This window comes from Pontibacter populi, assembly GCF_040278685.1.
Classification (GTDB): domain Bacteria; phylum Bacteroidota; class Bacteroidia; order Cytophagales; family Hymenobacteraceae; genus Pontibacter; species Pontibacter populi.
On the sequence record NZ_JBEOKT010000007.1, the window covers coordinates 1 to 57,671 of the forward strand.

Sequence of the window (57,671 nt, forward strand, 5' to 3'; positions counted from 1 at the left end):
ATCCCGAACAGAGAAGTTAAGCCCGGACGCGCCGATGGTACTGGGGTCACACCCGGGAGAGTAGGTGGCCGCCAACCCTTTCAAAACACCCCGCTTTAGAAATAAGGCGGGGTGTTTACGTTTAGAGGAAAAGTGAAGGGAAAGGGAGCTATCCCTAGTGGATGAACACTACTTTTAGTAGCTTATTACTCCTTGAGATAATTCTACATTTAGATCTAACAGGTTTGTAATGAATAAATAGCCAGTTGCTTAGCATTTCACTCCTCTGGTCGCGTTCTTCAGGTAAGATATTCCGGTTTGCACCATATCAACCCACTTCAGAATTTTCCGACTTTGCCTTTGTAGTTTGAATCTGAATACATTTAACGTGAATACAAATATCTTTCTTAGTTATCATTTTGATCCTTTCTCCGTACTAGACTTGAACTATACCCGTTGTTTCTTTGGTATTTCCTGTCTAACTTGATTTATGGCTTTTCTTTATCCTGTATTCTTATTTGCATTAGCGGCTACAGGAATTCCTGTTATTCTGCATTTGGTACAGTTGCGACGGGCAAAAAGGGTTGAGTTCAGTAATGTGCGATTTATTAAAGCATCGCAAGAGGTTACTGCCAGCCAGCGTAAACTGAAAGATCTGTTAATTCTTTTATGCAGGATATTGTTTATAGTATTTCTGGTACTTGCATTTGCGCAGCCTTTCTTGCCCGGTACTGCTTCGGGAGTTACTGCCGGAAACGATGTTATGGTTGCTGTTGATAATTCTTATAGTATGCAGAACCTGCATGCTGAGAAGGATATGTCACTGTTAACTTATGCCACCGATAAAGCAAAAACAGTTTTTAATTTATTTCCTCCTGCTTCTGTATTTTCTGTTCTGGATAATAATAGTGTATCTACTAACCGATACCCTTCTGCAGGGGAGGCTGTTTCTGCTTTAAATACTGTTGACTATAGTTCTAACAGATCCTCCAATTACAAATCTGTCCCTAATGCTCATTTGTTTTTATTTTCTGATTTCCAGAAGAACCAGTTTACGAGTACCTCATTAGCCAAGCTTGACACTTCTACGCAGGTGCACCTCTTACCTTTGGAAGCATTAAGTACAGCTAATATTTTTGTAGACTCTGTTTACCTCGAAGATGCTTTTGTCAGGCCTGGTGGTGAACTGGTTTTGCATGTTATTGTTCAAAATGCCGGAAGCGAGGACCGAGAAGATGTACCTGTGAAATTATTGGTGAATGGCGATCAGTTGGCGGCTTTAAGTATAAATCTACCTGCAAAGCAGGCCACCGAGGCAACTATAAATTTCAGGACAGGAGATAGAGAAAACAATCTTGCAGCTATTACAATAGATGATTACCCGGTTGAGTTTGATAATACCTATTATTTTGTGCTCACACCTTCAAAGGGAGTAAGTATAGTTGAGATATCGGATGGAAAAACTATAAACTTAAAATCGCTTTACAGTAAAGAGCCACTTTTTAATTATACGCTTTACAATGCCGGTAATGTTAACTATGGACGAATAGGAGAGGCTGATGTGGTATTGTTAAACGGCCTTGAAACTATAAGCACGGCACTTGCCACAACTATAACAAACTATATTCAGGAGGGCGGAACAGTTATGGTTTTACCTCCGGCGTCTGGCAGTTTAAATGGCTACGAGAGCTTTTTCAACCAGGCTGGTATCTCTGCACGGGTCTCTGTTCCAACCGGGAACAGGTCTGAGTTGCTGCCCCCTGCTGCTAATAATCCTTTCTTTAGGGGAATTTTTGCGGACTATGATAAAAAAATGCAGATGCCTTCTGCAGTACGCAACTTAAGCTGGTCCAGAGCTTCGGATGATATTCTGAAATACAGGGGAGGGACTGCTTTCTTGTCAAGGTTTGATAGGGGCAAAGGACAGGTATACCTGATGGCTGCACCGTTGCACGAAGATCATAACGCCTTAGTAAATCACGCGCTGTTGTTGCCGGTTATGTATAAAGTTGCCATCAGTGGCTACAAACAAGAGCAGGAACTGGCTTATACTTTAAGCTCTAATACGATAAAGTTGCCTGTAACCCAAGCTACTGCCGGCGAAGGAATCTATAAATTGGAGAAAGACAGTCTCTCGTTTATACCGGAGCAGCAGTTACGTGGTGGCAATTTATACTTAAATATCCCGCCAGACCTGAACGAAGCCGGTATCTACAACCTTACTCTGAATGGCGTAACAGCCGGTACCGTAGCTTTTAACTATGACAACCGCGAATCTTTTCTGGAGACTTACACGCCGGACGAATTGCGAACTATAGTCGGTTCAGATCGGAAAAATATTCATGTTTATGATTATGGAGACGCGTTTTCGGTGAAGAATGAATTTGAAAAACGATATTTTGGCGTGAAGCTTTGGAAATATTGTCTAATATTGTGTCTGTTTTTCCTGATGGCCGAAATAGCCCTTATTAGATTTCTCTGACACATGAACGTTTTCCTGAGAGCAGCTACTATCTATCATCCATCTTCGGAGTTTCACCTGCAACAGCATAATATTTTAATTGAGCAGGGAAAGATAACCTATATTGGTCCTGACGAAAAGCAGGCAGATCAAACTATAGCTTCAGACCATTTAGCAGTTTCTGTTGGTTGGGCAGATATGTATGCCGTAACCGGTGAGCCTGGCCTGGAGAACAAAGAAGATCTGCAAAGTCTGGCAGCTGCGGCTGCAGCCGGAGGGTTTACTGAAGTACTTTGTATGCCAAACGTAGAGCCCGTAGTTCAGACAAAAGGCGCTATTAACTACATCAAAAGCAGGTCTGTAAGTTTACCGGTAACGCTGCACCCAACTGCAGCGGTAACTATGGAAGCCGAAGGTAAAGAGCTGACAGAGATGATTGACCTGAAACAGGCTGGTGCTGTTGCTTTTACAGATGGAACGCACCCGATACAAGGGGCTGAAGTAATGGTAAGGGCACTACAGTATTTGCAATTGTTTGATGGCCTGCTGCTGAACCGACCGGAGAATACCAAACTGACTGCTTACGGTCAGATGCATGAAGGCATCGCCAGTACCAGGCTTGGCTTAAAAGGAATACCGGCTCTGGCTGAAGAAACTATAGTGGCCCGCGACCTGCAGCTGCTTGCTTACACCGGCGGTAAACTACACTTCTCACTTATCTCTACTAAAAAAGCAATTGAAAGCATACGAAAAGCGAAAGCTGATGGGCTACACGTAACCTGCGATGTGGCCAGCTACCAGGTTGCTTTTACTGATGAGACTATGCTGCCTTTCGATACCAACTATAAAGTGAATCCGCCATTTAGAAGCGAAACGGATGCAGAAGCGATAAAGCAGGGACTTGCTGACGGAACGATAGATGCGATTGTATCGGGGCACCAGCCGCATGATACGGAAGCCAAGAAACTGGAATTTGATCTGGCGGAGTTTGGCATCATGAACCTGGAAACAGCTTTTGCCGTGGCCAATACAACTATAGCTGGTGCCGTGCCCCTGGAAACTATAGTTGAGAAACTGACCACAGCCCCACGCAGGATCTTGCAATTGCCTCAACCACAAATAGCCGTAGGCGAAACAGCTAACCTGACCATCTTTGATCCAAAGCAGACCTGGACTCCGGAAGAGAAGGCGTTAAAATCGAAAGGAGTGAACAGTCCGTTCTTTGGGCAGGAACTGACCGGTAAAGTGATCGGCATCATTCACAAAGGGCAAGTAGTGCTAAATTAATTTTTTTTATAATTTTTGATTATATTACAGTTGCTTTATATAGTTGCTGTAGTATCAATTTGCATACATGTTTAACCAAGCGATAATACGAGTAGGAATACGTTACGGCGTTTTGTGTGGAGTGGCTTGCTTCGCGATTGTGCTGCTGTTGTACTTTATGGGGCTTAACCCGTTCGGAGATTATGGGCGCTATAGTTTCATCCCGATTCCGTTTGCCATTTTCCTGGGGATACGCTACTATAAAAAGTTTAACGACACTGAAATAGGATTTCTACGCGGGTTGCGCGTGGGTGCTTCTGTAGCTTTTTATGCGGCGCTGTGTGCTTCTATGCTGGTATTTATACTAACGTATGTGGCCGGACCAGAACTACTGCAGCAGCATATCCTGGAAATGAAGGCATTGCTGGAGGAAACCCGTGAAGATCAGATAAAAATAATGGGCGAACGTATGTTTGAAGAAGGCTATAAAGCCCTTGATGCTATGTCGCCGTCTATGCTGGCTGCTGATGATTTTGTGAGGAGGTTTGTAGGAGGGTTGGTTTTTGCGCTGATAGCAGCAGTCTTTTACCGTAAGTAAACTATAACACTTAACCCTCTATAATCATGAACGAAACACTACCACAACCTTCTGTTACTTCGGTAGCGCTAAAGTATGGCTTTATAACTGCACTTGTTGGCGTTGTATACACCCTAATCATCATGGTAGCCAACCTTGGCGATAACCGCTGGCTTTCCGGCTTATCTTACCTGATACTGATCGCAGGTATTGTGCTGGCCATGAAACAGTATAAAACGATAAACTATGGCTATATGTCTTATGGCCAAGGGTTAGGTATTGGTACATTGGTTTCTGCCATCTTCGGTCTTTTGTCTGGTATCTTTGTCTGGTTGTACACCTCATTTGTTGATACCGAATACATGAGCCGCATGATGGAGAAGCAGTCAGAGGCGCTTTTAGACCAGGGAATGAGCGATGAGCAGGTAGAGCAGGCTATGGCTATGACTGAAAACTTCCAGGGACCTTTAGCCATGATTTTAGGTGGTCTTGTTGGTGCAGTTGTAATCGGATTTCTATTATCTTTGATCCTCTCCGCTATCATGAAAAATAACAGGCCGGAGTTCGAATAAAAAATGCAATACCCTTATGATATTTCGGTAGTAGTTCCGCTCTTTAACGAAGAGGAGTCGCTGCCAGAACTCGTGCGCTGGATCAGACGTGTGATGCATGCGCACGAGTTTTCTTATGAGATTATACTTGTTGACGACGGCAGCACCGACCGTTCCTGGGACGTTATACAGGACCTGAGCGCCGACGATAATACTGTAAAAGGTATTAGTTTTAACCGCAACTATGGCAAATCTGCAGCCCTGCACATGGGTTTTCAGCGGTGCGCCGGTGAAGTAGTTATAACCATGGATGCCGACCTGCAGGATAGTCCCGACGAAATTCCTGCGCTTTACGACATGATCAAACACCAGAAATACGACCTGGTGAGCGGCTGGAAACAGAAGCGTTTTGATCCGTTGAGTAAAACCATTCCTACCAAATTATTTAATGCAGCTACCCGCAAATTATCGGGTATACAACTGCACGACTTTAACTGCGGCCTGAAAGCTTACCGCCAACTGGTAGTTAAAACCATAGATGTGCACGGCGAAATGCACCGCTACATTCCTGTTATTGCCAAATGGAACGGGTTTACTAAAATAGGAGAGAAAGTTGTACAGCACCAGGAACGCAAATATGGCACTACCAAGTTTGGCCTGGAGCGCTTTGTGTATGGCTTCCTCGATCTGCTTTCTATCTCGTTTGTAAGCCGCTTTAAAAAGCGCCCGATGCACTTCTTCGGAACTATGGGCACCCTGATGTTTATAGTTGGTCTGGGCATTACGATCTGGCTTATCGTTCAAAAACTGTTCGGGTTGTATACCGATGGCCGCGTACGCGACATTGTTGATCAGCCGCTATTCTTCCTGGCACTTGTAACTGTTATTTTGGGTGTTCAGCTGTTCCTGGCTGGTTTCCTGGCCGAGATGGTATCCATGGCATCCAGTAAAAAGAACGAATACCTGGTGCGCGACCGCGTAGGGTCTGTAAAAGCTTAATGGCAAGGCGAATCGTTATAGTTGGGCCGGCGCACCCATTGCGCGGTGGCGGTATGGCTACTTTTAACGAGCGCCTGGCACAGGCTTTCCAGGACAATGGCGATGAAGTAGAGATCGTAACGTTCCGTTTGCAATACCCTTCGTTCTTGTTTCCGGGTAAAAACCAGTATTCGGATGAGCCTGCTCCCGAAGGCCTGCGCATTAAGGTACTGATCAACTCTATCAATCCGATAAGCTGGTTAAGAACCGGTAACTATATCCGTAAGCAACGACCTGATCTTGTTATTTTCAGGTACTGGCTGCCGTTTATGGGGCCTGCGCTGGGTACCATTGCCCGCATCATCAAAAAAAACAACTATAGCCGAATACTGGCTATAACCGATAACGTGGTGCCCCACGAAAAGCGTCCCGGCGATGTGCCTTTTACCAAATATTTCCTGAGTGCCTGCCACGGGTTTGTAACCATGTCGCGGAGTGTGCAGCAGGACCTGCAGCGTTTTGAGCCCAACAAGCCCAACCTGTATTTAGCTCACCCACTGTACGATAACTTCGGAACTATAGAAACTAAAGCCGAAGCCTGTGCCGCGCTGGGGCTGGATCCGAACTATAGTTACCTGCTGTTTTTCGGGTTTATTAGAGCGTATAAAGGGCTTGACCTGTTACTGCAAACTATGGCTGATGCCCGCATAAAGCAGCGCAAAGACCTGAAGCTTATAGTTGCCGGCGAGTTTTACGAAGATGCCGCGCCTTACCATAAACTGATCGAAGAACTACACCTGCAGGAGCAACTTATATTGCGCACCGATTTTATTCCGAACTCGGAAGTGCGTCATTACTTTTGCGCCGCCGACCTCATAGTACAGCCTTATAAACACGCTACCCAAAGCGGTGTAACACAGGTTGCCTATCACTTTAACAAACCGATGGTAGTTACCAATGTAGGTGGCCTGGCCGAACTGGTACCCGACGGGGAGGTAGGTTACGTGGTGGAGCCGCAGCCGCAAACTATAGCCGATGCCATCCTCGATTTTTATAGTTCGGGGAAAGCCTCTACGTTTGAACAGCAGATTCAGAACTATAAACAACGATTCAGCTGGGATGCTTTTACAGAGGCTATTTATAGTCTGGCCGCTAAACTATAGTCAAACTTTCTGTTTAACGCTTTGAAGTAACATAGCCACCAACTATAGTTACAACCACTTTATATGACTAAGTTTTGATGTAGCGTGAAATAATTAAGATGTACTCCTTGTCATAACATTAAACATCCCTTATATTTATAGCTATTCCGCTGCATTTGAGCTGTATCACGATCCATGTCAAGACCCTTACTTTCGTTTCTTCTTTTTTTCGCCATCATTTTTGCACCTGTTACAATTTTAGCGCAGGCCTCTACGTCTGATACCAGTTTTGTAAAGCAATCTGTTAATGAAGCAGTGCAGGCATACAGAAATGCTGTTGGCCAGCAGGCGCATTTGTATAATGGGGCAGAGTATTTTGTGCCGCTCAAAGGGTACATAAAGGGGCATCAGTTCTTTAAAGATAAAAGTTACGAAAAAGGAGCTGTACTGTATGATGGTGCCTGGTTCTATGACGTGCCGATGGCTTATGATGTGGCTCTGGATGAGATAGTTATAGCACATGCAGGCGGTGGTTATTCGCAGACGCTGGTAAAGCCTAAGGTACAGGAGTTTACAGTAAACGATCACACCTTTATACATTTAAAAGCGGATAGCGTTGCAGGCACACCTTTACAAGCTGGTTTCTACGACCTGCTTTATGACGGGGATGTGAAAATGCTGGTTAAAAGGAAAAAGGTACTGAAAGAACGCGCTACTGCGGATGGAATGGAAGGAAACTACGAAGTTGCCGACATGTACTATCTCCTGAAGAATGGAAAATATCACGAAGTTGGCAATAAGAGTTCTGTGCTGAAAGTGCTTGGTGGCGAAAAAAAGCTGCTTAACAAATTTGCCAGAACCAATAACCTTCATTTTAAGCGGCAACGCGAAGAGGCGATCTATAAACTGACACAGTATTACGATACCCTCGGACCCCAGGAACTATAGTTTGTCCTGTTCATATCTACACCAAGTTATCATTAGTTAGCCGCACAAAAGCTTTATGGCTCCATTTTACCGAAACTTATTCCTGCTTGTTCTGTTTTTTTCCAGTGCTATAGTTGCTGGTTTTGCACAGCAGGCCACCGATCCGCTTGTAACAGGTAACTATAGCAACGCTGCTTTCAGCCATTTTGTGAAGGACCTGGAAGCGCAAACTAAGTTTACTTTTTACTATGATGTCGCTGTAACGGATAGTGTAACAATAGACATACAGGCTACGGCGCAGCCACTGAGCCAGGTGCTGACCCAGGCACTACAGGGCACTGAACTGCGTTTTGCCATAAGCGACCAGAAGCAGGTATTTATAACCAGCGAAAAGCAGATACTGACCAGCCTGCCTGATAATTTCTTTAACAACGGAAGCAGGGGCACGGAAACTGATAACACGCAACTGGCCGAACTGTACCTGCCTCAACTTAATAAAAAGAAAAAAACAGGCTCAGAAATAAAACTATACGAGATAGGCAATGCAGGCAGCAACCAGGCAAAAGCAAATCTGGCCGGTACTATACGGGATTCCAACACAGGCGAGCCGATCATCGGGGCGTATGTTTATATCGAGTCGCCAACTATAGGCACAGCCTCCGACCAGTATGGTTACTACTCCATTACGCTACCGGTTGGCCGCCATGAGCTGAAAATACGTGGGGTAGGCTTGAAGAACTCGAAACGTCAGGTGTTGCTGCACAGCGATGGTAAGCTGGACATTGAGATGGAAGAAGATGTGCGCTCGCTGAAAGAAGTACTGGTAGAAGCTGAAAAAGACAAGAACGTGTCCGGGTTACAGATGGGCATGGAGCGCCTTGATATCAGAACTATAAAACAGGTGCCTACCGCTTTCGGCGAAACAGATATTCTGCGCGTGGTACTTACCTTACCGGGTGTGAAATCAGTAGGAGAGGGTAGTACGGGCATGAACGTACGTGGCGGCTCTACTGACCAGAACCTGATCCTGCTAAACGATGCAGTTATCTATAATCCGTCGCATTTGTTCGGTTTCTTTTCGGCCTTTAACCCCGATGTGCTTAAATCGGTGGAACTATATAAAAGTGCTGTGCCCGCAAGGTATGGTGGCAGGTTATCGTCGGTGCTGGAAGTAACAACCCGCGAAGGAAATAAAAAGCAATTTTCGGGAGCAGGCGGTATTGGTTTGTTAACCAGCAGGCTAACCCTGGAAGGCCCGATCATTAAAGACAAGACATCGTTTTTGCTGGGCGGCCGCACCACGTATTCCGACTGGGTACTAAAGCAACTGCCAAACAAATCATTTAAGAACAGCGAGGCTTCTTTTTATGATATCAACGCACACATCAGCCACGAAATAGATAGCAAGAACAGCGTATACTTTACAGGCTACCTCAGCAAAGACAGGTTTAAGCTGGATGCAGATACACTTTACAGGTTTAAAAACCAGAATGCCAGCATCAAATGGAAGCACAATTTTCATAACAAACTATACAGTGTAGTTACGGGTACGCACAGCCATTATAGTTACGATATCTCGAATGAAGGAAATGCTGTAAATGCATCTACGTTAGCGTTTGGCATAAATCAGAGCAACCTGCAGGTAGATCTTAACTATTTCCCGAACGAGAAACATACCGTAGATTTTGGAGCAAGCTCTATCTTTTACCAGTCTTCGCCAGGCAGCCTTACACCTCATAGCCCGGAATCACTGATAAAAACAGATATAGTTCAGAAAGAAAAAGCGGTAGAAAGCGCCGTTTATATTTCGGACAGGTATGATATAAGCCCACGGCTTTCGCTTTCGGTTGGGTTGCGATACTCTATGTTCAATGCACTGGGGCCGCGCGATGTATTTACCTATGCACCGGGCATCCCAAAGACAGAAAGCAGCATGACCGATACCATTTCCTATAGTTCGGGTAAGGCGATAGCGACCTATCATGGCCCGGAATTCCGATTGTCGGCACGCTATAATTTAACTGATAACTCTTCTGTAAAGCTGAGCTACAACAGGCTGCGCCAGTACGTGCACATGTTATCCAACACGGCATCTATGTCGCCGACCGATACCTGGAAACTGAGCGACGGCAACATTAAGCCACAGGTTGGCGACCAGGTAGCCATTGGGTATTACCGCAACTTCAGGGCAAATACCATCGAGTTTTCTGCAGAGACCTACTATAAATGGATGCAGGATTTCCTTGACTACAGAAGCGGTGCCTCTATTATCATGAACCACCACATAGAAACCGATGTAGCCAATGCCGAAGGAAAAGCCTATGGTTTGGAACTGATGGTGAAAAAAGCAACCGGCAAACTGAATGGCTGGATGAGCTATACGTATTCGCGCACGTTGGTTCGCGTAAATGACCCAAGCACTTCCGAGATCATAAACAGGGGCGAGTATTACCCGGGCAACTACGACAAACCGCATGATTTTACCCTGATCAGTAACTATAGATTCAGCCAGCGTTTCAGTACCTCGCTCAATTTTACTTATAGCACGGGCAGGCCGATAACCTTACCAATCGCCAAATACTATGATGGCACTACGCAACGCATTCTGTACTCTGACAGGAACCAGTACCGCATCCCGGATTATTACCGCGTCGATTTTGCCATGAATATTGAAGGTAACCACAAAATGAAGAAGCTGGCGCATAGCTCCTGGACAGTGGCTGTGTATAACCTGACAGGCCGCAAAAATCCTTACTCTATTTACTTCAAATCAGATAAGAACACGATCAGGGGGTATAAAATGTCGATCTTCGGGCAGCCTATCCCTACAGTAACCTATAATTTTAAGTTTTAAGCGCATGAAATTCCTGAACTGGAACAAGACGATAGGCTGGCTTATGATGCTTTTAGTAAGCAGTTGTGTAGAGCCATATTCGCCGGAAGTACTGGAGGGGCCAAACAGCTACCTGGTAGTGAACGGTTTTATTAATACCAACGGGCCAACTACGGTACAACTGATACGCACACAAAACCTGAAGGATGAAACACCTCCACCAGCCGAGATTAACGCTATTGTTCAGATCGAGTCTGAGGAGGGTGAGAACTATAGGCTGTGGGGAACTGGCAATGGCAACTATACCAGCAGTAATTTGGAGCTTAATCCCGCATCAAAATACCGCCTGTACATCAGAACTGCCATCGGGAAAGAGTATGCCTCGGAGTATGTAACAGTAAAGCGTACGCCTGCCATTGATGAAATTACATGGGAGCCGATAGATGACGAAGTTCAGGTTTATGTTAACACCCACGACCCAAACAATGACACACGCTACTACCGCTGGGAGTTTGAGGAGACATGGCATTACCGGGCAGCGTTTGGTACTGGGTTAAAATATGTGAACGGCAAAATTGAGCTCCGGGACCGAAATGATCCCGATATCTACAACTGCTGGACATCAGACAATTCTACAACGATTGAGTTAGGTACTTCTATCCGCTTAACCCAGGATGTGATCAGTAACTATAAGCTGACTGCGATTCCTTATGATTCCGAAAAGATAGCTATTAAGTATAGTATTCTGGTAAAGCAGTATGCCCTTACCCGCGAAGCATATGCTTACTGGGAAACCCTGAAGAAGAACACGGAGAATATTGGTACGCTTTTCGATCCGCTGCCATCGCAGTTAACCGGAAACATTAAAAGCCTGTCCGACCCTAACGAGCCCGTAATTGGCTATGTAACGGCCTCTACTATGCAGCAGAAGCGAATATTTATTGGTTATGAGGAGCTTCCAAGAGAGTGGAAAACATTTATACCAAGATGTTCTATTGATACTATGTTATTGGCAATAAGCACACCACGCGAGTATTTTGAGGGTGGTTATGTAATGCCGGTTTATGAAGTGTATCCACCGGAAGGAGGAGGTATGTTTCCGATTGGCTATAGTTATGCGACCGTAGATTGTGTTGATTGCCGCACCCGTGGCACAAATGTGAAACCTGATTTCTGGGAGTAATGCTGAAACTGAAAAAGACTCAAAAAGTGCAAACCAACAGATATACGTTTCTGCAGACCGGTTTCTTAAATAAGGCAAGTTTACTGGCTATTGTTTGCTTTGTGCTGCTGGCAGCTGGAAGCGCAATGGCGCAGAGCACTGGTTTTAAAACCATAGGCCAGCAGTTTGACCAGCACCGCAAAAAAGCACTTCAGGAAAAACTATACCTGCACATAGACAGGCCGGTGTATGCCTGCGGCGAAACCATGTGGTTTAAACTGTACAATGTAGACGGCACGCTACACCAACCCTTGGATATGAGTAAAGTTGCTTATATAGAGGTATTGGATGATGCGAAACAGGCAGTATTGCAGGCGAAGGTAGCCCTGAAAGAAGGAACAGGAAACGGATCGTTTATCCTGCCTGCTACTTTAAAATCGGGTAACTATAAGGTGCGGGCTTACACAAATTGGATGAAGAACTTCAGCCCGGAATTCTACTTTGAGCAGCCGATAACTATAGTTAACACGTTCCAGAAACTGGAGGCCCCGGAAAAAACAGTGGCCGCAGGCTATACTATACAGTTCTTCCCGGAAGGGGGCAACATGGTAGCTGGCATTGAAAACAAAATAGCATTTAAAGCTATAAACCAGAAAACAGGCAAGGGCATTGACTTTACAGGAGAGCTCCACGACCAGTACGGTACCAAAATAGCCGACTTTAAGCCCTACAAGTTTGGCATGGGGCACTTTACATTTACACCTTCCAAAGGAGCAACCTATACTGCAACCGTTAAATTAGCTGCTGACCGGGGCTTTGTAAAACCATTGCCAGCCGTTTTTGAGCAAGGCTATGCGCTAAACCTGAATGAGGATGGAGCAGAGCGTTTAAAGATAACTATAAACCAGGTAGGGCAAACCGGTGAGCAGGTTTACCTGTTGGGCCATACAAGGCAAATGATAGCGGTGGCAGAGGAGGCAACTATAAACCAGGGCCAGGCTACATTTATAGTTGATAAGAATGTTTTGGCAGATGGCATTACGCATTTTACCATATTTAATACTCAGCAGAAACCGGTAGCCGAACGCCTCTACTTTAAACAGCCGACCCAAAAACTGGAGCTGAAGCTGTTGCCAGATAAATCTCAGTATACTACCCGCGACAAAGTAACTCTGGACCTGCTTGCAAATGCTGACAATACAGCTTCTACAGCCAACCTGTCTATGGCCGTGTACCGCCTCGATTCGTTACAGGGAGCTACTGACAGTAATATCGAGAGCTACTTCTGGCTTACTTCTGACCTGAAAGGAACGATAGAAAACCCGGCTTACTACTTTTCAGCTTTAGGAAAAACAGATGCTGCTGCTATCGATAACCTGATGCTGACCCATGGCTGGAGCCGTTTTAAGTGGGAAGATATTATCAATAAAGAGCCTGCTGCCTATAGTTACCTGCCGGAGTATAACGGGCATTTTATAAAAGGGAAGGTAACGCATAAGTCTACAGGCGCACCTGCACCGGGTATTAAAACCTACCTTGGCTCACCGGGCAAGCACATCCGGTTTTACAACGCTAGGAGCGATGCCAACGGAGCGATACAATTCGAGGCGAAAGACTTTTTTGGGGAGAAGGACATTGTGGTGCAAAGCGATTTCTCTAAAGACAGCACCTTCCATTTCGAGATCTATAGTCCGTTCTCTGACAAATATGCGGCGAGCAAAGTGGCTGCTTTTGATCTGTCGGAGGAACTGAAGCAGGAGGTTACGCTACGGCATGTGCAAACGCAGGTTCAACAGGCCTATTTTGGTAACTATACCAACCTCTTCAAACCAGCCGGTGTAGACAGTATCTCGTTTTACGGCATCCCAAGTGAAAGCTACCTGCTCGACGATTATAAACGTTTTAAGGTAATGGAAGAGGTGATGCGTGAATATGTGCCAGGCGTGCAGGTGCGTAAGCGTGGCGGCAATTTCAGGTTCATGGTGTTTAACAGGGCGCACAAAAGTATTTTTCAGGATAACCCGATGGTATTGCTGGATGGCGTTCCGGTTTTTGATATTGACAAGATCATGGCTTTTGATCCGCTTAAAGTTAAAAAGCTGGACGTTGTGACAAGCCTTTACTTTAATGGGCCATTGGTTTATAACGGTGTGGTAAGCTACACAACATACACCGGCGACCTGGCAGGTTTCGAGCTAAACCCACGCGCATTGCTACAGGCTTATGATGGGTTGCAGTTGCAGCGCGAATTTTACGCCCCGGCTTACGAATCACCAGAACAGAAACAAAGCCGCCTTGCCGACCTCCGTAACCTGTTATATTGGGCACCCGACCTTACTATACCATCCGGAAAAGGAAAACAGGTGAATTTTTATACCTCTGACCAACCAGGCACTTACCTTATAGTTGTACAAGGTTTAACCGAGAACGGAGTGATGGGTAGCAAAGCAGTTACTTTCAGTGTGAAGCAGCCGGTATTATAGAAGGCTATAGTTTACCAGGACCTTAACTTACAGCGCAGCCCCATCATTCTTAATACGGATGATAGGTGCTGCGTTTTTTTATGCCATTGGTGGTGAAACGGTAAATAGGGCAGCAGGCAAGAAGAAATCCGGCAGCGCAGATCACAAACAAACTATAGTTAAAGGGCACTTTTACACCAACCGAAACCACCGAAGCAAGGGCTAAAAACAAACTATAGATGCCAACTCCGATAGCGGCCCACCTCACTTTCAGACCAACAAGCAGCATTAGCGCCAGGGCACCTTCAACTATAGTTGCAACTGTAGCCAGCATTTCGGCTAAGCTATTAGAGGCAAAAGGCACGAGTGTCTGCAGGTAATTAACATAAGCGTCCCAGTCTCCCCAGAGTATAGTTGGCTTGCCCGGTTCTCCCCAGTAACCAAACTTATCTGCGATGGCGGCCAGTAAGGTAAAGGCCAGTGCCAGTCGCATAAAAAGTACCCCGTAAGGTAAATATTTGTCTTCGTTCATTTACTGGTGTATTGTTGTTATAAACTATACGTGCCAGGTACACCTAACTTTTATTAAACGATAAATTGCTGATTTAATATAAAAGTGCTGCTCGTTTTTGAGGAAGGCACTATAGTTTGAAGCTCAATAAGATTGGTTGTGGACTTGTTTTTATAGTTTAATATAGGATAACTATAATATAAGAAAGGCTTTCCCGTTACAGGTATACTTCTAACCAATCTAAAACCATTATAAAACTATGAAAGCTAAATTACTGACCTCTACCTTATTTGCTTTATGCAGCCTGTTTGTTTTTAGCAGCTGCGATTCAGAAGAAGACAACGCAACAATTAACACCGGACCTTTTTATTTCGAGGCTGACATGGATGGTAAAACACTGATCCTGCCCGAAGGTAAAGATGGCTATGCAAGCAAAGCATTTGTACAAACAGAGGCAACTACTTCGGGCTGTGCAGAGATTCAGCTGATGCAACTTGCCAAGCCCAACGATATCAAAAAGTCTGTTGAGGTATTATTAATAGAACAGAGAAGTTCGTGCACGACAGATTGCACACAAACCAAAGCCATGCTCGAAACAGGAGACTATAGTTTTGGCAGGTTAGCAAGCTTCTCCGATACACCCATGGAAGATGGCGTTGTGATCAGGTATACAGATATCTATGGCAAAGTATGGAGCACCGATTTTGGCACCGCTGACCAAAGCGACAGCAACTTTGCAGTAACCAAGGTAACAGCCAATACTATAGATAACAGCTCCGAATTTGTGGCCACAGCCGAGTTTAACTGCACCCTTTACGATGAAACCGGAAATGAAATAGTGATAACCAACGGAGAAGTTGTAAGCCGTAGCATTGTTTGTGAATAAGACCTCCTAAAAAAGAAAGCCCCTGCAGTTGCAACTGCAGGGGCTTTCTTTTTATAGTTAATAGCTGACTATAGCATATCCACGCCGGTATAGCTGTAAGGAGTTATCTGTTTTAACTCAGCTTTTATAGTTTCGCTTACCTGCAGGCTATCTATAAAATTGCTTATAGTTGATGCCGTGATCTTCTCGTTTTTGCGGGTTAGCGCTTTCAGGGCTTCGTAAGGTTGCGGGTAGCCTTCGCGACGAAGTACCGTCTGGATGCCTTCTGCCACTACAGCCCAGTTCTCTTCTAAATGATGTGTCAGGGCAGCTTCGTTCAGTTCCAGTTTACCAATACCGCGCTCCAGCGATTTTAACGCAATAACGATATGCGCCAGTGGCACACCCACATTGCGCAGCACCGTAGAGTCGGTCAGGTCGCGTTGCAGGCGGGAGATAGGAAGTTTGGCTGAAAGATGCTCTAAGATAGCGTTGGCAATACCCAGGTTTCCTTCGGCATTCTCAAAATCAATAGGGTTTACTTTGTGCGGCATCGCTGATGAACCAACTTCGCCGGCTTTTATTTTCTGCTTAAAATACCCCATCGACACATACTGCCACACATCTCTCGAAAAATCTATCAGGATCGTGTTCAGGCGTTTCAGGCCATCGAAGTAAGCGGCCAGGTTATCGTAATGTTCTATCTGGGTAGTGTACTGGCTGCGGCGCAAACCAAGGCTTTCCTGTACAAACTTATTTCCGAAATCAGGCCAGTTTATAGTTGGGTAAGCAATGTGGTGTGCGTTAAAGTTACCGGTTGCCCCGCCAAACTTAGCCGAGAAAGGAACCTGGCGCAGCAAGTCCATCTGTGACTCCAAACGCTCGGCAAATACCATGATCTCTTTGCCCAAGCGGGTAGGGGAAGCCGGTTGCCCGTGAGTATGCGCCAGCATTGGTATGTTTTTCCATTGCTGTGCCAGTTCTGTTAAGGTCTGGTGCAGGTGCTGGTACATGGGTTGTAATACACGCTCATCCGCCTCGCGCATCGATAACGGAATGGCCGTGTTGTTCACATCCTGAGACGTAAGTCCAAAGTGAATGAACTCTTTGTACTCGCCCAGGCCCAGCGTATCAAACTTATCTTTTATAAAATACTCAACCGCTTTTACATCGTGGTTGGTCGTTTTTTCAGTCTCTTTTATAGTTAGGGCATCCTGCTCGGTAAACTGCTCATACATGGCACGCAGTGCCGGGTACAGGCTTTTATCAACCTGCTGCAATTGCGGCAATGGCAGTTCGCAAAGGGCAATAAAATATTCTACTTCTACCAGCACACGGTAACGGATCAGGCCAAACTCAGAAAAATAAGCGGCTAAGTCAGTGGTGTTGCGGCGGTAACGGCCATCCACCGGCGATATGGCAGTAAGCGTAGTCAGATTCATCACAGGTATAGTTTTTGTTCTTTGTTCAAAGATAAGCAGGAATGCCATAGTACGCCAATGCAGAAAGCGCTGTAACTGAAATTTATAGTTTACTTTATAGTCCGGGTTTTTGCACCTTGCAAGTATACAGGTATAACTATATCTAAAAAAACAGAGCGCCGTATGTGTTTGGGTATAACATAATACACACAAGCCTTCGTATCTTTAGAAGTCACTATACATAACTCTGATTTTAGATACTGAATCTAAATAGCGTAATTCGCAGCGAATATTTTGAACCAACTATTGAAAAAAAGAATACTGATCGGAGCCGGCATATTTGTGTCGCTGCTCCTTGTACTCCTCGTTCTGCTCATTATTTTCAGGAGCAATCTTCTCGAATACACCATTAAAAAAGTGGAGGCCCGTATTGAGAACAAGTATCCTGTCGATTTTAAAATTCAGGAAGCCCGGTTTACGGACATTAATTCGGTGGTACTGAGTGGCATTTCGATGGTGCCCCACGAGCGCGATACCCTGTTTGTGACCGATTCGGTGCATGCCACGGTCAGTATCCGTTCTATCTTAAAAGGCCGCATCGTGTTCGATGAACTGCAGGTAGCCAACGGATATTTAACAGCCCGCAAAAATGGTGATATCAACAATTTTACGTTCCTGTTCAAGTCTGATAAAGAAGAACCGGCAGACACAACAGCCAAAACCGGGCGCAACTATGGCGAACTGCTGAACCGACTGATAGAGACTGCTTTCGACAATGTACCTAACCAGGTCGATTTCAAAAACCTGAATGTGTCATATGAGTCGCCGAACAGAACGATAGCTGTAAAAATGCCTTTCCTGAAAATGGATGATGGCAACATAGATACCGAACTATCGATACAAATGGACAGCATTGTGAACAACATGCAGATTCGTGGTACGATAGACCCTGGCGACTATAAAATTTCGGCAAGTATATATGCATCAGATAAGCAAGGAATACATGTACCCTATGTGAAAGAGAAGTTTGGCGGCACGGTAATTTTCGATACGTTGCATGTAAGCTTGCAGGATAAAAAGTACCGGAAAGATAGGCTGACGCTACGTGGCAACGCAAAAGTACAGAACCTTGTCGTGAATCATCCGCGCATCGCCACCGAAGATGTATTGGTTAACGAAAGTGCTGTGGATTATGTGGTTACGGTTGGTAAAGATTTTTATGCCATCGAAGAGCCTACAAAAGTGCGTGTAAACAGAGCCGTTGCCAATCTGCAGGCCAGTTACCAGCATAAGCCTTCCAAGATCATCGACCTGAAAGTGAATACAGAGAAGATTCCTGCCAACGATTTTTTTGAGTCATTGCCGCCGGGCCTTTTCGAGAACCTGGATGGTATAAGAGCAAAAGGAACGTTGCAGTACGATATGAGCTTCCATGTGAACATGGACCAGCTGGATAGTCTGAAATTCGATTCTGATCTGGATGCTTCGGATGACTTTAAGATCGTAAAGTGGGGGAAGACCAATATCGAGAAGATAAATGGATCGTTTGTGCATACGGTGTATGAATATGGGAAGCCTGTTCGTACGTTCACCGTTGGCCCAGCAAACTCGTTCTTTTCCCCGATTGGCCAGATATCGCCGTACCTGCGTAATGCCATTCTTACCGCCGAAGATGCAGGTTTTTACAGTCACAACGGTTTCCATGAGGAGGCTTTCCGGCAGGCGATCATCAAAAACCTGAAAGAGGGCGAATTTGTGCGTGGTGGCAGTACCATTTCGATGCAGCTGGTTAAAAACGTATTCCTGACGCGACACAAAACCATAACACGTAAAGTTGAAGAAGCTATTATAGTCTGGTTGATCGAGAACCTGGACCTGGTATCGAAGAACCGTATGTTTGAAGTTTACCTGAACATAATTGAGTGGGGACCAAACGTGTATGGCGCTAAAGATGCTTCAAGATTTTACTTCGGAAAACAGCCATCAGAACTAAACCTGGCTGAATCCATCTTCCTGACCAGCATTATACCGAGCCCAAAACGCTACCGTTCATCTTTCGACAGCTATGGCAACCTGCGCAACTGGAAAGGCTACTACTATAGATTGATAGGTGGCATTATGCGCCGCAGAGGATTGATATCGCAGGCTGAATACGAAAACCTGTACCCGAACGTAAAACTGTATGGCCGTGCCCGCGACCTTATAGTTACAGCACAGGATACAAGCCTGGTAGAAGAAGTAGATACTTCCGAATTTGAACTGGAGACCATTGACCTGCTCGACCTTTAAACTATAGCTTAACTATACCAAACGGCCCCGCAACTATAGTTGCAGGGCCGTTATGCTTTACAGACTTTTGCAACTATACTTGCACCCATGGAACCAGTTCATAAGGAAAACACTGCAGCAAATGGCGTCGGGCTGATACCGCGCGTTAACAGGTTCGCAAACCGCCTGGGCTTAGACTGGTTTCTGCTTGCTTTGTTGCTGATGATCGTGCTGGCGTATTTGTGGCCGGAGTTGGGAATGAAGGATGGTCCGCTGGCTTTGGGAACGATAACGGATGTAGGTGTTTCGGTAATATTTCTATTCTATGGTTTACGGCTGAGTCCTGAAAAACTGAAAGCCGGCTTAAGTAACTGGCGGCTGCATTTACTGGTGCAACTCAGTACGTTCGTACTTTTTCCGGTTCTTATATTGGTATTAATGCAGGTAGTGGGCGCAGATAGTGCTAACCTGTTGTGGCTGGGTGTTTTTTACCTGGCTGCTTTGCCTTCTACAGTCTCATCATCGGTAGTTATGGTTTCAGTGGCAGGTGGTAATATTCCGGCTGCCATTTTTAATGCCAGTATATCCAGTTTAATTGGTGTTTTTATTACACCCCTGTGGATGGGGGTTTTCCTGTCGGCTGGAGCCGGAACGATGGATATGCAGGAGGTAATGCTGAAACTGGTTGTACAGGTGTTGGTTCCGGTTATAGTTGGTATTTTGCTGCACAACCGCCTGGGAGCTTTTGCTGAACGTTACAAAGCGAAGATCCGCTTCTTCGACCAGAGTATTATCCTGCTTATAGTTTATAGTTCGTTCTGCGAATCGTATGCCCGTAACCTGTTCGGCGGATTGAGTATGCTGCACTTAATTGGTCTGGGAGCAGTTATGCTGACGTTGTTTTTCCTGATCTACGGTATAATTACAGGCATAAGCCGACTGTTGAATTTAACCTGGGAGGATAAGATAACGGCTGTGTTCTGCGGGTCTAAAAAGTCGCTGGTGCATGGCACGGTTATGAGCAAAGTACTTTTTCCGGATGCCAATGTGGTGGGGGTGGTGTTACTGCCGATCATGATCTACCATGCGCTGCAGTTAGTGGTAGCCAGTATTATAGCGCAGGCATCGGCCCGTAAAGCTGCCGCACGTCAACTATAGTTTATAGTTACAGATCGAACTATAGTTGCAAACAAAAAGCCCCACCGTTTCCGGCAGGGCTTTCCTATTAGTTTTTTATAGTTACGCTACTTGTCTTTCACGTTTCTGGGCAAGCTTTGCTTCTTCTTCCTGCTTCAGTTTTTTATCGAGCCAGAAAGTACCAAACGGCACAAACGACAGGGCAAAGGCAACTACACCTTTCAGGAAAGACCAGCGCTCTGCAAAAAATACATGCGCCAGCGTAAGCACATACAGCACAAACAATACACCGTGCGCCCAGCCTACATATTTTACAGGCTCAGGTATATCTAACAAATATTTCAGTGGCATCGCTAAAAACAGCAACACCAGGAAAGAAATACCTTCATATAAGGCTATCGCGCGGAAACGTGAAAGTGGAGTACTCATGTATTTATAGTTTGATGGTCAATTTATGCTGCAACTTAACACACAAGTTTCAGAAAACGTGCCTTTTGCAGCATAAATCATACTTATTCATTTTAATTGCTAACTATAGTTCTTAAGCTACAGCACTTGTCGGTTCGCTGCCGGTGATGCTGGTATAAGGTTGTCCTGTGTGGCCCAGCAAACCGGTTATTTGGTCCTGCTTTTTGCGAAGCTGGTCTGCCGGCGAGGCACTGCCTAACCCGAAGCTGCTCATCTGGTTGGCAACTGTGGAACGGTGCAACAGTAACTCTGTTAACTGCTTGTCAAGTGTCTCCACTTCCTGGCGCAGAGCATCCAGGTGATCTACCAGTTCTGTTGTCTCGCTCAGCTTTACACGTGTCTTTAGGGCGCCTATCAACACGGCTAGTTCCTGTGGCATTAGCTGTTGCTGCTGGCTGCTTAAAGCGGTTGCAGGGCTTATATGCGTTTCCAGCAAAAGTCCATCAACGCCAAGGTCTAAGGCACGCTGACCAACCGGGTAAAGCAGGCTGCGCTTACCGGCAATGTGGCTGGCATCACAAAGAATTGGCAGCTCAGGTAGTTCGTTACGCAGTTGCAGCATTGCTTCCCATTTAGGCTGGTTGCGGTACAGCAGTTCTTTGTCCTCCCCGGTAAAACCACGGTGCAGAGCTCCCAGATCAGTAAGTCCGGCCTGCTGTAATCTTTCGAAAGCACCTACCCACAAGCCCAGATCGGGGTAAACCGGGTTGGTTACCAGCACCGGCGTAGCTGTGCCGCGCAACACATCGGCTATTTCCTGAACAGCATACGGGTTTACAGTTACTCTGCCATTCAGGCAAAGGATATCGATGCCATTTTTCAATGCTTCCTCGGCCTGTTGGGCGTTCGATACATCTACGGCAAGGCGCAGGCCAGTTTGTTGTTTTACTATTTGCAGCCAAGGCAACCCTACATTACCGACACCCTCAAAACTATTTGGGCGTGTGCGCGATTTCCAGATACCTGCCTTAAAAATATTCACATTCTGCATCTTACTCAGAAGCTGGGCGGTTTCTAATACCTGTTTTTCGCTTTCGGCGCTGCATGGGCCAGCAATCAGCACGGGCATTCCGCTTGCATTCCTGAAGCTGGACTGCGGTGCCAAACTGATGGTTGTTTTACTTGCTCTCATGACTGTACATAAATAATACTGTTTTAAAAATGGCTTTTCAGCCTTTCGTTAAATGGTTTAAAAATTAATTAAAAAACAAAAAGCCCCGCTTGTGGGCGGGGCTCTAAATGGCTTTTGATAAAGTATATCTATACTATACACAAATGTCTACCACCAGAGCCCCATTGCTGGACTTTGGAAATATTGGCATACATATTTGTGCAGAAAAGTGTCATTTGTTGTATTTAATTACTGCAAGTTAAAGTATAAAATACGCTAAAAGCAATTCTTTGGCTGAAATTATTTTAGGTCTGTGTCAGGTTTGCTGTCAAAATTCTGTGGTTTCGGCAGTTCATCTTCCTTCTTCGGGAATAGTAGCGAAGCTATAACCGAGATAGCCAGGATACCGCCCACAACGCCCAGCGCAATACGCATATCCAGATGGTAAATATCGCTCAGCATCAATTTAAACCCAATAAATACCAATATCACCGACAAGCCATAGTGAAGGTAATGGAACAGCTGCATGATACCAGCCAGCGCAAAATACAAGGCTCTTAAGCCTAGCAATGCAAATACGTTAGAGGTGTAAACTATAAACGGATCTTTAGAGATAGCCAGGATAGCCGGGATTGAGTCTGCGGCAAAAACAATGTCGGTCGTTTCTACCATGATCAGGACCAGGAACAACGGCGTAGCAAAAATTTTACCGTCAATCTTGGTAAAGAATTTACCTCCAACCGAGTACTTTGTAAACGGAAGCTTCTGGCTGATCCAAACTATAAACGGGTTCTGCTCCGGGTGCAATTCGTCATCATTTTTCTGGAAAGCCATTTTTATACCTGTAAATATCAGGAATGCACCCAGTATGTAGATGATAAAGTGGAACTTGGCAATAAGTGCAACACCCACCAGTATAAATATCGCCCTGAACACCAGGGCCCCCAGAATACCCCAGAACAGGATCTTGTGCTGGTACATGGTAGGCACCTTAAAGTAATTAAAGATCATAATGAACACGAACAGGTTGTCGACGCTCAATGATTTTTCTATAAGGTATCCTGTCAGGAATTCTAGTGCGGGGCCGGGGCCTTTCCAGTAATAGATAAGTGCGTTAAAGGCCAGCGATAACAAAATCCAGAAGGCACTCCAACCCAATGCTTCCTTGATCTTAACTTCATGTTCTTTGCGATGGAAAACAAACAGGTCCAGTCCCAGAAGCAGCAATACGAAAACGTTGAAGAAGATCCAGAAATATATATTATTCATAAAAATGAGGTATCAGGAACGAAAGCTTAGGCCAAACAAACTATACGCTTTACAGCCACATAATGGGTAAAGTTAATTTATTTGTGTGTAGATATATAGTGCAGTCCTATGAAATTCTGACAGAAAGCAGGAATTGAGCCGGATACCGCAAAAAAACAGGATATGTTAATAGCGGTCGAAATGGCGGAAGAAGCTGTTCACTTTCATTTTAAGCACACCCAGCACAGCCTCTTTAAAAATACCCGACGACATTTTGGACTGCCCTTTGGTACGGTCGGTAAAGATGATGGGTACTTCCTTTATCTTAAAGCCGTATTTGTAAGACAGGAACTTCATTTCGATCTGGAAAGCATAGCCTACAAACCTGATCTTGTTGAGCTGAATCGTTTTGAGGACCTTGCGTCTGTAGCATTTAAAGCCGGCCGTCGTATCGGCAATGGGCATGCCGGTTATCAGGCGCACATACCAGCTGGCAAACCACGACATCAGTACGCGGTTCATGGGCCAGTTCACCACATTTACGCCTTGTATGTAACGGCTGCCTATGGCTACATCATAGCCGTCAATAGCGCAGGCATCGTGCAGTTTTATAAGGTCGTCGGGGTTATGCGAAAAGTCGGCATCCATCTCAAATATATACTCATAGCCATGGCGGATCGCGTATTTAAAGCCGTGGATATAAGCGGTTCCTAAACCAAGTTTGCCCATGCGGGTTTCGAGGTGTAAGCGCTCAGGATACTCAGGTTGCAGGTCGCGAACTATAGTTGCCGTACCGTCAGGGGAGTTGTCGTCGATGATCAAAAGATGAAAGGGGTGAGCCAGGGACATCACTTTCCGAACTATAGCCTCAATGTTCTCCCGTTCATTATAGGTTGGGATGATCACCAACGATTCTTTCATGCTACAAATATAGCTATTCAGCTATTGATGGAGCGGGCCTTTTTAAATTAATTTTGTGAGCGAGCGCTTTAGCATGGCGAATGCAACCTGGCACCGATACGCCGGCCTGCCAGTTAGCGGCTATAAACAAGCCATCCTGCTCCAACCTGTCAGCCATGTGGTGAGCATCTTCGATGTACAGGTCGTATTGCGGAATAGAGTGCTCCATGAAATGCATGTGCTGAAATACCGGTTTTTCGGCTTTTATACCATATGTTTCTTCCAGTTCCTTATGCAAACAGTTCATTAGCTCATCTTTATTTGTCAGAGCATTTTCCTCGAACTGCGCACCGCCCACAAAACTGGTAAACATAACCTCGTGTGGGCGGCAGCGTCCTTCAAATAACGAACTCGACCAGATAGAGCCAACTGCAAACGCGCACTCAGCTTTTGGGTGCAGGGCGCCATAGCCATCCAGGTCATGGCTAACATCGCGGCGGTTGTAAACGGAATGCACCACAGCCATAGGCGGGTAATGTATGTTTTGCAGTGCGGCCGCCATACCCGGAAAGGTATAATGAAGTAAATCAGCTGCCTGAAGTGCCGGCAGTGCCAAAACAAGCAGGTTGTATTCCTGCGTGTCATAGTCGCCGGAGATAGCGCAGCTTATAATGTATTTACCCTGGTTGCGGGTGATCATTTCTACACGATGCCCGGTGTGCAGCGAGATCAGTTTTTCTGCAATAGCATTAGGGAGGGTTTGCATCCCGTTTGTAAACGAGATGTTTTCGTGGGCAAGGTGGTTTTCTTTGTGATGCATTAAGCCCTTTAGAACCGAGCCATAGTTGTTCTCCAGTTGCTTTAGTATCGGCAAAGCTTTGTGAACCAGTAATTTTTCGGGGTTGCCACCATATATCCCTGCTATGTATGGATTAACAGCATAGTCGATCACGCCGGGACCAAAACGCCGCTCAAAAAACTGTGTTATCGTTTCGTAATCTATATCGGCAGGTGGTACGTCCTTTTCCTTTAATATGCGCAGTTTTGTTTTCCAGGAGAAAAAGGTGTTGGATAGCAGCGAGAAAGGGTTTGCCGGAAGTTTTTCGTAGACGCCATTATGTAAAACATAGCGGTGGTGACCTGCCCTGGCAGTTGGTACTACTTCCTGGTCTAGTTTCAACTCCCGGACAAGTGCTTCCAGTTCGGGGGTTAGGTGCAGCGAGTTAGGGCCGAGTTCCAGCAAGTAGCCACCTTCCTGTACTGTTTTTATATTGCCACCTACATTTTCGCTTGCTTCAAAAAGGTCGTAAGGTACCCCAAGCTTTTGCAGGTAATATGCCAGCGCCAACCCCGAAATTCCTGCCCCAATTATCGCCACCCTCATACAATTGCCTTTCCCGGTTAAATTTTTCTTCCTGTAATTGCACTATGTTTTCATGCTTTTCTGCATTTGTTCTACTTGTTTTTACGTCAGCTGCAGAAAAATTATACCTATCTCCAACGCTTTATTTTCTATTTTAGCATTTAAAACTGTTTATAACTTTTATGGCAAAGCAGAAATGCGTGTTCCTGGACCGGGATGGAGTACTGAACCGTGAGCGTGGCGATTATACTTATTTACTGGATGAATTTGAAATAATTGCCAGAGTACCCGAAGCGCTGGCCCTGCTGAAAAAGAACGGGTATCTGCTTATAGTTATTACCAACCAGGGCGGCATTGCCAAAGGCTTATATACGAAAGATGATGTGATGGCCTGCCACCAGAAACTACAGCAAAGTTGCAGCAACCTGATAGATGCCATGTACTACGCTCCATCGCATCCAAACTATAGCGAATCCCTATCGCGCAAACCCGACAGCCTGATGCTGGAACGCGCCATTGCCAAATATGACATTGATGTAAACTATAGCTGGATGGTAGGCGATTCTTTGCGTGACTTGGAAGCTGCAGATAAAGTGGGAGTGAGGTCTATATTGGTGGGGGATAAGTATGAAGCCGGTACTTACGCGTTGCAGGTAAAGGACTTATGGGAAGCAGCGCAGATTATAGTTGGTGGGGGGAATAGTTTGTGATTTTGCTTGACAAGCTTACTTTATATGCGATACATTAGAAATAGGTAAGATCAATTCCCCTCTTGAGAGGGGCTAGGGGTGTGTTTACTTTTGCTGATCCAATATCCAGCACTCTATAGTCCGCAAAACATTTGGCATATTCTGTTTAACTTCAAAATCAGTAAATCGGAGAAAATAAATCCCAAAACTTTCTAGTTGTTGCTGACGTGCAGTGTCTTTTGCAAAGCTATAGTTGTGTGAATCTCCATCTATCTCAATAGCCAGTTTCAATTCACTGCAATAGAAATCAACTATAAAATTATCGAGTGGCTTCTGGCGATGGAAGTCAAAGCCCAGCATTTTGCTGCCTTTCAATTCTTGCCATAGAAGTACTTCACTTAGCGTGCTGTTGTTACGCAGTTGTCTAGCCAATTCTTTTAAGTATGGTTTGTATGGTATGTGTTCTCTTATATTGTAAACACACCCCTAACCCCTCTCAAGAGGGGAATTGTTCCTTACCAAGCTGGAACTTATACTTAAAATTTCAAAAGTACCCTACAGCTATAGTTTACAAAACTCACCAAAATAAAAAAACCGGCCATAAGCCGGTTTTATATTTTTAAGGGTGGTAAGCAACTATAAAATTAGCCGTTTACTCTCTCTGTTGCTGGAGTCTCGTTAGATGCCGATACGCTAACTTTCTCCTTTACAGAAGGATTTTCTACGTTACCCAGGTTATAGTTGTAAGCCGGGCAGTAGGTTTTGCAGGAAGCCATGCCCATAGCAAGGCAAAGCGTACCGAATACTAATAACTTTTTCATGACGGTGAATATTTAACGATGGTAGATCAAAAATAAGGGAAATACAATTAAAGCAAAAACAGTTCACTAAAAAAAGTGAAAATAGTGTTTACCTTATGCTTCGTAGCCCAAGATACGTAACATCGACTCACTTGTTTGCTCCGGAGCAAATTGCCACGTCTTTAATTCACCATTTTCGTCTTTATCCACTAAAATATGCTGTGGCGACGGTATCAGGCAGTGTTTAATGCCACCATAACCGCTCAATTGTTCCTGGTACGCGCCCGTATGGAAGAAGCCAATGTAAAGCTGCTCATCTTTAGGGAGTTTCGGTAAAAATACCTGGAACGAGTGCATCTCGGAGTTATAGTAATCCTGGCTGTCGCAGGTCATACCGCCCAACTGTATTCTGCGGTATTCCTTGTCCCAGTGGTTAATGGCGAGCAGTGGCCAGCGCTGGTTCAGAGCCCACGCATCCGGCAGGTTTGTAATGAAAGAACCGTCTATCATATACCATAGTTCTTTATCGTTCTGCAGCTTTTCGTCCAGTATAGAATAGATGTTGGCCGCACTCTCGCCTACCGTAAAAATACCAAATTCGGTAAAGATGTTTGGCTCTGGCACTCCCTCTTCAGTGCAGATACGCTTTATAGTTCTCAGTATCTCCTCGGTCATGTAGCGGTAATCGTACTCTACCTGAATAGAGGTCTTGATCGGGAAGCCGCCACCAATGTCGATCGTATCAAGTTCCGGGCAAACTTTTTTGAGTTCGCAGTACTTGTGCACAAAGCGGCTCAGCTCCGACCAGTAATACGACGTATCTTTTATACCTGTGTTTATAAAGTAGTGCAGCATTTTAAGCTCAAATCTGTCGTCCGGCTTTATCTGTTGCTCATACAGGTCAATCACATCATTGTAGCGCACACCTAAGCGGGAGGTATAGAACTCGAACTTCGGCTCTTCGTCAGAGGCCAGGCGCATACCCAGTTTGGTCTTTGCCTTTACGTGCTCTTTGTAATACTCAATCTCGCCAATGTGGTCCAGTATCGGCATACAGTTCACAAAGCCATCGTTTATGAATTCTGATATCCACTGGCGGTATTGCTGGCGCTTAAAGCCGTTGCATATAATGTATGTGTTCTTATCGATCTTGCCTTTTTTGTAAAGCGACTTAATGATCTGCATATCGTAACCCGACGAAGTTTCGATATGGATGTCGTTTTTCAGGGCTTCTTCCAGCACAAAAGAGAAATGCGATGCCTTGGTACAGTAGCAGTAAGTGTATGTACCGTTATAGTTCAGCTTTTCGATGCTCTCGTTAAACAGCTTTTTTGCGCGCTGTATCTGCGAACTTATCTTTGGCAGGTATGTTAATTTAAGAGGAGTGCCATATTTTTTGATGATATCCATTAGCGGAATACCATTAAAAAGCAGCTCATTATTCTCCACCTGAAACTCGTCTGTCGGGAAGTCGAATGTCTGGTGGATGAGGTCGGTATATTTATCCATTCTCGATTGTGGGATTATAAGAAAATATGCAATATTGATCGTTATTTACCATCTTTGCAATAAGTTTGTTCAAAATCTATGAAAAAAGTGAAACTGATAGAAGTGAGGTCGGAGCTGGGAGCCGGTACGCGCGGCGCCAGTATGGGGATAGATGCACTGCGGGTAGCCTGCTGGGACAAAGGATCTGACTATTTCAAGCGCTTCAATTCTGTTTCTGTACCCGATCTGAACTATACGTTATTCGATAAAGACCTTTTCCCGAACGCGCACCGCATCGATAGTATACTTACCGTTCAGAAGAACATAGCCAACACCGTAGAACAAACGATTGCAATGGATATGTTTCCGCTGGTACTCTCTGGCGACCACTCCAACGCACACGGAACTATAGCCGGTGTAAAAGCCGCTTACCCTGATAAAACCCTGGGAGTAATATGGATAGATGCCCATGCCGATATTCATTCGCCGTTCACATCTCCATCTGGTAACATGCACGGTATGCCCCTGGCTGCCGCCCTGCACATTGATAACCTGGAGCGCCAGATAAACGAACCTGAACCGGAAACCATCTTCTTCTGGAACTCCCTTAAAAAGCTAGGTGTAGATGGCCCGAAACTGGAGCCGCAGCACCTGGTTTACATGGTCGTGCGCGACACCGAAGAGCCGGAAGATTTTTTGATGAGCAAGTACGGCATCAGAAACTATACGTACGCCGAGGTAAGCACCAAAGGCGTAGCTCAGGTAGCTGCCGATGCCCTGGAGCACCTGCATGACTGCGAAATAATATATGTGTCTTTTGATGTGGATAGCCTGGATTCGAAATTCTCGAAAGGAACAGGAACGCCAGTGGAGACCGGTCTAACCGTGGATGAAGCAAAAGAGCTGACTTCGGCTTTATTGCAGGATCCGCGCATCGTTTGTTTCGAAATGACCGAGATCAATCCAACCCTGGACACAGAAAATACCATGGCCGAGAACGCCTTCGATATACTCGAAACCGCCACCGAAGCCATTTTACACAAAGAATCTAAAAGTACAGCCATACATTAATGCAATTACAAGCTACTATCTCTAAAAGTATAAGCGAGGCGCTTCAGGCCCTTTTTAATATAACAGTTGATGCCGACCAGATTGCTTTGCAGCCTACACGCAAAGAGTTTGCCGGCTCTTTTACTTTTGTAACCTTCCCGTTTACCAAGCAGGCTGGCAAAGGCCCTGAGCAGATAGGCCAGGCGCTGGGCGAGTACCTGAAAGAGAATGCCAAAGAGATAAAAGATTTTAACGTAGTAAAAGGCTTCCTGAACCTGGAAGTGGAGCAGACTGAGTGGCTTAATATCTTCCGTGAGCTGATGCGCAATGAGAAGTATGGCTACGGCGAGAATAGTGGCAAAAAAGTGATGGTAGAGTACTCATCGCCAAACACTAACAAACCGTTGCACCTGGGCCACCTGCGCAATAACTTTTTAGGCTACTCAGTTTCGGAAATACTGAAAGCCAACGGCCACGATGTAATGAAAGCCAACCTGGTAAACGACCGTGGCATACACATCTGTAAATCGATGCTGGCGTACCAGATGTTTGGTAACGGCGAAACACCACAAAGCAGTGGCATTAAAGGCGACCACCTGGCCGGTAAATACTACGTGCAGTTCGATAAAGCTTACAAAGAGCAGATAGACGAGTTGGTAGCCGGTGGTATGGATAAAGAGGAAGCTAAAAAGAAGGCACCGCTGATACTGGAAGCCCAGGAAATGCTGCAGAAATGGGAGCAGAACGACAAAGAAGTAGTAGACCTGTGGAAGCAGATGAACGGTTGGGTGTACGAAGGCTTTGATGCCACTTACAAGAACATCGGCGTTGATTTCGATAAATTCTACTACGAGTCGGAGACCTACATGCTGGGCAAAGAGCGTGTAGAAGAAGGCCTGGCAAAAGGTGTATTCTTTAAAAAGCCGGATGGCTCTGTTTGGGTTGATTTGACGGATGAAGGTTTGGACGAGAAACTACTTTTAAGAGCTGACGGAACATCGGTTTACATTACACAGGATATGGGCACCGCTGAGCTGAAGTATAACGACTTTCCTTACGACCAGTCCATTTATGTAGTAGCCGATGAGCAGAACTACCATTTCCAGGTACTAAAGGCTGTTCTTAAAAAGTTAGGCAAACCATACGCTGAAGGTATCTATCATTTGTCTTACGGCATGGTGGATCTCCCTTCCGGTAAAATGAAATCGAGGGAAGGTACTGTGGTTGATGCTGATGAACTGGTGCAGGAAATGATCGACACCGCGCGTCAGCAGACCGAAGAGTTGGGTAAGATAGAAGGCTTTACGCCGGAGCAGGCGAAGGAACTATACCACACGCTGGCAATGGGTGCCCTGAAATACTTCCTTTTGAAAGTAGATCCGAAGAAACGCATGCTGTTCAATCCGCAGGAGTCAATTGATTTCCGTGGCAACACCGGTCCGTTCATTCAATACACACATGCGCGTATCGCGGCTATCCTTCGCAAAGCTTCTGAAATGGGTTTAAAAGTAGATGTAACTGCTTTTGATACGATAGAGACCATGCACGAAACAGAGCAGGAGGTTATCACCCAACTTGCCAATTTCGGAGCTGTTGTAGAAGAAGCCGGCAAACTGCACGCGCCATCTGTTATTGCCAACTATGCCTACGAACTGGCCAAAGCCTACAACCGTTTCTACCAGGAGATATCCATCTTCAACGAAACCGACGAGCAGGCACGTAACTTCCGTATTGCGCTATCTGCCATGGTTGCCCGTTTCGTGCGCGAAAGCATGGGGCTGCTGGGTATTGCCGTGCCGGAGCGTATGTAAGTTCTGTGATTATATAGAAAGAGGTTTTTGATTGGTAGGGTTTCGCTTTTAGACCTGACGTGTTTTCTGCTCGTTAGGAGATAAGTCCCCCTTTGAAGGGGGTAGGGGGATGACGAACGTACCACGAGCCATGCCACATAATCATAACTATAATCCTAAATTAAAGCCATTTGCAAGATCACTTAGACAGGAATCTACAAAGACAGAAGTGCGGTTATGGTGCGAAGTGTTGAGTAAAGGGAGAACTGGTTATACTTTCCTGCGACAGCGGCCTGTTGGAAATTACATTGCTGATTTCTTGTGTAAGGAACTCAAATTGATAATTGAAGTGGATGGCTACTCCCACAATTTTAAGACAGAAGAAGATTTAAAGCGGGATAAAGAGATTGCTGATTTAGGATTTACTACTTTAAGATTTAATGATGAAGAAGTGATGAAAGACCTGTCGAATGTGGAACGTGTTATAGTTGGCTGGATTGAAAGTTCGCAAACGTAGGTCATCCCCCTGCCCCCTTCGAAGGGGGACTTTTATCTGCTAACGTAAATCTGGAAATGTAAAATCCTATAGTCCGTTAAATCTTAAATACCTTAGCTCATCACTGGTCAAACAATTACCTATAAACACCGGTTATCAACCGTAAACTATAAACTATATGAAAAGCTTGTTTAAACTTTTGGCTGCGCTGCCGGTATTAGCTATGATGGTAGCTTGTTCTGGTAACAATAACACTAATACGGCTACCGGTAACGCACAAACCGATAAAACTATGGCAACAGAAACACAGACACAACAAGGTTTTTACGATTTTAAAATGGCTACGCTGGAAGGCCGTGAAGTTGACTTTTCGCAGTACAAAGGCAAGAAAGTATTGCTGGTGAATACGGCATCGGAGTGCGGTTTTACGCCGCAGTACAAAGACCTGCAGGAACTGCACAAAACTCACGGTGACAAAGTGGTTATAGTTGGTTTCCCGGCTAACAACTTTGGCGGACAGGAGCCCGGCTCGAGTGAAGATATAGCTGCTTTTTGTGAGAAGAACTATGGCGTTACGTTCCAGATGATGGATAAGATATCGGTGGTTGGCGACGACCAGCACCCGCTTTATACCTGGCTTGCCCAGAATGCACCTAACAACGAAGAACCGAACTGGAACTTCTGCAAATACCTGGTGAACGAGCAGGGCGAAGTAGTAGCTTTTTTCCCGTCTAAGGCCAAGCCGATGGGTGAGGAGATACTGGCTGCTATTAACCAATAACTATAGCTATATTTGCGAAAGCAAAACAGCAATTACATTGACTACAACAGAACATACTTCCCGAAATCCAGGTCTTGTAAAGGCCTGGATTTCGGCTTTTAGGCCACGTACCCTGCCACTGGCGCTCAGCTGCATTGGCATGGGTGGATTTATGGCGGCTGCCAACGGTGTTTTTAACGGAACTATAGTGGCACTATGCGTGCTCACAACCCTTTTCCTGCAGATACTGTCCAACCTGGCCAACGATTACGGCGACTCAAAACACGGGGCAGACAGCGTGCACCGCGAAGGACCAATGCGTGCTGTGCAGGCCGGACATATTAAAGCTGAGCAGATGAAAAAGGGTATGATCGTGTTCAGCTTGCTTTCGCTGGTGTCTGGGCTGGGCTTGCTTTGGATGGCTTTTGGCACTGAAGGTATGTCGTTAGCATTGCTGTTTTTAGGCTTAGGGCTGGCATCTATCTGGGCGGCGATAAACTATACGGCTGGCGATAAACCTTATGGCTATGCCGGGCTCGGCGATGTGTTCGTATTCTTCTTTTTCGGGTTGGTAGGTGTTCTGGGAACGTACTTTCTACAGGCGCAAACTATAGAAATTATAGTTGTGCTTCCGGCTATGGTTTGCGGCTTTTTTGCTACCGCCGTGCTAAATGTAAACAACATCCGCGATATCAACTCCGATGTGCTGGCAGGCAAGCACTCTATACCTGTCCGCCTCGGCCCGAAACGGGCCCGTATCTACCACTTGTTTTTACTGATCGCCGGAACGCTGAGCGCGTTTGCTTATGTGGCGTTTAACTTCTATAGTTGGTGGCAGTTGCTTTTTATACTTGCTTTGCCGCTGCTTATAGTTAACGGGGTAAATGTGTGGCGCAAACAAACATCCAAAGAACTTGATCCTTATTTAAAACAAATGGCCATTACTACCTTGCTGTTTGTATTGCTTTTTGGGGTGGGGCAGGTGTTGTAGGAACTATATGTTGATATTGAAAAAGCCGCTGGTACTATGGTAGTGTCAGCGGCTTTTGTAGTTATAAAGTATAATTAGGCAGTTGCTTTTTGCTCGCTGCTGATGGCCAGCCGCAGGCAAAGCATTGTAAGTATAATTGTTACGGGAGTGAATACAAACCGCTCAAAATCATTGGTTGATAATATGTTGCCAACAGTGTTTAAGAGGAAAAGCCCGGACATCAGCCAGAAAACTACCCGCATAAAAGTATAGCTAAGACGAATGCGCAGCAGCCCTGCTCTAACGGCAACTATAGCCAGCATCAGTAAATTTGCAACTATAGAAACCAACTCAAGCCTTACCATCTCTTCTTGGTTTTTTATTCTGCCGCCCCAAACCATCTCGAACGGAATAATGCCGAAAAGTATAAGCAGATGCAGTAACACAAACAGTGATAAAATAAGCAGTAAACCATTTATAGCCAGGCGCTCCGTTATTAAAGATTTCATAGTGTAGGGGCTATCTTATTTTGTACGTAAAGGATAATAGTAACCTGAAGCAAGGAGTATCTTAAAATTGGGTTTTTAAATGATCTACAGCTGCAGCTAACTGCGTATCTCTGCCTTGCCTCACATCTTTTATAGTTGGTTGTACTAAAATGTCTGGTATCACCCCAATACCATGATATTGGCTGCCATCTCTTTTCAGTACTCTCATTCCAGTCCAGAGAACCTGTAGTTTACCTGCTCCAGCAAAGTTAATGTTTCCGTTTGTGCCGGCTGTGTTCTCGCCAACTATAGTTCCTATGTTATAGTGGTCAATTATTTCAGCGCATGTTTCTCCGAAACTGAAAGTGTTGTGACCAACCAGGAAAGCCTTTTGTGCAGTTATAGTTTCTCCGTTGGGCTTGATGTGCCACTTTGCAATCGGTTTATAGTTTAAGCGCTGCTGGTTCGGGAATGTATAGTTTGGCACCGACCAGTTACCTGTTTCCAGTTCTTGATCGATAAAATAAGGCAACACTGTTGAGGTGAATGCATTGGTTGGTCTCTTTCTTAGGTCAAATACAACTCCTTTTGCCTGTTTCAGTGATTCCAGGTTCTCTTTGATGTCTTTCTCACTGATCCTGGATGCATCCAGGTAAAAAATTCCCGGTTCAACTTCCTTTATTACGGCTGGGCCGGTTTCCTTTTTAAATTGAAAGGTTTTTGCATCTAGCGTAACTTCCTTTTTAATACCGGAGCCATCTGTAATAACTAAAGTATTGGGTTTATCAGCTGCCAGGTTATAGTTAAGCGTCCGCTCTGCTGCCACCAAATTTCTGTTCTTTTGGTTTGCAACCGATATTTTCTGTTTGAGCTGATTCATTAAAACTTCTGTATCAGTTCCGTTAATGGATTCAATGATATCGCCCTGCTGAAGCGCAGTGCCACTTACATTGCTTTTAGTTATTACCAGCTTATTCTCTATCCAACCGGTTTCAAAAGGAGGAGCCGGTGTATGTTTATAAATGCCGGTGCTGTTACTATAACTTATGCTGGCATGCCCGTCGTTTAACGAGCTCGTAATATTGCTTGCCACTTGTTTAAACTCACTTTCCGTGGTAGTAGGAGAGAGCCTTGCTATAGTTTCAAAGAACACTTTGTCCCAACCGATGGTGTTGTCTAAGTAAGGATGGAAATGCTGAAAAATATTCCAGAAGATGATAATGCTGGCCAGTTGGTCGTAGTGGGAACTAAGATTTAGTTTATAGTTTTTGCTAAAGCGCTTATAGGCCTTGTTACTGTTATATGCCTGCTCTGTCAGGGTAAGTGGCAAAGAGCAAAACAGGTTATCAGAAATCTCAGCGGTGTATACGCTATCTGCTGAAAGGATAGTGCCTGCCGCTGCTAGTTGCGTATACTTTTTATTATCTACAGCAACTATAGAACTATGGTAAAGCGAGCCTGAAAGTTTTCGGGTCAGAAGTGGTAAGTCATCTTTATCCTGCCCTAATCCCTGGTGTAAATTATAATAGTAGGTTTCAGCGCTGGTTATATTGCTGCTATAGTTTGTGCTGGGCTGGGTATGGAAAGTTAAGAGCGGCGCAATCGGATTGAATAGCCGATCTAATTCTTGTTTCAGTTCTGTGTCATCTTCGGCATTTAGGACACTTTGGGCGCCGGTTGCTGCAATGTAATGCCAGTTTATTCGCTCCTTTTTCTGAAGTGGGTAAAAGTACTTTACAAAACCGTAGGCCTTTGCAAACGCAAAAAGGTTTTGTGCCTGCCTTTCAGTAATGGTGGGCTTGTTTTTAGGGTTATAGTTTGTTGCAAATGCAGGATATGTAATCAGCAGCGAAAAAATAAATAGCAAGCCATTTATTGCCAGCCACTTCTTGATGTTCATCTTCATAGGTAGGAGGTAGTTATTTATAGTTTGTGCCTTATGCTAAGTATAATCTGAAGCCGTAAACCGGTAATTCCTGTTGCATAAAATCCAGGTCTTCGGAGCGTTTAAAACCTAGGCGCTCGTACATGGCCCAGGCAGTTTTCATGGCTTTGGTACTATGGATGATTACCTGCGACAGGTCATTTTCCTTCGCCTTGCGGATACATTCGAGCGTAAGCAATTTACCGATTCCTAATCCTCGCGCCTCCGGGCTGACAGCTAATAACCTGAATCCGGCAGCGTTCAGCTCCTGAGTTGCGGTGCCGCCAGATCCATAGTATTGCATATCGCCAAAGTATACCACAGCTCCTGCAATTTTACCATCATCTGCAACAGCTACCAAAAGCTCCGTTTCCGGTTTGTTTGTAAACTCTCCTATGTTGTAAAGCATGCTATAGTAAGCCGGCTGTTCCTTTTCTTTCGGAAAACCATCCAGTTGAGAATATACCTGCACCATCAGTTTCCCGATAGCTGCAAATTCGGAGGGTCTTGCGTTGCGGATGGTATAGTTTGGTTGGGTCATTTAAGGCAGTTTATAGTTCTGAGTTCACAATATTAGCTGTTTGTTAACATTATTTACCTGACTCTATAAAAAGAATAGCTCTTTCTAATATATCATCTTTTTTGCTCAGAACACCTTTTATAGTTGGCTTAACTTCTATATCAGGTACAATGCCAATGCGTTGGGTTTCGCGGCCATCGGGGTAATATACACCTAAGCCCGACATGCTTGCCCTGAATCCACCAGGAAAGTCTATGTATGTGATGTTACCATCAGCGCCTGCAGTCTGGCTGCCAATAACAGTTGCGTTTGGTGCAAACTGGAAAGCCATGGTGCCAAATTCTCCCATGCTCATAGTTCCTGCATTTACAAGCAACACCACTTTGCCTTTGTAATAATCTTTGTTTCCCTTTTTGCCATATTTTATCTGCTTTGGCCGGAATACTCCCGGGTACTTCAGATCAGGATAAGGCATAACAGCGGTTGTTATTCTATCCGGAAGAAGATATTTTGCTAAAGCGCCTATAGTGTAGCCCGGATATTCCCGCATATCAATAATGATGGCTTTTGAGTTCCGGAGTTCTTTCATAGCGCTGTTCATTTCCTTTGTTTTAAGGCTCTCAATATTTATGAGTCCGATTTCTGGAGTTAGCATTTTCCAGGACGGTTGAGCGGTGGTATCAGGTGTGTAGCCAAACCGACTAAACGCGTATCTTCTGATTTGCCGCTCGTATTCCTCGCCATCTTTTTCTATAGTTACTGTTAGGGTAGGAGTGTCCCCGTTTAGAAAAAGGCTATTGATCCAGTTTACTTTATAGTTATAATTTGAACCGGGGATATAAGGTAGCTTTTGAGCAAGAACATCTTCAACAGGTACTCCATTCACTTTAGTAATCACATCTCCTACATTCACACTATCCGCCTGGCTAAAGCCCTTATGGTAATAACCTGTAACCAGTATTTTGTCATCGATAATCTTATAGTTGAAAGCAGGATAAAAACCTCCGAAATACTGTTGGGTGTAGTTTGTCCTGAAGAAGTTGTGCCCATCATTTATACTGTTACTAAGCTCCAACATGGCTAAGTGGTAATCTAGAGTGTTAGCTGCGTTCCTGAACTTTGGTAACATGTTCGTCAACACACTATCCCAGGGCACATCGGTAGTATATTTGTAGGGGAAGTAGTAGTTAATGATGTTCCAGTGCCTGAACAACCCTAACAAACGGTATTCCTCTGATGGCAACTCTTCTAGGTCTTCATACTTCTTCTCGGTAAATTCAGCCTGTGTTTTAAACAATTTGTAAGGGTAGCGCACATAATGGTTTTTGCCCTGATTTCGATTCTTCAGAATGTAGTCTAAGCGCTCGCTAAGTTCAGATGTTAAGACTGTTTTATCATAAACCCAACTCAGATCCAAGTTGCGCTTCAGGCTGTCGGGTACATTATTGTCGCAGCTTTTGCAGGGCGTTACTTTACCAAGTTTATCGAGCCAGTTGCTGTATAATTTGTTTAAGGCCTGTTGGTCTTTCGTAGCTTTTACTTCTACAATTTTCTGCATCAGTTCTGCATCCCAGTCCAGTTTGCCCTTTGCAACAGTAGGATGGTAATATTTCAGAAAGCCCCACACTTTAGCTAAACTTTCCAGTTTCTGGTTTTCGGTGAGCTGTGGTTGTGCGAATACGTTAAGTGTATTCAGTAGAAAAATAACTATAAGAAGTCTTTTCATGATCCGGAATAACATGCTGGATGAAGTAGAAACTAATTTGAAAACAAAACCCGGCTACCCAAAGAGCAGCCGGGCTTTAGAACGCGGGCAACTATAGCTTATAGTTTAGTTACCGCCTTTGCTTTCGCCGCCTTTCAGGTCGTCGTTTTTAATGCCGCGTTTGGTGCGTTTTATGTCTTCTTTCAGCTTGCCGAATTTATAGTTGAGCCCGATACTTACACGGCGACGCAGGTACTCATATTCGCTGCGCTGGGTAAAGTCCTGGCCAATAACTTCGTTGTAGTTGGTAAAGTATTTCTGGAACGGATTCGAAACCGATAAACTCACACTTGCTTTTTGATCTTTCAGGAAGCTTTTGTTTACAGAAAAGCTGTTCCAGATCATACCCGATGATTTACCCTGCAGCATTATCTGTGGGGCATAATATCCCATATTGGCACTTGTTCGCCAGTTCTTCGGGAATTTGTAGCTCAAACCACTGTGCATATAACCGCTCACCCCACTGTTCTCTAAGTCCTGGCCACTAATGCTGCCACTAAGCTGACTGTAAGAGAATGTACCACTCAGGTTCAGGCTCAGGTTCTTAAACAAAGTAGAGTTGCCACTAAGCGTAAGGGTAGAGGTGCTGTTCTCGCCAATATTGCCATAGGTCGTGCTGCTCACAGAATCTGCCGGGTTAAAGGTAGTATAGTTCTGAATAGCATTGTTGGTAAAAGCATGGGTAAACGTAGAGTTAAGCGAGGTAGTGCCTTTAAAGAAACTATGGCTCAGGCTTAAAACATTGCTGGTAGCTGCTTCCAGCTTCGGGTTACCAAACGACACGCTCTTTTCGTTAGTTCTGTTTACATACGGGTTCAGGTACCACAAACTCGGGCGCTCAATACGCTGCGTAAACGATACCCTTAAAGTAGCCATGTTCTTCAGGGTGCGTGTCAGGGCAATGCTTGGTATCAGATTAAAGTAATCCTGTTCGGTTATAGGAACTGCGCTACCGAAATCAGCATCTACAACGGTTTGCTCCAGGCGGGTCCCCATGCGCACTCCCCATTTATTTAATTTTAAGCTGGTAGAAGCATAGGCTGCGTAAATGTTCTGGCTATAGTCAAACTCGTTGCTAAGTTTCTCATCTTCTATATAGTTACCCGTTTCGGAATCATAGTTGCGGTAGAAATAGTCGCTGCTATTATCCCGGAGTATTGTTTTGGCACCTAACTCCAGGGAGTGTTTTTTGATCGGGTGCACATAATCGGCCTGTATGGTTTGCTCCATAGAGCTGCCATAGTTTTGGGTTTGCGTATTTGTCGCCCCGTTATAGTTTTCGATAGATCCGAATAAGATGCTGCCATCGCTTTCGTCTTTATTGTTACCGACTTTATAAGACAGTGTAAGCAGCTGATCTTTGTTACGCTTGAACGTGTGCTGGTAATCGAGGCCAACCTCATATCCTCCCCAGATACCATCGTTTGTATTCTCCCTTCTGTAAGCCAGGTTGCGCGTGCCTACTTCATTAAATTCCTCTACCGTTTGCAGGCCTATAGAGGTATAGTTGCTGTTATTCAGGCTGAACTTAGCAGAGAGCAGATTCAATGTATCTATCTCAAAGCTCATCTCGCCATCAATGTAACTATAGTTGCTTCGGTTGTTGCCATTGGAGGTTTGCAGCAGGTTTATGCCAGTCCGGTTATCGTAGCGCTGAAAAACAGAGGAGTTACTGGGGCTAGTGAATTTGTTAGTGCCACCGTATCCCGAAAAACCGAATTTGCCAACTTTAGCGGTAAGGTTTGCAGACCCATAACGGCTTTCGGGTGTGCCCTGCGAAAAGTATAAACTACCATTATAGCCGTTCTTAGGAGCATCAGTAGTAATTACGTTTATAATACCGCCAATACCTTCAGCGTCGTATTTAGCCGGTGGGTCGGTTATTACTTCGATGCGCTTAATGCTGCTGGCCGGCATGCTGCGGAAAACATCTTTAGGAGAGCGGGCAAACAAGGTAGATGGTTTCCCGTTTACCAGTACTTTAAAGCTGCCACTACCATTCAGTTTAATGTTTTCGTCTGAGTCGAGGCTGAGCATCGGGACTTTGCGGAGCATATCCAGGGCAGTTATCGTTTTGCTCTCAGGGTCCATCTCCACGTTATAGCTCAGCTTGTCTACATCCTGTGTAACGAGTAGCTTTTCGGTTACTACTTCCACTTCCTTCAGTTGCTGCGCCGATGATGCCAGACTGATCTTTCCTGCATCAACTATAGTTTTACCGGCATCTAAAGTTACTTCTGAGGTCTGTAGTTTATAGCCAACAAAGGTAAAAATGAGCTTGTACTTCGCCAGCGGAACGCCAGTGAACTCAAAAGAACCGTTGTCTTTGGTGAAAGTGCTTTTGATGGGTTCGTTTTTGTCAGGGTGCGTGAGTACTACCGTTACATAGCTTACAGGTTTCAGGGTAGTAGAGTCGATAACAGTCCCTTTAATAGTGCCGGTGGAGGCGGGGCTTTGCGCGAAGGCAATAGAGCTGAACAACAGGCACAGGGCCAGTAATAAGTTTTGTTTCATGTGTATAGGTTGGTTAAAATAAGCACGGTAACATCTGATTGCCTGTAACTTTCGGCACTACTTCTCCAGGTTCCCGCTTATCTATACACACCAGGTAGTTCTACCTGTTCTTTCCTAAAAGTTCGTTCTCAGAGCTGCAAAGCGCATAAGCTTCGCGAATATAAAGGTAAACGATTTTAATATAGCGTTAAGTATATGTTTGAAAAATAAATATGATTTAAGCACAAATTGATAGTTCAGCTTATTGTGGTTTTACCTCACACCAGCCCTCTCCTAAAAACAGGAGAGGGAGTTTACACACCCCTGCCCCTCTCAAGAGGGGAATTTCGGGTGTTGCTATAGTTGGATTTTTAGTTTCATATTACAGCCTGTCGGGTGGACAGGTCGCGACCTGTCCCTACGGAAATACAGCCACGATAATTTTCGAAGCTTACCGGATCAAATTATAGATGGATGGTTACTATGAGAAATATCACAGTCTTTGGGTTGAGCGCCTTGTGAATATCTGGTGCCGCAGGCATTGCGACGAAGGAGCAAAAGAGATTCGCACAGCGCGATGCCCGAAGACGAGGCCTCCCGGCCGTGAGGGCACCAAAGCCTGATTGAAACGATAGGTGAGTAGAGCTCCCAGGACTAGAGGTGATTTGAAAGGATAGCTTGGTTCAAGTTAGAAGAGATCGAACTATAAGACATATAAGATCCCTAGGCTGACGCTCGGGATGACAAAGAGGAAATTAGAAACAAAAAAGGATAAACGGTTACAATGCCGTTTATCCTTTTTTAAAGTTGATGCGTTTTTACGAACCTATTTACAAAATTTCTTCAGATACTGATCCGCTTCCTTAACCCCCATTTGTTTGGCTTTAGTCCAGTCGGCGCAGGCACCGGCTTTGTCGCCGAGGTTGTACTTGGGAGCGCCGCGGTTATAGTAGGCTTCTTCGTATCGGGTGTTTAAAGTAAGAGCTTTGGTATAGTCGGCAATGGCGCCGCTATAGTCTTTCAGGCCGTAACGTACCAGGCCACGGTTGTTATAGGCTTTGGCATCTTTAGGGCGCAGTTCTATGCCTTTGTTATAGTCCAGGAGGGCGCTGCGGTAGTCTTTCAAGTTATACTTGGCCAGGCCGCGGCTCAGGTAAGCTTCCGTGTACTTTGGGTCTATGGCAATGGCTTGGGTAAAGTCTTCAATGGCGCCACGGTAGTCCAGCAGGCGGTCTTTAGCTACACCACGATTGGTGAGCGTAACAGCGTGTTTAGGCTCCAGTTTTAGTACCTGGTCGTAGTCTTTAATAGCATCGGTGTATTTGCCGGCTTTAAATTTTTCGTTTCCGCTGATAAAATATTCCTTCGCCGATTTCTGGGCAAAAGCAGTAAAAGAAACAAATATGAATAGGAGTAGAGGTAAAAGTTTTCTCATGCACTAAGGGTAATGATTTCTTTATCAGCGCAAAGAACAGCAGATAAGGCCTCTTTTAAAAATATTTTCCTGTTTTTATGCTGCTTTCGTGCCAGCGTGCAACGCCTGTCTTACCATTGTGCCAAACTAGCTTTGGGGTTGGGTTTTGCTAAGTTGGTATTTCCGATTAATTTTGCTCATCATTTTAAATATAGAAACTATGGCATCAAAATACGACTTAGTAGTGCTTGGCAGTGGCCCGGGCGGTTATGTAGCAGCTATACGTGCGTCGCAGTTGGGTTTAAAGGTTGGCGTTATCGAGCGCGAGTCGCTTGGTGGTATCTGTCTTAACTGGGGCTGTATCCCTACAAAAGCCTTACTTAAAAGCGCGAACGTTTTTGAATATATCAACCATGCCGCTGATTACGGTATCAACATTGGCGAAGCATCAGTAGACTTTAACGCAGTAGTGAAGCGTAGCCGTGGTGTAGCTGATGGCATGAGCAAAGGCATCCAGTTCCTGTTCCGCAAAAACAAGATAGATGCGATAATGGGTACCGGTAAAATTGTTGCCAAAGGTAAAGTTGAAGTTACAGATGCTGAAGGCAAAAAAGATACAGTAGAAGCTACCAACATCATCATCGCAACTGGTGCCCGCTCACGTGAGCTACCTAACCTGCCAATAGATGGTAAAAAGATCATCGGTTACCGCCAGGCAATGGCTTTGGATAAAAAGCCTGAGTCTATGGTAGTAGTTGGTTCTGGTGCTATCGGGGTGGAGTTTGCTTACTTCTACAACGCCATGGGTACCAAGGTAACTATAGTAGAATATATGCCGAACATCGTTCCTGTGGAAGATGAAGAAGTGTCTCGTCAACTGGCCAAGTCTTTCAAAAAGTCTGGTATCAGCATCATGACAGACTCTTCGGTAGAGAAAGTAGATACAAACGGCGACCTGTGTAAGGTGACTGTTAAAACGGCCAAAGGTGAAGAGATACTGGAAGCAGAAGTAGTGCTTTCGGCAGTGGGTATCCAGACAAACCTGGAGAACATTGGCCTGGAAGAACTGGGTATTAAAGTTGATCGTGGCCGTGTTGTAGTGGATGAATACTATAAGACAAACGTGGACGGTATTTTCGCGATCGGTGACATCGTTCCTGGTCCGGCGTTGGCGCACGTGGCATCTGCCGAAGGTATCATCTGCGTGGAAGCTATTGCAGGTCATCACCCGGAGCCGTTAAACTATGGCAACATACCAGGCTGTACGTACTGCTCTCCTGAGATCGCTTCGGTTGGTCTTACTGAGAAGGCGGCACGTGAGCAGGGTATCGAGATAAAAGTTGGTAAATTCCCGTTCTCGGCATCAGGTAAGGCAAGCGCTGCCGGTGCAAAAGATGGTTTCGTTAAAGTGATCTTTGATGCTAAATATGGTGAGTTCCTGGGCGCGCACATGATCGGAGCAAACGTAACCGAGATGATAGCAGAAGTGGTAGTTGCCCGCAAATTGGAGACGACCGGCCATGAGATCATCAAGTCGGTACACCCGCACCCAACTATGAGCGAGGCTATTATGGAAGCTGCCGCTGCCGCTTACGACGAAGTGATTCACCTGTAAGCTCAGGTTTAAACAATATAAAAAGGGTTGGCCGGATTTCGGCCAACCCTTTTTTGTTGCCGGTTTATAGTTGGCGTATTGAGGGCGCAATTCAAAAATAAATTTAAAGTATAGTAAAAGTATATTGTTACTTTTTACAAAAATTTAACTTTTTATATATAAATCTGCCAGTCTGTTTTAAGGCTGTTTTTGATTCTGTTTTTGTGTAAAGTGCTTTTGTGTAGCTTTTTACGGGGCGTTACTTTTGTAGGCAAACCTTCCTTTGAATATCATTTTTAAAAGAAGAAATTCATTTTCACAATAACACTCACTTAACACCTAAAACAAAACTATCATGATTAAAAACTACCTGACAGCAGGAAAGTCTGCTGTTGCAATGGCAATCCTGTCTGCGGCTGTACTTACAAGCTGCGAAAAAGAAGCGATGTTGGAAGAGAAAGAGTTTGCAACTTCAAGTGAAATGCAGGCTGTTGGTAAGGGACAGGCCATGGTGCCGAACGAAGTGCTTGTAAAGTTTAAAGCAGGTACTTCAGCAGATGCGAGATCAGCTGCTTTGGCACGTATCAGCGGTAATGTTAAAGAGCACATCCTTACAAGAGCAATGGAGCGTGTTGGCGACAGAGAAGGTCTTACGTTGGTACATACGCCAATGGCAGCCCTGGAAGCGCTGAGCAAATTAAAAGGAGCTGCTGAAATAGAATACGTTGAACCAAACTATATCTACACGCACAGCGCAGCTTCTTCTGATCCTTATTTCACCAACGGTTCGCTGTGGGGCTTATACGGCGACGGTACATCACCGGCAAACCAGTATGGCAGCCAGGCCGGCGAAGCATGGGCAACTGGTAACACTGGCTCTTCTTCGGTGGTAGTTGGTATTATTGATGAAGGTATTCAGCACTCACACCCTGACCTTTCTGCAAACGTATGGACAAACCCTTACGACCCGATTGATGGTATTGACAACGATGGCAACGGCTATGTGGATGACGTGCATGGCTGGGATTTTGATGGTAACGATAACGAGGTGTATGATGGTGGCTCAAGAGGCAGCCTGGATGATCACGGAACACATGTTGCCGGAACAATAGGTGCCGTGAACGATGGCAAGGGCGTAGTTGGCGTTAACTGGAACGTAACTATGATCTCGCTTAAATTCTTAGGCCGCAGAGGCGGTACTACGGCAAATGCAGTAAAAGCTGTTGATTACCTGACAGACCTGAAGAACAGACACGGCATGAACGTAGTTGCCAGCAATAACTCGTGGGGTGGCGGTGGCTTCTCGCAGGCACTTTACGATGCGGTTAGCCGTGCAAATGCAAAAGAGATCCTTTTTGTGGCAGCAGCCGGTAACGGTGGCAGCGATGGCGTTGGCGATAATAACGATGCAGTAGCCAGCTACCCATCTAACATGGACCTTCCGAATGTAATTGCAGTAGCAGCTATCACCTCTTCTGGTGCTAAGTCATCGTTCTCTAACTATGGCGCTACAACTGTAGATATCGGTGCTCCGGGTTCTGCTATAAACTCAACTACAGCCTTAAACTCGTATTCTTCTTATAACGGTACGTCAATGGCTACGCCTCACGTAACGGGTGGTGTTGCTTTATATGCAGCCAAAAATCCGGGTGCTACAGCGGCGGCAATCAAAAATGCTATCATGAGCAGTGCTGTTCCAACAGCTTCCCTGTCTGGTAAGTGTGTAACTGGCGGACGCTTGAATGTGAGCGGTTTCTAAGATAAAGCCAAATCAGAATTAAGAGTCGTCCGGTCCTCTGCCCGGGCGACTTTTATATTTTAACTGTTTCTTATATTGTTTAACTGCCGTAAGAAACGTGTTTCATGCAAAAGGCTGCCCAGCGGGCAGCCTTTTGTTTTACCTGTTATCGTTTTTCTCTTTGTCGCGGTATCCTTCGTAACGTTTGCGGTCTTTCTTTTTGTCTTTTTTACGACCAATGGCACCGCCGGCAGCTGTTCCGGCTGCAGCACCAATTACAGCACCTTTAGTGCCCCCAACAGCAGCACCGGCTGCAGCACCTGTAGCACCACCAACGGCAGCACCTTTTGCTTTTCGGCTCCAGCCCTCACCGGTACAACTACCTAGTAGAAATACGGTGATCAATAATGGTATGAATCTGTGAAATAGTCTCATAACAATACAGTTTAACTAATCCTGTTTTACGTTTTCGTTTTCAGCTTGTTTTTGATGGCTATAGTTTGTTAATCAGTTGTTTATAGTTTTATAGGCTTTGAAGTTGAAGGGGGTGAATTAAAAGCCGGTGCAATTCCTGCAAACTATAGTTTAGGGTATCATTTTACCTTACCTGTCTTAGCCGTATTTTTGCGACTTCAATTATGCTAATTTTTTTTATGCCAGATGTTTCTATAGTTCCCTGCACCATTTCAGATCTGCATACTTTACAGGATATTGCCCTGAACGCTTACGGCGACCATTACCTGCATTTATGGAACGATGGCGGTGCCTGGTACATTGAGAAAAGTTTTAGTGATGCTGCTCTGAAAAGTGAACTAGAAGATACCGATGCCGCTTTTTTCCTGGTGCATGATGCTGATGAACTGGTTGGCTTCCTGAAACTGAACAATAACAAAGCGCTGGAAAACTATAGTCCGGAGGATGCCCTGGAACTGGAAAGGATTTACCTTACAAAAGCAGACTCAGGTAAGGGAGTTGGAAAGCAGGTGATGAACTTTACAGAACAGTTTGCCCGGGAACGAAACAAGAAAGTGATCTGGCTGAAAGCCATGGACAGCAGCCACGATGCCATCCGGTTTTACGAGCAGAATGGCTATGCACACTGCGGTACTTACAGGTTAGACTTCGAAGCGATGAAACCGGAATACCGTGGCATGGTGATCATGAAAAAGGAACTGAATTGATTGGCTGAACTACGTAAACTATAGTTGGAGTTTGTTGTTATAGATGATTAGCAACTTGAAATCAGAATTTAAACTATAGTTTCAGAATCCATGAAAATAGCCATTATAGGAGCCAGCGGAAATATTGGCAGTCGCATTACCCACGAAGCCCTGAGCAGAGGCCACGAAGTGACAGCCATCGTACGTGACCCGTCTAAACTTACTTTGGAAAACGAAAGCCTGGTAGTAACCAAAGGCGATGCGCTGGATGCAGACGACCTTGCCGCTAAAATAGAAGGACATGATGCTGTGGTTATTTCCTATAGTTCGGGGTGGGGCCCCGGTACCGATTATTCGAGCCATAACAAGGTAACCGAATCAGTTATTAGCGCAGCCAAAAAAGCTGGTGTTAAGCGCTTGCTGAACGTTGGCGGTGCCGGTAGTTTGTATGTAGCGCCTGGCGTGCAGGCCGTCGATACTCCTGATTTTCCGGCCGACTGGAAAGAAGGAGCCTCCGCACAGCGCGATTCGCTTAAGATCTATCAGCAGGAAAACGAACTGGAGTGGACCTTTTTCAGTCCGGCATTTATGATCGGGCCGGGCGAGCGTACCGGTAAATTCCGCTTAGGCACTGAAAACCCGGTTGTGAACGAAAAAGGTGAAAGCAACATTTCGTACGAAGACTATGCCGTGGCTGTGCTGGACGAACTGGAAAAGCCGCAGTTTATTCGTAAGCGTTTTACCATCGGGTATTAAAATAATTTTATAGTTGCAGAAAGCGCATACTTGGCTCTATGGGTTAAGTTTGCGCTTTCGTTTATTTCCGGCAGTTGCCGCTTAAAGTTTTACATGCAAAAAAAACAATACAGAACTATAATTCTGGTACTGGGTGCCCTGGCAGCGCTCGGTCCTTTTGCCATTGATATGTACCTGCCGGGCTTCCCGGCCATTGCCAAAGACCTTAACACCGATATAGCCCATGTAGGCTTGTCGCTCACGAGTTACTTTATTGGTATAGCCGTTGGCCAGCTGATCTATGGCCCGTTGATAGATAGATTCGGGAGAAAGAAACCGTTGCTGATCGGGCTTAGCATTTTTGTGCTGGCTTCGCTGGGCTGTGCCTTAGCGCCGTCGGTGGAGTGGCTTATTGGGTTACGACTGTTGCTGGCACTGGGTGGTTGCGTAGGCATGGTAGCCAGCCGTGCCATGGTCCGAGATCTTTTTCCATTGAAGGATATACCGAATGTTTTCTCTACGCTGATGCTAATAATGGGTGTAGCACCTATAATTGCGCCAACTATAGGTGGCTATGTAACAGCAGCGGTTGGCTGGCAGTTTATATTTGTAGTGCTGGCAACTATAGCCGCGGCAGTACTTTTTGCCGTGGCCCGTTTGTTACCCGAAAGTAAAGGAGCAGATACATCCATCTCGCTTAAACCCCGGTTTATTCTCCGCGATTTTTCTTCGGTGCTGAAAGAACGGACTTTCCTGACGTATGCAATTGGTAGTAGCCTGGCGTCGGCTGGTTTGTTTGCTTATATCTCGGGGTCGCCTTTCGTATTTATGGAGTACTTTGGGTTATCTGATAAAATGTACGGAATAGCGTTTGCCATGAATGCGGCAGGATACATTACCGGCAGCCAGTTTAACAGGTTATTGCTGCGCCGGCAAACAAGTAAACAGATAACCCTGAAAGTAGGCATGTTACAGTTTGTAGCTGCCATGGCGCTGCTTTTCGGAAGTTTAACGGGTACCCTGACTGCGGTTGGTACATTGCTTCTGCTTTTCAGCTTTATGTTCAGTTTGGGCATCATCAACCCGAATGCATCGGCGCTGGCCATGACGCCTTTCACCAAAAATGCCGGAAGTGCGTCGGCTATACTAGGCAGTTTACAGATGGGAACAGGAGCACTGGCATCAGCAGCAGTAAGTTACCTGCACAACCGTACCTTGCTGCCCATGACGGGTGTAATGGCCTTTGTAACTACCTTAAGCCTGATGCTGCTGGTGAGCTATCATTTTATCTCCCGCAGATCTTTAGCCGCCAGTCCGGTTTATGAAACAGAGCGATAACTATACTGAGAACGGGTAAATAGCGCACGGAAAGCACCCGGGCCCTGGGCTATTGGCTGAAACTTAATTGCTTGCCGGCAGGTTATACATATATCCCACTATTTAGAGATCGAATAATCAAATTTCCCTATTTATACTTAACTTGTGGGTCATTAAGATTTAACTGGCCTATAGTTTAGGCTAAGTAACTGTCTGGCATCATTATAGTATGTAGTATATTATATTATAAGCGGTTGCTTCTTAAATCACCCGAAATTCACCTTTGAGTTTATGATTCTTTGTATGAATTACGATATCACGCATCATTAAAATTATGAAACTCAAAGGCAAAGTAAAATTCGTTAACAAAGATAAGAACCTGTTTTTCTCTACGCTCCGCAAACGGGTAGACGCTTATTTTGCTGAGAATAATATTCCGACAACCGGCAACACAACCATGAAAGTGAAGAGTGTGGTGCTGCTGCTAACCTACTTTTTGCCATTTCTGGCGCTACTCGCTTTTCAACCGGCTTATCCGCTTAGTTTGCTGCTGTGGTTCGTAATGGGCCTGGGCGTGGCAGGTATAGGCATGAGCGTGATGCACGACGCCAACCATGGTGCTTTTTCTAAAAGCAAGCGTGTAAACGACCTGATGGGCCATACATTAAATTTAGTGGGGGGCTCCGCTTTTAACTGGAAACTACAGCACAACATCCTTCACCATACCTATACCAATGTAGTGGAGCTGGACGAAGACATACAGGACAGGCTGGTGCTGCGTTTTAATCCCCATTCTAAAGTGAAGTTTTTTCATAAAATACAATGGATATACGCTTTTGTGTTTTATGGCTTGCTAACGCTCTATTGGGTGGTAGCAAAAGATTTTGTGCAGTATGCACTCTTCAAAAAGACCGGTGTAAATAACAACTCAACTGCTGAGAACAGAACATGGTTTATCAAACTGGTAGCTATGAAACTTCTGTACTTTTTCGTGATAATCGGGGTGCCGACATTGTTCTTCGGGATTCCGTTTTTACAGGTGCTGCTTGGCTTTTTGCTGATGCACTTTGTGGCGGGTATAATTCTGACTGTCGTGTTCCAGTTAGCACATACGGTAGAGGGTACTACCCACCCGAGGCCAGACGAGCATGGCATAATTGAGAACGACTGGGCCATTCATCAGATGCATACGACGGTTAATTTTTCACGTCATAATAAGATCTTGTCGTGGTACGTAGGTGGCCTTAACTTCCAGATCGAGCACCACCTGTTTCCGCGTGTGTGCCATGTGCACTATCCGGCCATAGCAGGTATTGTGAAAGAAACAGCTGCCGAATTTGGTATCCCGTACATGGAGAATGAAACTTTTGGGCAAGCAGTTCGATCGCATATTGCTACGCTGCATCGCTTCGGAAGGCTGCCTAGTTTGAACGAGGCCATCGGCTAAAAAATCAAATTAACGCTAGAAGCCGGTAGTTTCCTGTTTCCCCTTTATATTTGCACCCCAATTGCGTAAATCCGTTTTTCTTGTATCAACTGCAAGTTTCTGATTAAGAGGAACAAAGAGGGATACAACCTGTTCTTAGCTAAGCAGATGTAAACGCAGGGACTCGCAGAGTCGTAAAACAGTTTTTGAAGTGCGCGTAATTTTTAGATTATCAAGTAGATTAAATGAAGCTTAAAGGCAAAGTAAAATTCGTTAATAAAGACAAAAGTCTGTTTTTTCCGACGCTCCGCAAACGTGTGGACGCTTATTTTTCAGAGAATAAATTACCCAAATATGGTAACACCAGCATCATGGTGAAGAGCATTGTACTGCTTTTGCTCTATGTAATACCTTTTGCGGCCTTGCTTACTTTTACACCACATGTGGCGATTAGCTTCATGCTTTGGATTGTGATGGGCATAGGAGCGGCCGGCGTAGCCATGAGTGTGATGCATGATGCTAATCACGGTGCTTTTTCGAAGAGCAAAACCATGAACTACCTGATGGCGCACTCCGTGAACCTGTTAGGAGCTTCCGCTTTTAACTGGAGACTACAGCACAACATTCTGCATCATACCTATACCAATGTAGTGGATATGGACGAAGACATTGACGACATGGTCGTGCTGCGTTTTTCTCCACACACTGAGGTTAAGTTTATCCATAAAGTGCAATGGGCGTACGCTTTGTTCTTCTACGGGCTACTCACGCTTTACTGGGTAACTCTAAAAGATTTTATACAGTTCTTCAAGTACATTAAAAGCGGAGTAAACGCCAGTTCCAGGTCTGAAAACACAGTTGCTTTTATTAAGATTGTAGCATTTAAATTGCTCTATTTCTTCTCGATTCTGGTTGCTCCGACGCTCATTTTCGGTATACCTTTCTGGGAAGTTTTGCTTGGCTTTTTGCTGATGCACTTTACAGTCGGTATCATCCTTTCTACGGTGTTCCAGTTGGCGCACACAGTAGAAGGTACCAGCCATCCGGTGCCAAGTGAAAGCGGTGTTATCGAGAACGACTGGGCGATCCATCAATTGAACACTACTGCTAATTTCGCCCGCAAGAGTAAGTGGCTGTCGTGGTACGTAGGCGGACTGAATTTCCAGATCGAGCACCATTTGTTTCCGCGTATCAGCCATGTGCATTACCCGGCTTTGGCTGAAATTGTAAAGCAAACCGCTTCAGAATTTAACCTCACGTATATTGAGAGCAAAACCTTTATGCAGGCCGTGCGCTCACATTTGAACACGCTGCACCGTTTCGGCAGACTGCAGTTACCAAACCTGAATGAAGTAATGGCTTAACAAGCCTTACACTATAGTTTACTGAAACGCCCGGTCTGATTAAGGCCGGGCGTTTTTTTTTCTGAATCAGGATTTTCAGGATTTAAGAATGAACAGGATTTGAACTATAGTTCCGCAAATACACTGGCGCCGGTATCCAACCGGTGACGCACAGTGGATGCGAGTCTCCAGACTCGCTTGGCTATAGTTGCAGAGTAATGCCAACTATAACTCAGACCTATAGTTTCATAGCAGAGACCCAAGGTGTTGCGTCTCTACAACACTCGGTTTACTCCAGCCTGATCCTAAAATCCATCCAATCTTAAAAATCTTAGTTCCGGGATTGCGTATAGTTAATAATCATAACTTTAACACAGATGAGAAAAACGGTTACACTTATACTTGCCCTTTTACTGTTGCAATTCCCAACTATAGCCCAGCAACAAAACAACCTGAAGAACCTGGACATTAACCTGGAGAACTATACATACCCGTACCCGGTGCAATACCTGCCGCTAACTATACAAAAGCAGAAACTGCGCATGGCTTACATGGATGTGAAACCGGCAAAGGCAAACGGCAAAACTATACTGCTGCTGCATGGCAAAAACTTTAATGGGGCTTACTGGCAGCAAACTGCAAATGCGCTTTCTAAAGCCGGTTATAGGGTTATTATACCAGATCAGATTGGGTTTGGCAAAAGCTCCAAGCCAGAGCAGTTGCAGTACACATTTCAGTTGCTGGCTCAGAATACCAAAGCTGTTTTAGATACACTAAATATTAAAAAGGTAAGTGTACTGGGCCACTCGATGGGAGGGATGCTGGCGACGCGTTTTGCGCTGATGTACCCGCAAATGGCTGAGAAACTGATTCTGGTTAACCCAATAGGACTGGAAGACTGGAAGCTTAAAGCACCTTACCAAAGCGTAGACCAGGCTTACAAAGGCGAGTTGCAGCAGAACTACGAAAAGATTAAAAAGTACCAGCTGGAAAACTACTATGGCGGCAACTGGAAACCAGAATACGACGAGTGGACAAAACTGCTTGCCGGCTGGACAATTAACAAAGATTACCCACGCATCGCCTGGAACGCCGCGCTTACTTATGATATGGTTTTTACCCAGCCCGTACTTTACGAATTTGACCAGCTACAAATGCCAGCTTTGCTTATTATTGGCCAACGTGACCGTACCGCTTTGGGCAAAAACCTGGCTCCGAAAGAAGTGGCAGCAACTATGGGGCATTATCCGCAGTTAGGCAAAGACACAGCTGAAAAGATAAAGAACAGTACCTTGGTAGAACTGGAAGGAGTAGGGCACATGCCGCATATCGAAGCGTTTGATAAATTTATAACCCCGTTGCTGACATTCCTGAAAAAGTAAGGCTATGAAAGAAGCGAAAGACAATTTCTCTGCCCAGTCCGAACTGTATGCGAAGTTCAGGCCGGTTTACCCGGATGCGCTCTACGAATTTATTTTCAGCCTGAAACCGCACTATGCCAATGCGTGGGATTGCGGTACGGGAAACGGGCAGGTAGCAGCAAAACTGGCAGAGCGCTGTCACTTGGTCTATGCTTCTGATATAAGCCAGCAGCAACTCGACAACGCTATCAAGAAAGACAACATACATTACCTGCACGCCCGCGCTGAAGAAACCAATTTGCCAGACAACAGCATCGACCTGGTAACAGTGGCACAGGCCATCCATTGGTTCGATTTTGATGTATTTTACCGTGAAGTGTACCGTATTGCCCGACCCGAAGCTATCATAGCAGTCTGGTGTTACAACCTGCCCCGCATATCGCCGGAAGTAAACCCCGTTTTAGGAGACTTCTACCATAATGTGCTGGAGGGTTACTGGGATGCCGAACGAAATTATATTGATGAAAACTATAGCACCATTCCCTTCCCATTTACAGAGATCGAAGAGAAGCCCGAACTAACTATAACTACTGCCTGGACCTTAGAAAATTTACTGGGATATCTTAACTCCTGGTCTGCAGTGCAGCATTACATACAACGAAACGGGTATTCTCCTTTAGACCGTGTGATAGAAAAGTTTAGGAAAGCCTGGCCGGATGGCAGAACTTACGAGGTGCAGTTTCCTGTTGCTATGAGGGTTGGCCATATCTGATTCGAACTATAGTTGGGAAAGCACGTTAACAAGCCGGCATAGGAAACCACTATATTTAAGTGTATCTTTGCAGACTGTCAATCATTATGGATCAAATAGAACCATAGTTCCCCTTTTAAGGTTGATAGAGAATAATAACGCCGGGATTAATTGCAAATGCTATGTATTCCCGGGCAAAGCTGAGCCAGTGCACTTGGTACTGTACAGCATCATAAGACCAATTACATGACATTTAACGAATTGAACCTGATAGAGCCTATCCTAAACGCTCTCAAAACAGAAGGATACACAACTCCTACCCCGATACAACAAAAAGCAATCCCTTACATACTTCAGAAACGCGACCTGTTAGGTTGTGCGCAAACCGGTACTGGTAAAACAGCTGCTTTTGCCATTCCGATTCTGCAGTTACTGCATGCCCTACCACAGGACCGTAACAAGCGAACTATAAAATCGCTGATACTTACGCCAACACGTGAGCTGGCTTTGCAAATAGGAGAGAGCTTTGGCGCTTATGGCCGTAACACCGGCTTAAAGCATACCGTAATTTTTGGTGGCGTATCGCAGCACCCGCAAACTGAAGCTCTGAAAAGAGGCGTAGATATACTGGTAGCAACACCGGGCCGTTTACTCGACCTGATGGCGCAAAAGTTTGTTGACCTGAGCCACCTGCAGATATTTGTACTGGATGAAGCAGACCGCATGCTGGACATGGGTTTTGTGCATGATGTACGCAAAGTACTGAACGTGATACCGGAGAAACGTCAGTCGTTGTTCTTCTCGGCTACTATGGCACCGGAGATCATGAAGCTTGCTGATAATATTCTGGTTGATCCTGCTAAAGTAGAAGTGACACCGGTTTCAAGTACGGCACATACTATAAAGCAGGCGGTTTACTATGTTAAGAAAGCTGATAAGAAAAACCTGTTGATACATTTGCTGAAAGGCAATGAAATTGACCGTGCCCTGGTATTTACCAGAACCAAGCATGGCGCCGACAGAGTAGTGAAAGATATGGCTAAAGCCGGAGTTCAGGCCGAAGCGATACATGGCAATAAGTCGCAGAACGCCCGTGTGCGTGCCTTGGATAACTTTAAAGCGAGCCGTACCCGCGTACTGGTAGCAACTGATATCGCAGCACGTGGTATTGATGTAGACGACCTGAACCACGTGATCAACTATGAGTTGCCGAATGAGCCGGAAACCTATGTGCACCGCATTGGCCGTACAGGTCGTGCCGGAGCAAGTGGTACTGCGTTATCGTTTTGCGATGGCGAAGAGACATCTTACTTGGTAAGTATTCAGAAGCTGATCGCTAAGAACGTACCGGTTATTGATAACCACCCGTACCCGATGACAGCCAAGGATTTTGCTGAAGCTGCATCAACTATGAAAGAGCAGAAGAAAAAGGGTGGCAACGGTGGCAGAAGTCGCTGGAGCAACAAACCAGCTGCAGGCTCAAGCGCTAGCGGTAACTTTAGCTCTCAGAACAGGGGTAATAATGGTGGCGGCAGTCAGCGTAGTGGCGGTAACCGAAGCAACGGCAACCGTAACAGATCGCATCAGTCGACCTAAAAACTTTTGACTATATTATAAAAACCCCTGCCGGTGCAAACTGGCAGGGGTTTTTTTATTGACCAGGATGTTAAGAGTTGGCAATTTATAGAGTTTGGCAGAAGGAGTTAATCTGCCATCTCCTTACCTTATGCATTACAGATTTATTCTGTAAGTGGCACTATATCAGGTGTGTATGATTAAATGTTTATAGTTTGTTTTTGATATTTTCTTGAATAAAACGTATAATGAGTAGTTCCCACTACTGTAAAGCAGCTGCCCTGTTGTTCCTTATTCTACCATAAAGCTCAAAATCATAAATCATGCGATATTTATACATCCTGAAAAACTATACCTGGCTGTTATTCCTTTTCCTGGCACTACCAGGCTATAGTCAGCTTCTTGACCCACGCACACAACCCAAGTTCCAAAATGCGTTACCGATACCTGAAGTTATAGATGCAAGACAGGGCGGTCTATTTAATATGTATATCACACAGTTTGAGCAGGAGCTGGGCCTGGTTGATGCTGCTGGCAAGTCCTTGAAGACAACCGTCTGGGGTTATAACGGGAAATACCCGGGGCCGACTTTTGTTGCTAAAAAAGATGTACAGGTACAGGTATATTGGTACAACCATCTTACTGCAAATGGAGATGGTACCGGAAACCCCTTACCGCATTTGTTGCATATAGACGAAAGTATACACTGGGCCATGGAGCACGTGGAAAATTGGGAGCAATACGGCGTGCCGGTTGTAACACACCTGCACGGTGGCCATACCGAGTCTGCGAGCGATGGCCTGCCTGAAGCATGGTTCACGCCTAATTTCACGAAGGTTGGCGTGGACTTTAAAAAAGGCGACGATGAACCATACTATTACCACAACGACCAGGAAGCCGCTACACTCTGGTATCACGACCACGCCTTAGGTATCACCAGGCTGAATGTGTATGCCGGTATGGCGGGTTTCTATATCCTGACTGATGACCACGAACAACAGCTGAAAGCCACCAACCAGTTACCTGCCGACCCATACGATATTGGCCTGGCCATACAGGACCGTATGTTTACCGCTGATGGTCAGTTATATTACGGGGCAGGGCATAATAACCATGATGATTCGGGGGAAGAAGTAGGCATCTCACCGGAGTTTTTTGGCAATATTATTCTCGTAAACGGAAAGGCCTGGCCGGTGCTTGAAGTAGAGCCAAGGCAATACCGCTTCCGCATGTTAAACGGTTCCGATTCAAGGTTCTATAACCTGTATATGGCTCCAGGCCTTAAGTTCTGGCAAATTGGTACGGATAATGGTTTACTGCCGGCACCGGTGGTACACAACCAGTTACTTATATCACCGGGCGAGCGGAAAGATGTGGTGATAGACTTTTCAGATCCAGTCCTATGGGGGAAAACCATCATCGTCAGGAACAATGGTAAAACACCTTTCCCGAATGGCTCCACGCCAGACCCGAATGCAGAAGGGCAGATCATGGCATTCAGGATTAACCAGCCTTTGAATACAGATTTTGCGCTTACTCCAGTGCCTTCCTCACTTCGCACAACAGCCATGTTTGACCACGCGGGGCCGGCAAACGCCAAAGTAAGAAAGCTGTTGCTTTTTGAAGGCACCGACGAACAGGGAAGACTGAAGGCCATGCTGGGAACTATTGAAGACGGCGCCCTGGACTGGGAGGATGAGATAACCGAGAACCCCGATATGAATGCTACAGAAGTATGGGAGATCTATAATACCACCCCGGATGCACACCCAATACACCTGCACCTGGTATCGTTTGAGGTACTAAGTTCACAAAAATTCAGGCTTGATTTTGAAGATCCGGAGGAAGGTGTAGTTGCGGAAAGTAGTATCCGGTTGCTGGGCCAACCGAGACCACCGGAGGCTGGCCAGAACGGTAGAAAAGATACTTACCCCATAGCACCCGGAGAAGTAACCCGCCTGGTAGCGAAGTTCGACAGGGAAGGATTGTACGTGTGGCATTGCCATATTCTCTCGCATGAAGACCACGAAATGATGCGGCCATACTATGTGGGCGATATGCCGGACAATATGCTGGCAAGCCACAGCAAAGATGAGAAACTGGTAACCGAAAATGAGGAGCTCAGTATCTATCCAAACCCGTTCTCCAACTCAGCGACCATGCGGCTAAAAGTAACGGAACCGTCGGCGGTAGCTGTGCGGATACTGGATATAAGAGGGCGTTTGGTGCGGGAAGTGCCGGTTAAACAACTCGTAGCAGGTACGCACGAGCTGGAAATTAGAAGCGCTGACATGCAGACCGGTATATACATCTGTGAAGTAAAAATGAACAATAAACTATACCGCAGCCGGCTGGTACTAAGCAGGTAACAAATGGTCAGATGGAAACTTAAAG

General features: G+C 45.3%; 48 protein-coding genes and 1 rRNA gene. 32 read left to right on the forward strand and 17 right to left on the reverse strand.

Translation table 11 applies throughout. The features are described from left to right. The 11 genes from rrf to ABS362_RS09525 all read left to right on the forward strand — a co-directional run. Positions 1-77 (forward strand): 5S ribosomal RNA (rrf, locus tag ABS362_RS19160); the annotation flags it as partial. A 392-nt stretch (positions 78-469) separates the two neighbouring features. After that, positions 470-2,461 (forward strand): BatA domain-containing protein, encoded by a 1,992-nt coding sequence (locus ABS362_RS09480; protein WP_350412199.1) that lies wholly within the window; start codon positions 470-472, stop codon positions 2,459-2,461. A 3-nt stretch (positions 2,462-2,464) separates the two neighbouring features. Next, positions 2,465-3,727, forward strand: coding sequence for a dihydroorotase (locus ABS362_RS09485; RefSeq protein WP_350412200.1), 1,263 nt, complete (start codon positions 2,465-2,467; stop codon positions 3,725-3,727). Positions 3,728-3,794: 67 nt separating this feature from the next. Then, positions 3,795-4,304, forward strand: coding sequence for a DUF4199 domain-containing protein (locus ABS362_RS09490; protein ID WP_350412201.1), 510 nt, complete (start codon positions 3,795-3,797; stop codon positions 4,302-4,304). Positions 4,305-4,330: 26 nt separating this feature from the next. Next, entirely contained in the window at positions 4,331-4,855 is a 525-nt protein-coding gene (locus tag ABS362_RS09495; protein ID WP_350412202.1) for a DUF4199 domain-containing protein, read from the forward strand. Between the two features lie 3 nt (positions 4,856-4,858). Next, positions 4,859-5,833: a glycosyltransferase family 2 protein gene (locus tag ABS362_RS09500; RefSeq protein ID WP_350412203.1), complete on the forward strand. Its 975-nt coding sequence runs from the start codon at positions 4,859-4,861 to the stop codon at positions 5,831-5,833. Further along, complete coding sequence (locus ABS362_RS09505) at positions 5,833-6,975, forward strand: glycosyltransferase (protein ID WP_350412204.1); 1,143 nt, start codon at positions 5,833-5,835, stop codon at positions 6,973-6,975. The genes ABS362_RS09500 and ABS362_RS09505 overlap by 1 nt, the downstream gene beginning before the upstream one ends. Before the next feature lie 174 nt (positions 6,976-7,149). Further along, positions 7,150-7,902 carry a hypothetical protein gene (locus ABS362_RS09510; RefSeq protein WP_350412205.1) on the forward strand — a complete coding sequence of 251 codons (753 nt, stop codon included), beginning with the start codon at positions 7,150-7,152 and terminating at the stop codon, positions 7,900-7,902. A gap of 55 nt (positions 7,903-7,957) precedes the next feature. Continuing rightward, entirely contained in the window at positions 7,958-10,735 is a 2,778-nt protein-coding gene (locus ABS362_RS09515) for a TonB-dependent receptor (protein WP_350412206.1), read from the forward strand. A gap of 4 nt (positions 10,736-10,739) precedes the next feature. Further along, positions 10,740-11,897, forward strand: a complete 1,158-nt coding sequence (locus ABS362_RS09520) for a DUF4249 domain-containing protein (RefSeq protein ID WP_350412208.1) — start codon at positions 10,740-10,742, stop codon at positions 11,895-11,897. A 26-nt stretch (positions 11,898-11,923) separates the two neighbouring features. Beyond that, a complete protein-coding gene (locus ABS362_RS09525) occupies positions 11,924-14,359 on the forward strand; it encodes a hypothetical protein (protein WP_350412209.1) in 2,436 nt (811 codons plus the stop codon). A 49-nt stretch (positions 14,360-14,408) separates the two neighbouring features. Here the strand turns inward: ABS362_RS09525 and ABS362_RS09530 are convergent, their stop codons facing one another. Beyond that, complete coding sequence (locus ABS362_RS09530; RefSeq protein WP_350412210.1) at positions 14,409-14,870, reverse strand: DoxX family membrane protein; 462 nt, start codon at positions 14,868-14,870, stop codon at positions 14,409-14,411. A 238-nt stretch (positions 14,871-15,108) separates the two neighbouring features. Here ABS362_RS09530 and ABS362_RS09535 point away from each other — a divergent pair, with 238 nt between their 5' ends. Continuing rightward, entirely contained in the window at positions 15,109-15,735 is a 627-nt protein-coding gene (locus ABS362_RS09535) for a hypothetical protein (RefSeq protein ID WP_350412211.1), read from the forward strand. A 68-nt stretch (positions 15,736-15,803) separates the two neighbouring features. Here ABS362_RS09535 and purB read toward each other — a convergent pair whose 3' ends face one another. Further along, positions 15,804-17,156 carry an adenylosuccinate lyase gene (gene purB, locus ABS362_RS09540; RefSeq protein WP_350412420.1) on the reverse strand — a complete coding sequence of 451 codons (1,353 nt, stop codon included), beginning with the start codon at positions 17,154-17,156 and terminating at the stop codon, positions 15,804-15,806. 285 nt (positions 17,157-17,441) lie between these two features. Here purB and ABS362_RS09545 point away from each other — a divergent pair, with 285 nt between their 5' ends. Together ABS362_RS09545 and ABS362_RS09550 are read left to right on the forward strand one after the other, a co-directional pair. Then, positions 17,442-19,424 (forward strand): biosynthetic peptidoglycan transglycosylase, encoded by a 1,983-nt coding sequence (locus tag ABS362_RS09545; RefSeq protein ID WP_350412212.1) that lies wholly within the window; start codon positions 17,442-17,444, stop codon positions 19,422-19,424. Positions 19,425-19,511: 87 nt separating this feature from the next. Continuing rightward, the gene (locus ABS362_RS09550; protein WP_350412213.1) at positions 19,512-20,561 is read left to right on the forward strand and encodes a bile acid:sodium symporter family protein; all 1,050 of its coding nucleotides are present in this window, start codon (positions 19,512-19,514) and stop codon (positions 20,559-20,561) included. 81 nt (positions 20,562-20,642) lie between these two features. Here ABS362_RS09550 and ABS362_RS09555 read toward each other — a convergent pair whose 3' ends face one another. The 5 genes from ABS362_RS09555 to hemG form a co-directional block, all read right to left on the reverse strand. Continuing rightward, entirely contained in the window at positions 20,643-20,969 is a 327-nt protein-coding gene (locus ABS362_RS09555) for a DUF3817 domain-containing protein (protein WP_350412214.1), read from the reverse strand. Between the two features lie 112 nt (positions 20,970-21,081). Further along, entirely contained in the window at positions 21,082-22,140 is a 1,059-nt protein-coding gene (locus ABS362_RS09560) for a 3-deoxy-7-phosphoheptulonate synthase (protein WP_350412215.1), read from the reverse strand. 279 nt (positions 22,141-22,419) lie between these two features. Further along, positions 22,420-23,388, reverse strand: a complete 969-nt coding sequence (locus ABS362_RS09565) for a TerC family protein (protein ID WP_350412216.1) — start codon at positions 23,386-23,388, stop codon at positions 22,420-22,422. Between the two features lie 165 nt (positions 23,389-23,553). Then, the gene (locus tag ABS362_RS09570) at positions 23,554-24,288 is read right to left on the reverse strand and encodes a polyprenol monophosphomannose synthase (protein WP_350412217.1); all 735 of its coding nucleotides are present in this window, start codon (positions 24,286-24,288) and stop codon (positions 23,554-23,556) included. 13 nt (positions 24,289-24,301) lie between these two features. Beyond that, positions 24,302-25,651 carry a protoporphyrinogen oxidase gene (hemG, locus tag ABS362_RS09575; protein WP_350412218.1) on the reverse strand — a complete coding sequence of 450 codons (1,350 nt, stop codon included), beginning with the start codon at positions 25,649-25,651 and terminating at the stop codon, positions 24,302-24,304. Positions 25,652-25,812: 161 nt separating this feature from the next. Here hemG and ABS362_RS09580 point away from each other — a divergent pair, with 161 nt between their 5' ends. Beyond that, positions 25,813-26,340: a D-glycero-alpha-D-manno-heptose-1,7-bisphosphate 7-phosphatase gene (locus tag ABS362_RS09580; RefSeq protein WP_350412219.1), complete on the forward strand. Its 528-nt coding sequence runs from the start codon at positions 25,813-25,815 to the stop codon at positions 26,338-26,340. 84 nt (positions 26,341-26,424) lie between these two features. Here the strand turns inward: ABS362_RS09580 and ABS362_RS09585 are convergent, their stop codons facing one another. The 3 genes from ABS362_RS09585 to ABS362_RS09595 all read right to left on the reverse strand — a co-directional run bounded on the left by ABS362_RS09585 (position 26,425) and on the right by ABS362_RS09595 (position 28,628). Further along, positions 26,425-26,751 carry an endonuclease domain-containing protein gene (locus tag ABS362_RS09585; RefSeq protein WP_350412221.1) on the reverse strand — a complete coding sequence of 109 codons (327 nt, stop codon included), beginning with the start codon at positions 26,749-26,751 and terminating at the stop codon, positions 26,425-26,427. Positions 26,752-26,963: 212 nt separating this feature from the next. After that, on the reverse strand, positions 26,964-27,140 hold the full coding sequence (locus tag ABS362_RS09590; RefSeq protein ID WP_350412222.1) for a hypothetical protein: 177 nt from the start codon (positions 27,138-27,140) through the stop codon (positions 26,964-26,966). A 93-nt stretch (positions 27,141-27,233) separates the two neighbouring features. After that, positions 27,234-28,628 (reverse strand): type III PLP-dependent enzyme domain-containing protein, encoded by a 1,395-nt coding sequence (locus ABS362_RS09595; RefSeq protein ID WP_350412223.1) that lies wholly within the window; start codon positions 28,626-28,628, stop codon positions 27,234-27,236. Between the two features lie 78 nt (positions 28,629-28,706). Between ABS362_RS09595 and rocF the strand changes: the two genes are divergently transcribed. The 5 genes from rocF to ABS362_RS09620 all read left to right on the forward strand — a co-directional run bounded on the left by rocF (position 28,707) and on the right by ABS362_RS09620 (position 33,694). Beyond that, positions 28,707-29,678 carry an arginase gene (gene rocF / locus ABS362_RS09600; protein ID WP_350412224.1) on the forward strand — a complete coding sequence of 324 codons (972 nt, stop codon included), beginning with the start codon at positions 28,707-28,709 and terminating at the stop codon, positions 29,676-29,678. Then, positions 29,678-31,468 (forward strand): arginine--tRNA ligase, encoded by a 1,791-nt coding sequence (gene argS, locus ABS362_RS09605; protein WP_350412225.1) that lies wholly within the window; start codon positions 29,678-29,680, stop codon positions 31,466-31,468. The genes rocF and argS overlap by 1 nt, the downstream gene beginning before the upstream one ends. 130 nt (positions 31,469-31,598) lie before the next feature. Continuing rightward, positions 31,599-31,964 carry an endonuclease domain-containing protein gene (locus ABS362_RS09610; RefSeq protein ID WP_350412226.1) on the forward strand — a complete coding sequence of 122 codons (366 nt, stop codon included), beginning with the start codon at positions 31,599-31,601 and terminating at the stop codon, positions 31,962-31,964. Between the two features lie 157 nt (positions 31,965-32,121). After that, a complete protein-coding gene (locus tag ABS362_RS09615; RefSeq protein ID WP_350412227.1) occupies positions 32,122-32,724 on the forward strand; it encodes a glutathione peroxidase in 603 nt (200 codons plus the stop codon). A 37-nt stretch (positions 32,725-32,761) separates the two neighbouring features. After that, a complete protein-coding gene (locus tag ABS362_RS09620; protein ID WP_350412228.1) occupies positions 32,762-33,694 on the forward strand; it encodes a 1,4-dihydroxy-2-naphthoate polyprenyltransferase in 933 nt (310 codons plus the stop codon). A gap of 74 nt (positions 33,695-33,768) precedes the next feature. Here the strand turns inward: ABS362_RS09620 and ABS362_RS09625 are convergent, their stop codons facing one another. From ABS362_RS09625 to ABS362_RS09645, 5 genes are all read right to left on the reverse strand, one after another. Beyond that, a complete protein-coding gene (locus ABS362_RS09625; RefSeq protein ID WP_350412229.1) occupies positions 33,769-34,182 on the reverse strand; it encodes a hypothetical protein in 414 nt (137 codons plus the stop codon). Positions 34,183-34,243: 61 nt separating this feature from the next. Beyond that, positions 34,244-36,067, reverse strand: coding sequence for a S41 family peptidase (locus tag ABS362_RS09630; protein ID WP_350412230.1), 1,824 nt, complete (start codon positions 36,065-36,067; stop codon positions 34,244-34,246). A gap of 31 nt (positions 36,068-36,098) precedes the next feature. Continuing rightward, on the reverse strand, positions 36,099-36,626 hold the full coding sequence (locus ABS362_RS09635; RefSeq protein WP_350412232.1) for a GNAT family N-acetyltransferase: 528 nt from the start codon (positions 36,624-36,626) through the stop codon (positions 36,099-36,101). 49 nt (positions 36,627-36,675) lie between these two features. Next, positions 36,676-38,331 carry a S41 family peptidase gene (locus ABS362_RS09640; protein WP_350412233.1) on the reverse strand — a complete coding sequence of 552 codons (1,656 nt, stop codon included), beginning with the start codon at positions 38,329-38,331 and terminating at the stop codon, positions 36,676-36,678. A gap of 105 nt (positions 38,332-38,436) precedes the next feature. Beyond that, on the reverse strand, positions 38,437-40,884 hold the full coding sequence (locus ABS362_RS09645; protein ID WP_350412234.1) for a TonB-dependent receptor: 2,448 nt from the start codon (positions 40,882-40,884) through the stop codon (positions 38,437-38,439). Positions 40,885-41,333: 449 nt separating this feature from the next. On the opposite strand from ABS362_RS09645, the gene ABS362_RS09650 reads away from it, so the two are divergent. After that, positions 41,334-41,486 (forward strand): hypothetical protein, encoded by a 153-nt coding sequence (locus tag ABS362_RS09650; RefSeq protein ID WP_350412235.1) that lies wholly within the window; start codon positions 41,334-41,336, stop codon positions 41,484-41,486. 203 nt (positions 41,487-41,689) lie between these two features. Here ABS362_RS09650 and ABS362_RS09655 read toward each other — a convergent pair whose 3' ends face one another. Then, positions 41,690-42,298: a tetratricopeptide repeat protein gene (locus ABS362_RS09655; protein WP_350412236.1), complete on the reverse strand. Its 609-nt coding sequence runs from the start codon at positions 42,296-42,298 to the stop codon at positions 41,690-41,692. Between the two features lie 199 nt (positions 42,299-42,497). Here ABS362_RS09655 and lpdA point away from each other — a divergent pair, with 199 nt between their 5' ends. Both lpdA and ABS362_RS09665 read left to right on the forward strand, forming a co-directional pair. After that, positions 42,498-43,892 carry a dihydrolipoyl dehydrogenase gene (lpdA, locus tag ABS362_RS09660; RefSeq protein ID WP_350412237.1) on the forward strand — a complete coding sequence of 465 codons (1,395 nt, stop codon included), beginning with the start codon at positions 42,498-42,500 and terminating at the stop codon, positions 43,890-43,892. 334 nt (positions 43,893-44,226) lie between these two features. Beyond that, a complete protein-coding gene (locus ABS362_RS09665; protein WP_350412238.1) occupies positions 44,227-45,630 on the forward strand; it encodes a S8 family peptidase in 1,404 nt (467 codons plus the stop codon). 138 nt (positions 45,631-45,768) lie between these two features. On the opposite strand, the gene ABS362_RS09670 is transcribed toward ABS362_RS09665, so the two are convergent. Next, positions 45,769-46,044 (reverse strand): YMGG-like glycine zipper-containing protein, encoded by a 276-nt coding sequence (locus ABS362_RS09670; RefSeq protein WP_350412239.1) that lies wholly within the window; start codon positions 46,042-46,044, stop codon positions 45,769-45,771. 203 nt (positions 46,045-46,247) lie between these two features. On the opposite strand from ABS362_RS09670, the gene ABS362_RS09675 reads away from it, so the two are divergent. The 9 genes from ABS362_RS09675 (at position 46,248) to ABS362_RS09715 (ending at position 57,646) form a co-directional block, all read left to right on the forward strand. Continuing rightward, entirely contained in the window at positions 46,248-46,790 is a 543-nt protein-coding gene (locus ABS362_RS09675) for a GNAT family N-acetyltransferase (RefSeq protein ID WP_350412240.1), read from the forward strand. Between the two features lie 90 nt (positions 46,791-46,880). Further along, complete coding sequence (locus ABS362_RS09680) at positions 46,881-47,525, forward strand: NAD(P)-dependent oxidoreductase (RefSeq protein WP_350412241.1); 645 nt, start codon at positions 46,881-46,883, stop codon at positions 47,523-47,525. Positions 47,526-47,618: 93 nt separating this feature from the next. Further along, on the forward strand, positions 47,619-48,842 hold the full coding sequence (locus tag ABS362_RS09685) for a multidrug effflux MFS transporter (protein WP_350412242.1): 1,224 nt from the start codon (positions 47,619-47,621) through the stop codon (positions 48,840-48,842). Between the two features lie 313 nt (positions 48,843-49,155). Next, positions 49,156-50,268 (forward strand): fatty acid desaturase family protein, encoded by a 1,113-nt coding sequence (locus tag ABS362_RS09690; RefSeq protein ID WP_350412243.1) that lies wholly within the window; start codon positions 49,156-49,158, stop codon positions 50,266-50,268. Between the two features lie 224 nt (positions 50,269-50,492). Beyond that, a complete protein-coding gene (locus ABS362_RS09695) occupies positions 50,493-51,611 on the forward strand; it encodes a fatty acid desaturase family protein (RefSeq protein WP_350412244.1) in 1,119 nt (372 codons plus the stop codon). Positions 51,612-51,967: 356 nt separating this feature from the next. Further along, entirely contained in the window at positions 51,968-52,972 is a 1,005-nt protein-coding gene (locus ABS362_RS09700) for an alpha/beta fold hydrolase (RefSeq protein WP_350412245.1), read from the forward strand. 4 nt (positions 52,973-52,976) lie between these two features. Beyond that, complete coding sequence (locus ABS362_RS09705; RefSeq protein WP_350412246.1) at positions 52,977-53,723, forward strand: class I SAM-dependent methyltransferase; 747 nt, start codon at positions 52,977-52,979, stop codon at positions 53,721-53,723. Between the two features lie 225 nt (positions 53,724-53,948). Beyond that, positions 53,949-55,298, forward strand: coding sequence for a DEAD/DEAH box helicase (locus ABS362_RS09710; protein WP_350412247.1), 1,350 nt, complete (start codon positions 53,949-53,951; stop codon positions 55,296-55,298). 302 nt (positions 55,299-55,600) lie between these two features. Continuing rightward, positions 55,601-57,646, forward strand: a complete 2,046-nt coding sequence (locus tag ABS362_RS09715; RefSeq protein ID WP_350412248.1) for a multicopper oxidase domain-containing protein — start codon at positions 55,601-55,603, stop codon at positions 57,644-57,646. Positions 57,647-57,671: the final 25 nt, after the last annotated feature.

Bases quoted from the DNA above. Each gene is read 5' to 3' on its own strand.
- ABS362_RS09480 (WP_350412199.1), top strand. From the start codon at position 470: ATGGCTTTTCTTTATCCTGTATTCTTATTTGCATTAGCGGCTACAGGA.
- ABS362_RS09485 (WP_350412200.1), top strand. From the start codon at position 2,465: ATGAACGTTTTCCTGAGAGCAGCTACTATCTATCATCCATCTTCGGAG.
- ABS362_RS09490 (WP_350412201.1), top strand. From the start codon at position 3,795: ATGTTTAACCAAGCGATAATACGAGTAGGAATACGTTACGGCGTTTTG.
- ABS362_RS09495 (WP_350412202.1), top strand. From the start codon at position 4,331: ATGAACGAAACACTACCACAACCTTCTGTTACTTCGGTAGCGCTAAAG.
- ABS362_RS09500 (WP_350412203.1), top strand. From the start codon at position 4,859: ATGCAATACCCTTATGATATTTCGGTAGTAGTTCCGCTCTTTAACGAA.
- ABS362_RS09505 (WP_350412204.1), top strand. From the start codon at position 5,833: ATGGCAAGGCGAATCGTTATAGTTGGGCCGGCGCACCCATTGCGCGGT.
- ABS362_RS09510 (WP_350412205.1), top strand. From the start codon at position 7,150: ATGTCAAGACCCTTACTTTCGTTTCTTCTTTTTTTCGCCATCATTTTT.
- ABS362_RS09515 (WP_350412206.1), top strand. From the start codon at position 7,958: ATGGCTCCATTTTACCGAAACTTATTCCTGCTTGTTCTGTTTTTTTCC.
- ABS362_RS09520 (WP_350412208.1), top strand. From the start codon at position 10,740: ATGAAATTCCTGAACTGGAACAAGACGATAGGCTGGCTTATGATGCTT.
- ABS362_RS09530 (WP_350412210.1), bottom strand. From the start codon at position 14,870: ATGAACGAAGACAAATATTTACCTTACGGGGTACTTTTTATGCGACTG.
- ABS362_RS09535 (WP_350412211.1), top strand. From the start codon at position 15,109: ATGAAAGCTAAATTACTGACCTCTACCTTATTTGCTTTATGCAGCCTG.
- purB (WP_350412420.1), bottom strand. From the start codon at position 17,156: ATGAATCTGACTACGCTTACTGCCATATCGCCGGTGGATGGCCGTTAC.
- ABS362_RS09550 (WP_350412213.1), top strand. From the start codon at position 19,512: ATGGAACCAGTTCATAAGGAAAACACTGCAGCAAATGGCGTCGGGCTG.
- ABS362_RS09555 (WP_350412214.1), bottom strand. From the start codon at position 20,969: ATGAGTACTCCACTTTCACGTTTCCGCGCGATAGCCTTATATGAAGGT.
- ABS362_RS09560 (WP_350412215.1), bottom strand. From the start codon at position 22,140: ATGAGAGCAAGTAAAACAACCATCAGTTTGGCACCGCAGTCCAGCTTC.
- ABS362_RS09565 (WP_350412216.1), bottom strand. From the start codon at position 23,388: ATGAATAATATATATTTCTGGATCTTCTTCAACGTTTTCGTATTGCTG.
- ABS362_RS09570 (WP_350412217.1), bottom strand. From the start codon at position 24,288: ATGAAAGAATCGTTGGTGATCATCCCAACCTATAATGAACGGGAGAAC.
- hemG (WP_350412218.1), bottom strand. From the start codon at position 25,651: ATGAGGGTGGCGATAATTGGGGCAGGAATTTCGGGGTTGGCGCTGGCA.
- ABS362_RS09580 (WP_350412219.1), top strand. From the start codon at position 25,813: ATGGCAAAGCAGAAATGCGTGTTCCTGGACCGGGATGGAGTACTGAAC.
- ABS362_RS09590 (WP_350412222.1), bottom strand. From the start codon at position 27,140: ATGAAAAAGTTATTAGTATTCGGTACGCTTTGCCTTGCTATGGGCATG.
- ABS362_RS09595 (WP_350412223.1), bottom strand. From the start codon at position 28,628: ATGGATAAATATACCGACCTCATCCACCAGACATTCGACTTCCCGACA.
- rocF (WP_350412224.1), top strand. From the start codon at position 28,707: ATGAAAAAAGTGAAACTGATAGAAGTGAGGTCGGAGCTGGGAGCCGGT.
- argS (WP_350412225.1), top strand. From the start codon at position 29,678: ATGCAATTACAAGCTACTATCTCTAAAAGTATAAGCGAGGCGCTTCAG.
- ABS362_RS09610 (WP_350412226.1), top strand. From the start codon at position 31,599: ATGCCACATAATCATAACTATAATCCTAAATTAAAGCCATTTGCAAGA.
- ABS362_RS09615 (WP_350412227.1), top strand. From the start codon at position 32,122: ATGAAAAGCTTGTTTAAACTTTTGGCTGCGCTGCCGGTATTAGCTATG.
- ABS362_RS09625 (WP_350412229.1), bottom strand. From the start codon at position 34,182: ATGAAATCTTTAATAACGGAGCGCCTGGCTATAAATGGTTTACTGCTT.
- ABS362_RS09630 (WP_350412230.1), bottom strand. From the start codon at position 36,067: ATGAAGATGAACATCAAGAAGTGGCTGGCAATAAATGGCTTGCTATTT.
- ABS362_RS09635 (WP_350412232.1), bottom strand. From the start codon at position 36,626: ATGACCCAACCAAACTATACCATCCGCAACGCAAGACCCTCCGAATTT.
- ABS362_RS09640 (WP_350412233.1), bottom strand. From the start codon at position 38,331: ATGAAAAGACTTCTTATAGTTATTTTTCTACTGAATACACTTAACGTA.
- ABS362_RS09645 (WP_350412234.1), bottom strand. From the start codon at position 40,884: ATGAAACAAAACTTATTACTGGCCCTGTGCCTGTTGTTCAGCTCTATT.
- ABS362_RS09650 (WP_350412235.1), top strand. From the start codon at position 41,334: ATGGATGGTTACTATGAGAAATATCACAGTCTTTGGGTTGAGCGCCTT.
- ABS362_RS09655 (WP_350412236.1), bottom strand. From the start codon at position 42,298: ATGAGAAAACTTTTACCTCTACTCCTATTCATATTTGTTTCTTTTACT.
- lpdA (WP_350412237.1), top strand. From the start codon at position 42,498: ATGGCATCAAAATACGACTTAGTAGTGCTTGGCAGTGGCCCGGGCGGT.
- ABS362_RS09665 (WP_350412238.1), top strand. From the start codon at position 44,227: ATGATTAAAAACTACCTGACAGCAGGAAAGTCTGCTGTTGCAATGGCA.
- ABS362_RS09670 (WP_350412239.1), bottom strand. From the start codon at position 46,044: ATGAGACTATTTCACAGATTCATACCATTATTGATCACCGTATTTCTA.
- ABS362_RS09675 (WP_350412240.1), top strand. From the start codon at position 46,248: ATGCTAATTTTTTTTATGCCAGATGTTTCTATAGTTCCCTGCACCATT.
- ABS362_RS09680 (WP_350412241.1), top strand. From the start codon at position 46,881: ATGAAAATAGCCATTATAGGAGCCAGCGGAAATATTGGCAGTCGCATT.
- ABS362_RS09685 (WP_350412242.1), top strand. From the start codon at position 47,619: ATGCAAAAAAAACAATACAGAACTATAATTCTGGTACTGGGTGCCCTG.
- ABS362_RS09690 (WP_350412243.1), top strand. From the start codon at position 49,156: ATGAAACTCAAAGGCAAAGTAAAATTCGTTAACAAAGATAAGAACCTG.
- ABS362_RS09695 (WP_350412244.1), top strand. From the start codon at position 50,493: ATGAAGCTTAAAGGCAAAGTAAAATTCGTTAATAAAGACAAAAGTCTG.
- ABS362_RS09700 (WP_350412245.1), top strand. From the start codon at position 51,968: ATGAGAAAAACGGTTACACTTATACTTGCCCTTTTACTGTTGCAATTC.
- ABS362_RS09705 (WP_350412246.1), top strand. From the start codon at position 52,977: ATGAAAGAAGCGAAAGACAATTTCTCTGCCCAGTCCGAACTGTATGCG.
- ABS362_RS09710 (WP_350412247.1), top strand. From the start codon at position 53,949: ATGACATTTAACGAATTGAACCTGATAGAGCCTATCCTAAACGCTCTC.
- ABS362_RS09715 (WP_350412248.1), top strand. From the start codon at position 55,601: ATGCGATATTTATACATCCTGAAAAACTATACCTGGCTGTTATTCCTT.